The 57,671-nt window shown below is 45.5% G+C and carries 56 protein-coding genes and 6 pseudogenes; 20 read left to right on the forward strand and 42 right to left on the reverse strand.

What is annotated here, in order from left to right; genetic code table 11:
• Window positions 1-187 (reverse strand): transposase (locus M3650_RS27080; protein WP_483311747.1); only part of this gene is annotated, 187 nt, incomplete at its 3' end.
• Window positions 188-338: 151 nt separating this feature from the next.
• On the reverse strand, window positions 339-2,078 hold the full coding sequence (locus tag M3650_RS27085) for an ABC transporter ATP-binding protein (RefSeq protein WP_251579275.1): 1,740 nt from the start codon (window positions 2,076-2,078) through the stop codon (window positions 339-341).
• A gap of 791 nt (window positions 2,079-2,869) precedes the next feature.
• Between M3650_RS27085 and M3650_RS27090 the strand changes: the two genes are divergently transcribed.
• The 3 genes from M3650_RS27090 to M3650_RS27100 all read left to right on the forward strand — a co-directional run bounded on the left by M3650_RS27090 (window position 2,870) and on the right by M3650_RS27100 (window position 4,647).
• Window positions 2,870-3,439, forward strand: coding sequence for an RNA polymerase sigma factor (locus M3650_RS27090; protein WP_251579277.1), 570 nt, complete (start codon window positions 2,870-2,872; stop codon window positions 3,437-3,439).
• Window positions 3,440-3,511: 72 nt separating this feature from the next.
• Complete coding sequence (locus M3650_RS27095) at window positions 3,512-4,018, forward strand: MauE/DoxX family redox-associated membrane protein (RefSeq protein WP_251579278.1); 507 nt, start codon at window positions 3,512-3,514, stop codon at window positions 4,016-4,018.
• Between the two features lie 17 nt (window positions 4,019-4,035).
• Complete coding sequence (locus M3650_RS27100; protein ID WP_251579280.1) at window positions 4,036-4,647, forward strand: peroxiredoxin family protein; 612 nt, start codon at window positions 4,036-4,038, stop codon at window positions 4,645-4,647.
• Between the two features lie 75 nt (window positions 4,648-4,722).
• Here M3650_RS27100 and rbsK read toward each other — a convergent pair whose 3' ends face one another.
• From rbsK to M3650_RS27120, 4 genes are all read right to left on the reverse strand, one after another.
• Complete coding sequence (gene rbsK, locus M3650_RS27105; RefSeq protein WP_251579282.1) at window positions 4,723-5,613, reverse strand: ribokinase; 891 nt, start codon at window positions 5,611-5,613, stop codon at window positions 4,723-4,725.
• Between the two features lie 42 nt (window positions 5,614-5,655).
• Window positions 5,656-5,928 carry a hypothetical protein gene (locus M3650_RS27110; RefSeq protein ID WP_251579284.1) on the reverse strand — a complete coding sequence of 91 codons (273 nt, stop codon included), beginning with the start codon at window positions 5,926-5,928 and terminating at the stop codon, window positions 5,656-5,658.
• Between the two features lie 269 nt (window positions 5,929-6,197).
• Window positions 6,198-6,539, reverse strand: a complete 342-nt coding sequence (locus tag M3650_RS27115) for a hypothetical protein (protein WP_251579286.1) — start codon at window positions 6,537-6,539, stop codon at window positions 6,198-6,200.
• A gap of 159 nt (window positions 6,540-6,698) precedes the next feature.
• Window positions 6,699-7,403 carry a FadR/GntR family transcriptional regulator gene (locus M3650_RS27120; protein WP_251579288.1) on the reverse strand — a complete coding sequence of 235 codons (705 nt, stop codon included), beginning with the start codon at window positions 7,401-7,403 and terminating at the stop codon, window positions 6,699-6,701.
• A gap of 301 nt (window positions 7,404-7,704) precedes the next feature.
• Between M3650_RS27120 and M3650_RS27125 the strand changes: the two are divergent.
• The 4 genes and pseudogenes from M3650_RS27125 to M3650_RS27140 all read left to right on the forward strand — a co-directional run bounded on the left by M3650_RS27125 (window position 7,705) and on the right by M3650_RS27140 (window position 10,281).
• Window positions 7,705-8,154: pseudogene (locus M3650_RS27125) on the forward strand (SgcJ/EcaC family oxidoreductase).
• A gap of 339 nt (window positions 8,155-8,493) precedes the next feature.
• Window positions 8,494-9,420 carry a helix-turn-helix domain-containing protein gene (locus M3650_RS27130; RefSeq protein ID WP_251579290.1) on the forward strand — a complete coding sequence of 309 codons (927 nt, stop codon included), beginning with the start codon at window positions 8,494-8,496 and terminating at the stop codon, window positions 9,418-9,420.
• A gap of 61 nt (window positions 9,421-9,481) precedes the next feature.
• The gene (locus tag M3650_RS27135; RefSeq protein WP_251579292.1) at window positions 9,482-9,763 is read left to right on the forward strand and encodes a hypothetical protein; all 282 of its coding nucleotides are present in this window, start codon (window positions 9,482-9,484) and stop codon (window positions 9,761-9,763) included.
• A gap of 353 nt (window positions 9,764-10,116) precedes the next feature.
• Window positions 10,117-10,281: an aspartyl-phosphate phosphatase Spo0E family protein gene (locus M3650_RS27140; RefSeq protein WP_157259665.1), complete on the forward strand. Its 165-nt coding sequence runs from the start codon at window positions 10,117-10,119 to the stop codon at window positions 10,279-10,281.
• A gap of 136 nt (window positions 10,282-10,417) precedes the next feature.
• Here M3650_RS27140 and M3650_RS27145 read toward each other — a convergent pair whose 3' ends face one another.
• The 4 genes from M3650_RS27145 to M3650_RS27160 form a co-directional block, all read right to left on the reverse strand.
• Window positions 10,418-10,570, reverse strand: a complete 153-nt coding sequence (locus M3650_RS27145) for a hypothetical protein (protein ID WP_251579294.1) — start codon at window positions 10,568-10,570, stop codon at window positions 10,418-10,420.
• A gap of 685 nt (window positions 10,571-11,255) precedes the next feature.
• Window positions 11,256-12,635: an MFS transporter gene (locus M3650_RS27150; protein WP_251579296.1), complete on the reverse strand. Its 1,380-nt coding sequence runs from the start codon at window positions 12,633-12,635 to the stop codon at window positions 11,256-11,258.
• Between the two features lie 198 nt (window positions 12,636-12,833).
• Window positions 12,834-13,259 (reverse strand): MarR family winged helix-turn-helix transcriptional regulator, encoded by a 426-nt coding sequence (locus M3650_RS27155; protein WP_019423107.1) that lies wholly within the window; start codon window positions 13,257-13,259, stop codon window positions 12,834-12,836.
• A 94-nt stretch (window positions 13,260-13,353) separates the two neighbouring features.
• Window positions 13,354-13,665 (reverse strand): CHY zinc finger protein, encoded by a 312-nt coding sequence (locus M3650_RS27160; protein WP_251579298.1) that lies wholly within the window; start codon window positions 13,663-13,665, stop codon window positions 13,354-13,356.
• A gap of 230 nt (window positions 13,666-13,895) precedes the next feature.
• Here M3650_RS27160 and M3650_RS27165 point away from each other — a divergent pair, with 230 nt between their 5' ends.
• The 4 genes from M3650_RS27165 to M3650_RS27180 all read left to right on the forward strand — a co-directional run bounded on the left by M3650_RS27165 (window position 13,896) and on the right by M3650_RS27180 (window position 18,598).
• Entirely contained in the window at window positions 13,896-15,620 is a 1,725-nt protein-coding gene (locus M3650_RS27165; RefSeq protein ID WP_251579300.1) for a bacteriocin maturation protein, read from the forward strand.
• A complete protein-coding gene (locus M3650_RS27170) occupies window positions 15,617-17,566 on the forward strand; it encodes a TOMM precursor leader peptide-binding protein (RefSeq protein WP_251579302.1) in 1,950 nt (649 codons plus the stop codon). Before M3650_RS27165 ends, M3650_RS27170 begins: the two co-directional genes overlap by 4 nt.
• 98 nt (window positions 17,567-17,664) lie before the next feature.
• Window positions 17,665-17,772, forward strand: a complete 108-nt coding sequence (locus M3650_RS27175; protein WP_233696728.1) for a YjcZ family sporulation protein — start codon at window positions 17,665-17,667, stop codon at window positions 17,770-17,772.
• A 286-nt stretch (window positions 17,773-18,058) separates the two neighbouring features.
• Window positions 18,059-18,598, forward strand: coding sequence for a superoxide dismutase family protein (locus tag M3650_RS27180; protein WP_251579304.1), 540 nt, complete (start codon window positions 18,059-18,061; stop codon window positions 18,596-18,598).
• Between the two features lie 446 nt (window positions 18,599-19,044).
• Here M3650_RS27180 and M3650_RS27185 read toward each other — a convergent pair whose 3' ends face one another.
• A complete protein-coding gene (locus M3650_RS27185; protein WP_251579306.1) occupies window positions 19,045-20,460 on the reverse strand; it encodes a sensor histidine kinase in 1,416 nt (471 codons plus the stop codon).
• Entirely contained in the window at window positions 20,460-21,173 is a 714-nt protein-coding gene (locus M3650_RS27190) for a response regulator transcription factor (RefSeq protein WP_233696731.1), read from the reverse strand. Before M3650_RS27190 ends, M3650_RS27185 begins: the two co-directional genes overlap by 1 nt.
• A gap of 167 nt (window positions 21,174-21,340) precedes the next feature.
• On the opposite strand from M3650_RS27190, the gene M3650_RS27195 reads away from it, so the two are divergent.
• Genes M3650_RS27195 through M3650_RS27210 form a run of 4 tightly spaced genes read left to right on the forward strand, consistent with a single transcriptional unit; the run spans window position 21,341 to window position 24,117 of the window.
• Complete coding sequence (locus M3650_RS27195) at window positions 21,341-22,258, forward strand: ABC transporter ATP-binding protein (RefSeq protein ID WP_233696732.1); 918 nt, start codon at window positions 21,341-21,343, stop codon at window positions 22,256-22,258.
• On the forward strand, window positions 22,255-23,001 hold the full coding sequence (locus M3650_RS27200) for an ABC transporter permease (protein WP_251579308.1): 747 nt from the start codon (window positions 22,255-22,257) through the stop codon (window positions 22,999-23,001). Before M3650_RS27195 ends, M3650_RS27200 begins: the two co-directional genes overlap by 4 nt.
• A gap of 12 nt (window positions 23,002-23,013) precedes the next feature.
• A complete protein-coding gene (locus M3650_RS27205) occupies window positions 23,014-23,745 on the forward strand; it encodes an ABC transporter permease (RefSeq protein WP_251579310.1) in 732 nt (243 codons plus the stop codon).
• 21 nt (window positions 23,746-23,766) lie between these two features.
• Complete coding sequence (locus tag M3650_RS27210) at window positions 23,767-24,117, forward strand: YxeA family protein (protein WP_019423097.1); 351 nt, start codon at window positions 23,767-23,769, stop codon at window positions 24,115-24,117.
• 315 nt (window positions 24,118-24,432) lie between these two features.
• Here M3650_RS27210 and ltrA read toward each other — a convergent pair.
• From ltrA to M3650_RS27240, 6 genes and pseudogenes are all read right to left on the reverse strand, one after another.
• Window positions 24,433-25,625, reverse strand: a pseudogene (gene ltrA, locus M3650_RS27215) (group II intron reverse transcriptase/maturase).
• A 699-nt stretch (window positions 25,626-26,324) separates the two neighbouring features.
• Window positions 26,325-26,552 (reverse strand): annotated as a pseudogene (locus tag M3650_RS27220) (DUF6262 family protein); the annotation flags it as partial.
• A pseudogene (locus tag M3650_RS27225) lies at window positions 26,552-26,989 on the reverse strand (tyrosine-type recombinase/integrase); the annotation flags it as partial. The pseudogenes M3650_RS27225 and M3650_RS27220, both read right to left, overlap by 1 nt.
• Window positions 26,990-27,688: 699 nt before the next feature.
• Window positions 27,689-28,201: a GNAT family N-acetyltransferase gene (locus tag M3650_RS27230; RefSeq protein WP_251579314.1), complete on the reverse strand. Its 513-nt coding sequence runs from the start codon at window positions 28,199-28,201 to the stop codon at window positions 27,689-27,691.
• 104 nt (window positions 28,202-28,305) lie between these two features.
• The gene (locus tag M3650_RS27235; RefSeq protein ID WP_251579316.1) at window positions 28,306-28,632 is read right to left on the reverse strand and encodes a hypothetical protein; all 327 of its coding nucleotides are present in this window, start codon (window positions 28,630-28,632) and stop codon (window positions 28,306-28,308) included.
• Window positions 28,633-29,500: 868 nt separating this feature from the next.
• Window positions 29,501-31,174 carry a DUF4855 domain-containing protein gene (locus tag M3650_RS27240; protein WP_251579318.1) on the reverse strand — a complete coding sequence of 558 codons (1,674 nt, stop codon included), beginning with the start codon at window positions 31,172-31,174 and terminating at the stop codon, window positions 29,501-29,503.
• A 391-nt stretch (window positions 31,175-31,565) separates the two neighbouring features.
• Between M3650_RS27240 and M3650_RS27245 the strand changes: the two genes are divergently transcribed.
• Genes M3650_RS27245 through M3650_RS27255 form a run of 3 tightly spaced genes read left to right on the forward strand, consistent with a single transcriptional unit; the run spans window position 31,566 to window position 35,500 of the window.
• Window positions 31,566-33,188, forward strand: coding sequence for a spore germination protein (locus M3650_RS27245; RefSeq protein WP_483311796.1), 1,623 nt, complete (start codon window positions 31,566-31,568; stop codon window positions 33,186-33,188).
• Window positions 33,160-34,269 carry a GerAB/ArcD/ProY family transporter gene (locus tag M3650_RS27250; RefSeq protein WP_251579322.1) on the forward strand — a complete coding sequence of 370 codons (1,110 nt, stop codon included), beginning with the start codon at window positions 33,160-33,162 and terminating at the stop codon, window positions 34,267-34,269. Before M3650_RS27245 ends, M3650_RS27250 begins: the two co-directional genes overlap by 29 nt.
• Window positions 34,259-35,500: a Ger(x)C family spore germination protein gene (locus M3650_RS27255; protein ID WP_251579324.1), complete on the forward strand. Its 1,242-nt coding sequence runs from the start codon at window positions 34,259-34,261 to the stop codon at window positions 35,498-35,500. Before M3650_RS27250 ends, M3650_RS27255 begins: the two co-directional genes overlap by 11 nt.
• 70 nt (window positions 35,501-35,570) lie before the next feature.
• Here M3650_RS27255 and M3650_RS27260 read toward each other — a convergent pair whose 3' ends face one another.
• The 4 genes from M3650_RS27260 to M3650_RS27275 form a co-directional block, all read right to left on the reverse strand.
• The gene (locus M3650_RS27260) at window positions 35,571-37,883 is read right to left on the reverse strand and encodes a fibronectin type III domain-containing protein (RefSeq protein ID WP_251579326.1); all 2,313 of its coding nucleotides are present in this window, start codon (window positions 37,881-37,883) and stop codon (window positions 35,571-35,573) included.
• Between the two features lie 545 nt (window positions 37,884-38,428).
• The gene (locus tag M3650_RS27265) at window positions 38,429-38,974 is read right to left on the reverse strand and encodes a putative glycolipid-binding domain-containing protein (RefSeq protein ID WP_251579328.1); all 546 of its coding nucleotides are present in this window, start codon (window positions 38,972-38,974) and stop codon (window positions 38,429-38,431) included.
• 284 nt (window positions 38,975-39,258) lie between these two features.
• Window positions 39,259-40,023, reverse strand: coding sequence for a hypothetical protein (locus M3650_RS27270; RefSeq protein ID WP_251579330.1), 765 nt, complete (start codon window positions 40,021-40,023; stop codon window positions 39,259-39,261).
• A gap of 249 nt (window positions 40,024-40,272) precedes the next feature.
• The gene (locus M3650_RS27275) at window positions 40,273-42,630 is read right to left on the reverse strand and encodes a fibronectin type III domain-containing protein (RefSeq protein WP_251579332.1); all 2,358 of its coding nucleotides are present in this window, start codon (window positions 42,628-42,630) and stop codon (window positions 40,273-40,275) included.
• 425 nt (window positions 42,631-43,055) lie between these two features.
• Here M3650_RS27275 and M3650_RS27280 point away from each other — a divergent pair, with 425 nt between their 5' ends.
• The gene (locus tag M3650_RS27280; RefSeq protein WP_251579334.1) at window positions 43,056-43,247 is read left to right on the forward strand and encodes a hypothetical protein; all 192 of its coding nucleotides are present in this window, start codon (window positions 43,056-43,058) and stop codon (window positions 43,245-43,247) included.
• 8 nt (window positions 43,248-43,255) lie between these two features.
• Here the strand turns inward: M3650_RS27280 and M3650_RS27285 are convergent, their stop codons facing one another.
• The 9 genes and pseudogenes from M3650_RS27285 to M3650_RS27325 all read right to left on the reverse strand — a co-directional run bounded on the left by M3650_RS27285 (window position 43,256) and on the right by M3650_RS27325 (window position 49,116).
• Window positions 43,256-43,951 carry a carbohydrate ABC transporter permease gene (locus M3650_RS27285; RefSeq protein WP_311295147.1) on the reverse strand — a complete coding sequence of 232 codons (696 nt, stop codon included), beginning with the start codon at window positions 43,949-43,951 and terminating at the stop codon, window positions 43,256-43,258.
• A gap of 100 nt (window positions 43,952-44,051) precedes the next feature.
• Window positions 44,052-44,789: pseudogene (locus M3650_RS27290) on the reverse strand (ABC transporter permease subunit).
• Window positions 44,790-44,809: 20 nt separating this feature from the next.
• Window positions 44,810-45,256 (reverse strand): sensor histidine kinase, encoded by a 447-nt coding sequence (locus M3650_RS27295; RefSeq protein WP_251579336.1) that lies wholly within the window; start codon window positions 45,254-45,256, stop codon window positions 44,810-44,812.
• A complete protein-coding gene (locus M3650_RS27300; protein ID WP_251579338.1) occupies window positions 45,192-45,440 on the reverse strand; it encodes a hypothetical protein in 249 nt (82 codons plus the stop codon). The genes M3650_RS27295 and M3650_RS27300 overlap by 65 nt, the downstream gene beginning before the upstream one ends.
• Window positions 45,437-45,844, reverse strand: coding sequence for a hypothetical protein (locus M3650_RS27305; RefSeq protein ID WP_251579340.1), 408 nt, complete (start codon window positions 45,842-45,844; stop codon window positions 45,437-45,439). Before M3650_RS27305 ends, M3650_RS27300 begins: the two co-directional genes overlap by 4 nt.
• Before the next feature lie 392 nt (window positions 45,845-46,236).
• On the reverse strand, window positions 46,237-46,725 hold the full coding sequence (locus M3650_RS27310; protein WP_019420503.1) for an HXXEE domain-containing protein: 489 nt from the start codon (window positions 46,723-46,725) through the stop codon (window positions 46,237-46,239).
• Between the two features lie 46 nt (window positions 46,726-46,771).
• A complete protein-coding gene (locus tag M3650_RS27315; RefSeq protein WP_251579342.1) occupies window positions 46,772-47,362 on the reverse strand; it encodes a TetR/AcrR family transcriptional regulator in 591 nt (196 codons plus the stop codon).
• 1,081 nt (window positions 47,363-48,443) lie between these two features.
• Window positions 48,444-48,710, reverse strand: coding sequence for a hypothetical protein (locus tag M3650_RS27320; RefSeq protein ID WP_251579343.1), 267 nt, complete (start codon window positions 48,708-48,710; stop codon window positions 48,444-48,446).
• A 127-nt stretch (window positions 48,711-48,837) separates the two neighbouring features.
• Entirely contained in the window at window positions 48,838-49,116 is a 279-nt protein-coding gene (locus M3650_RS27325) for a hypothetical protein (RefSeq protein ID WP_251579345.1), read from the reverse strand.
• Between the two features lie 299 nt (window positions 49,117-49,415).
• Between M3650_RS27325 and M3650_RS27330 the strand changes: the two genes are divergently transcribed.
• Window positions 49,416-50,078: a transposase gene (locus M3650_RS27330; protein WP_251579347.1), complete on the forward strand. Its 663-nt coding sequence runs from the start codon at window positions 49,416-49,418 to the stop codon at window positions 50,076-50,078.
• A gap of 397 nt (window positions 50,079-50,475) precedes the next feature.
• Here the strand turns inward: M3650_RS27330 and M3650_RS27335 are convergent, their stop codons facing one another.
• The 11 genes and pseudogenes from M3650_RS27335 to M3650_RS27385 form a co-directional block, all read right to left on the reverse strand.
• Window positions 50,476-50,871 carry a (2Fe-2S) ferredoxin domain-containing protein gene (locus tag M3650_RS27335; protein WP_251579349.1) on the reverse strand — a complete coding sequence of 132 codons (396 nt, stop codon included), beginning with the start codon at window positions 50,869-50,871 and terminating at the stop codon, window positions 50,476-50,478.
• Window positions 50,872-51,371: 500 nt separating this feature from the next.
• Entirely contained in the window at window positions 51,372-51,794 is a 423-nt protein-coding gene (locus tag M3650_RS27340) for a pentapeptide repeat-containing protein (protein WP_019420509.1), read from the reverse strand.
• 89 nt (window positions 51,795-51,883) lie between these two features.
• On the reverse strand, window positions 51,884-53,404 hold the full coding sequence (locus M3650_RS27345) for a sensor histidine kinase (RefSeq protein WP_251579351.1): 1,521 nt from the start codon (window positions 53,402-53,404) through the stop codon (window positions 51,884-51,886).
• Window positions 53,401-54,084 (reverse strand): response regulator transcription factor, encoded by a 684-nt coding sequence (locus tag M3650_RS27350; protein WP_019420511.1) that lies wholly within the window; start codon window positions 54,082-54,084, stop codon window positions 53,401-53,403. Before M3650_RS27350 ends, M3650_RS27345 begins: the two co-directional genes overlap by 4 nt.
• Before the next feature lie 735 nt (window positions 54,085-54,819).
• On the reverse strand, window positions 54,820-55,131 hold the full coding sequence (locus tag M3650_RS27355; RefSeq protein WP_251579353.1) for a hypothetical protein: 312 nt from the start codon (window positions 55,129-55,131) through the stop codon (window positions 54,820-54,822).
• 65 nt (window positions 55,132-55,196) lie between these two features.
• A complete protein-coding gene (locus M3650_RS27360) occupies window positions 55,197-55,670 on the reverse strand; it encodes an NUDIX hydrolase (RefSeq protein WP_251579355.1) in 474 nt (157 codons plus the stop codon).
• Window positions 55,671-55,727: 57 nt separating this feature from the next.
• Window positions 55,728-55,943 carry a hypothetical protein gene (locus M3650_RS27365; protein WP_019420515.1) on the reverse strand — a complete coding sequence of 72 codons (216 nt, stop codon included), beginning with the start codon at window positions 55,941-55,943 and terminating at the stop codon, window positions 55,728-55,730.
• A 14-nt stretch (window positions 55,944-55,957) separates the two neighbouring features.
• Window positions 55,958-56,422 (reverse strand): aminoacyl-tRNA deacylase, encoded by a 465-nt coding sequence (locus tag M3650_RS27370; RefSeq protein ID WP_019420516.1) that lies wholly within the window; start codon window positions 56,420-56,422, stop codon window positions 55,958-55,960.
• A gap of 161 nt (window positions 56,423-56,583) precedes the next feature.
• Window positions 56,584-56,652: pseudogene (locus M3650_RS27375) on the reverse strand (GNAT family N-acetyltransferase); the annotation flags it as partial.
• A gap of 67 nt (window positions 56,653-56,719) precedes the next feature.
• Window positions 56,720-57,328: a hypothetical protein gene (locus M3650_RS27380; protein ID WP_251579356.1), complete on the reverse strand. Its 609-nt coding sequence runs from the start codon at window positions 57,326-57,328 to the stop codon at window positions 56,720-56,722.
• Window positions 57,312-57,518 carry a hypothetical protein gene (locus tag M3650_RS27385; RefSeq protein ID WP_251579358.1) on the reverse strand — a complete coding sequence of 69 codons (207 nt, stop codon included), beginning with the start codon at window positions 57,516-57,518 and terminating at the stop codon, window positions 57,312-57,314. Before M3650_RS27385 ends, M3650_RS27380 begins: the two co-directional genes overlap by 17 nt.
• Window positions 57,519-57,671: the final 153 nt, after the last annotated feature.

Raw genomic sequence — 57,671 nt, forward strand, 5'->3', positions numbered from 1 at the left:
TAAACATCCGAACCGGATCCACCGCGGTGCGTCCGTTATCGTGGCAATAGTTGACGTGCAGCTCTTCGTAGACAAAGCCAAAGTCCACCAACTCGTCCATTCTGCGCAGTAGATTATCTTTGGGAACCACCAGATTGTAGAGTTCCATATATGGGCTCAAAATAAAGCTTTGTTGCTTCGGGAGCACAGAGATCACCAGCCTTTGATGAGATACTTTTGATTATACCGAAAAAAAGAGACAGACTCTTCAAAAAAATAAAGAATTGTCTCTTTCAGGACTAAGGGACTTTTTCAGTGGCCTCCTAAGGAACGAAGTCTTTTGCCAAATTGCATGAAAGTTAATTCACTGCTGCGAATTGAAATCCTTCCGCTTGAATATTGAACATATCCGCATACTCTCCGTTTAAATGCATAAGCTCGGCATGTGTCCCTTGCTCAATAATACGGCCGCTCTTCATCACTAATATAAGATCCGCATTAACACAGCTATTTAATCGATGCGATATCATAATGGTTGTTTTGCCGATGGATAATTCCGCAAACATTTTGTACAGATTCGCTTCTGCCATCGGGTCTAACGAAGCGGCCGGCTCATCCAAGATGATAATGTCGGCATCGCGAAAAAAGGCGCGGCTGATCGCAATTTTTTGCCATTGCCCCCCGGACAATTCGGTCCCCCCGTAGAAGCTTCGTCCCAAGTTCGTATTATAAGCGCAAGGCAGCTTGGAAATAAAAGAGTGAGAATCCCCTTTCATAGAGGCTGCAATCATCTTATCCTCCATTTCCAAATGCTCAACTCTGCCAAAGCCGATATTCTCGCGCGCGGTTAACTCATACTTGGCAAAATCCTGAAATACAGCGCTAACATGCCGCATCAGCTCTTTCGCCGGAATATGCTTCAAATCCACATTCTCATACGTGATGCTCCCCTTGTAAGAGCGGTACAATCCGAGCAAACATTTAACTAACGTGCTTTTTCCGGCTCCATTATTGCCGACGATAGCGACTTTCTGGCCCGGTTCGATTTGAAACGATATTTGATCAAGAATGATCGGCCCGTTCTCCTCATAGGAAAATTGCAAATTCTCTACATTTATCCCCTTATCACTCATCGCAGGAAACGCAACCTCTGTTCCTTGCAGCTCGTCCTCGGGCTTTATTTCAAGAGGATATTCTAAAAAGTCAATTAAGTCTCGAAGCTGTAAACTATTTTCGTATAGAGATGAGATGGAAAGTGCGATGCTAAGGACAACGCCTTGTATCATCATAAAAGCCTGTGAAATCGCCATATATTCGCCAATGCTAAGTTTTTGCTTGGTCCCCATCCAAATAATAAAAGCTAAATTCAGGCTGATGAGAATAGCGCTTATACCGTCAATTCCGAAACGATATGCATTTGTTTTTATTTCAAAAGACAACATCTTCTTCGCATAAGACTCAAACAGCTGTTTCCAACGTTGAATGAGATGATCTTGCAGCTGAAATAACCGGATTTCTTTGGCAGTGTCGCGGCCTTTTAACAAATTCAAATAATATTGCACGCGTCTGGACAACGGCGTTGCTTCTTTAAGCAGGCTATATCTCATTTTGCCAATATACGCATTTATAACAAGCGGCAATGCAGCCAGTAGAAGTACCGTTATTCCCGCCAGCCAGTGAAATGTTGTCAATATTCCCACTACCGTCGTAAATGTAATTATATATTGGAGCATGCTTAACGGGCCATTCAGCATCTCGACTACCCGTTGGCTTTGACCCGATGATGCCCGCATCAAATGGTCGTAAAACTTGCTGTTCTCAAAATACGAAAGTGAAATGACGGAAGTTTTGCCGACTATTCTTTTTTCCACTTCATAGTTGATTTGCTGCTGCATTTTCGCATTGTTGATTAGCTCAATCGTAGTAATCATTTTGTCAAGTAAAAGCAGTCCGGTCTGGGCTGCCAGATAATAATAAACGATATGCGCATCCGACTGCCCGTTCGCTTGAAAAATATGATTGATGGAATCTACCAGCTCTTTCGTAATAAGCAGTTGTACGCTAGGTATAAGGGCGTGCACTAATTTGCTTCCCAGCATCAGGACGATTCTGAACCAAACTAATTTCCAAAAATAACTTAGAAATACAAATATATTTTTTATCGTCTCTGAAAAATGTTTCAGTTTTTTCATATGCGCACCTGTCGCCTGTTTTAATAGAGATCGCTGACAAACAGCAGGTGTCTATCAGCGATCACAGTTGTCTTCCCGCAAAACAACCTTTAACTAATTAGTAAAGATAGTAAGACGCTAGTGTGTAAGCCCTAACAGCTTCCATGAAAACATTCTTTAGAGAGACCTCTACGGAAGCGGTTACTACCCGCCTGAGTTAAAACACCGCCGGAAGACCTAGGATCATTACCGCAACCACAGCACGTATACGATTCCCAGTCGCAATATACGTAAGCGGTATCAGATGAATCAACCACACAATTAAAATAATACGTGCAAGACGTTCGTGTTGCAGAAATAACTGGTATCATAAGATTTTTATCCTCCTTTTTTTGTTGTTTTGCGGGACCCACTTGATGACCACTCTATAATGTTAAACACAACAACAATCAAAATAATCACAATATTTTATACGAAAAGAAAATAAAAGATAATTTTCTATATTTAGTCATGTAAGTATTTACTTTAATTCAAAATGGATTATACTTATATAAAATCCCAATAATTCACATCAAAAAAAAGGGAGGGGGTTACTACTATTACCGCATTTTCGATAAAACTGAAATCAACTTTTACAATTCTTTCAGCAAACATTGAAGGCCTACCCTTACTCTTCTAGCTTTTTAATGTAAAGTGGGGTGAAGTTTTTGAGGACAAATATGCTTGTTAAAGAGTTATATGTATGTTTCAGCAAAGATTTTAATAGCCTGGATGATGAGCTGCAAAAAAATATATATGACCATTTTTTCTATATAAACTACAAAACGGTATTTTCTTTTGTTCGCAATCATTATTCAACGGAAGACATTATACAAGAGGCTTTTATTCGCGTCATTCGTAAACCGCCAAAATATGTAAACGACAAGCAGCTTATGTCATGGATTTTCACATTAACTCGAAACGTAACCTTAAATTACATACGAAAAAACCGCCGCCAAAATCAATGTATAAATATCGATGATCTAACAACTCAAATCGTTGATAAACATAATATTACGGATATGGAAGTAATGAGAAGGTGCGCATTCCACACCATTATGAGCAAGCTGAACACGTTGAAGCCAACATATAAACAGGCTCTATATCTTCAAGTCATCGAACAGCTTACATACAAAGAGATAGCGGCAAAGCTTCATGTCACCGAAGGAGTCGTCAGACAAACCTTGTATCGCGCTAGAAAGGAAATGAGGGAGCGGCTAGAACAGGAGTGGAGCGAAGCCATCATGTGAGTATTTCGTCTTTTCATGTGTTATATGGATGAGAGAGGTTCATATATGTACACCAGATCAAGGAGGTATTATATGACTTTATTCATTTTTATGAGAGTGTTCTTGGCAACGATCATGATTGCAGCCGCATGTTTAAAACTATTATCGATTCCATCTTTTAAAAGAACGTTGCTTCAGCTTGGCATTTTTGTTAGAAATCCTTTAATTGGGGTTTTAGTTATTGTTGGCCTTGAATTCGCAGCAGGTATTCTAATGTTTTGGGATGCCGTGCATCGATGGGGATTGTTATTGAATGTGATCCTGATAGCAGGATACTGCTGGGCGGTATGGCGAACCGTCCGCACTAAGATGGCCATCACCTGCAACTGTTTTGGAGATCTGATGCCCGATCAACTAGGAAAGAAAACCGTTTACCGGATTGCGCTCCTCTTTTTGATCACGATAGCACTTTATTGGGGAGATACCTCCATCAATAGCATAGAAGGATTCGAGATTCTGATTGCGATGTTAATAAGTATTGCCGTTCTTGCATTTACTGCGTTAAGCAAGTCATTTATCGATTACAAAAAAATTGTATAGATGGGATGGGAAAAGACATGTCCGTGTTTGTGCAATTATCAATCGCCGGTCAATGGGTTCTTATTATCGCTCTTGTTTATTTTGTGACTTATATTTTTCGAAAAAGCTATGAGGCTGTATCCATAAATCAATCGATGGCTAATGCTCCTCAACATAGCAGCTTAGAAATCGGTGATGTATTCCCTCGTCTGGAACTTCCTTCTCTCTCAAATGAAATCATTCATTTAAAGCAACCCGCTCATGAGGGAACGATATTGTTAGTAAGCGTATATGGCTGTGATGGCTGCGAAGAGCTGTATCCAAACATAAATCAGATTGCAAAATCTTTTTCCGCTTATCAGGTTATTACGATTATAATAGCTCCGATTGAGGAAGTGGTGAAAAAACAAAACAAGTACAAACTAGAAACGCCTATACACCAGCTTGATTTACACGAAATGCGTTTATATGGAACGAGCACGTTTCCATTCGCATATATACTCTCTCCTGATGGGATCGTAATGAACAAAGGAACGATAAATGGCGAGGAAGGAATTAAAACTCTTATATATAACGATGAGGAGAAGTTTGGGCAGTTGAATATGGATGTAAGGCCTCAAACAACCGACCAACACAGCTTGTCACTGTAAAATCCCTCATCGGCTTATTATGTAAAAAAGAACTGGCATTGATTACTTGCCAGTTCCTCTACTGCTAATCCTTCATCATATAAGCTCCGCAAGCGTAGGGATGGCATCCTGCGCTCCCAGACGAGTTACCGTGATGGATGAGGCATGCTGCGCGATGTCTACAGCCTCGTCCAACCTTTTGCCCGCCGTGATCATCGCCGCTAACGTACCGGAGAACGTATCTCCGGCTGCAGTGGTATCAACGGGCCGAACCTTGCGAGCTTCTTTGTACCTGTTCTCGGTCCCGTTATAATACACGATTCCCTTCTCGCCAAGGGTAATGAGCGGATACCGAATTCCTTTGTCCCGTAACTGATTCAACGCGGCAAAAGCATCGTCCTTGCATTGGACATCCACGTTCGTGTACATACGGCATTCGATTTCGTTCGGTGTAAAATAATCGACTCCCCGCAATATCTCGTCGTCGATCGGGACGGCAGGCGCGGGGTTGAGGAAGATAGGCACTTTTCCTTTGAGCAGACGAACCGCTTCGTACACCGTTTCCATCGGAATTTCCAACTGCAGCATAACGGCTGACGCGGACAGCAGCTCCTGCGCGAAGCTGTGGATATAAGCAGGTGTCACTTCGCTATTGGCACCGCCATGCAGAATAATGCTGTTATTTCCATCGCATACCGTTATGGCGGCAACACCCGTCGTAACGTTCGGCTCGCGGGCAATGAAATCGGTACGAACGCCAAAACCGGCAAGGCTATCGATCAGCGATTGTCCGAACATATCTTGACCGACTTTCCCCATAAGCCACGTATCGGCCCCCATTTTTGCGCAAGCAACCGCTTGGTTGGCCCCCTTGCCGCCAGGTGAAACAAAGAATCCATCCCCCGTCATCGTCTCCCCTATTTCAGGAATCCGACTCGTCCGCATGACCATATCCATATTTGCACTGCCAATGACAATAATTTTCATAGTTCACCTCTGTTCAATGCACCGTCAAATTTTAGTTCTCTGTTATTTTAAAATATAGTCTTGATTGAGCTGCCATGGATAACTGCAGCTTGCCAACTTCTTATAGCCGAAATCATTCATGTATAACGCAACTTCATCTGTGCCATCGAATCCCACATGATAACCGCGCATAGCGCCTTGCGCACGAACAGCCACCATATGTGAATGACCGCTTTGCGGATTCAGCGTAACCGAAACCGAATAATCTTTGGCAAAATAATTGCCTGTATACGCTTCACTAGGTTCAGCAGTCATCAGATACATGCTTCCATCCACAAGACTCCAAGCCCCGTGATTATGTGCGAAAGGGGTGACACAGCCAAAATTCGTCGCTTGCTTGTGAATGTCGATCGTGTAGGCAGCTTATATCCGCTTGCAATGCCGCAATGATCAGTTCATGCCCCATTTGCACGACGATATGAGTAGTAGCCTCCAGCGGTCTTTGGTTAAAGGCGCGACCGTTAAGCCTAGAGGTTCACATTGGCCTCTATCAAGCTTTGCACCCACCACCTCGTGGGGGATATCCTCCCAAATCGTCGCTATTTTTATGCCATGGAGGCTGCGTTCGCGCAAAATTTCCATAACGATCGCTTGGGTCCATTCCACATGTACTTTTGCGCCGCTGCCCCCGGCTGATCCGATAATAATTGGGATATCGGCTTTAATCCCCTCTGTAATGATGATCTCCAAATCCTTTCCTTCTTACAGGCTTGCTTGCTGACAATTGCCGTACCTGCGCCTAATTTGTGAGGCCCGGCATCGGTAGAGCCGGCGTCGACCACAATGGCATTAGGACTGTGCGCCATTCCTTTCATAAATGAAGCTTTCGGAAAACCATAGCCTAGCATCCCGCATGGAGCCAAGATTTTGAATTCTTCTTTTATCATTATGTGCCCTCCACCATCACTAGCGAGTAAATTGTGTTTCTGCTTGCTTCACTGCGCAACCGCTTACATGATTACACTTACATTCATTGTTAATACATTTGAATAACATTAATATGTGGGTAATTGGGTGGCCCAATTTAATAATCAAAAGGATGCTTCTCATCCATTTGATTCCACCCTGTTCAACAGAATGTTCTGCTTCACTTCATGTAAATGATGCAGCAAAGCTTCTTTTGCTTTCAGTGGGTTCTTCTCCTTAATCGCTTGCATAATGTTATAATGTTCTTTATATACTTCGTTCTTCCGGCCAGGTATCTCCACAGTCTTCACAAGTGTTTTCTGCAACAGATCGATATGAAGATCAATTAGGTTCACGAGCACTACATTATGCGTTGCCTTGGCGATCGAGAGATGAAAAGCTTGATCCGGATTCACGGGATCATCTGAGTCGCGGTCAATCTTGCCCCATTTTTCGAATGCGATTTCAATCTCTCGTATATCTTGATCGGTCGCCCGCTCGGCTGCCAGCTCGACGATACCGATCTCGAAGATTTCCCTCGCCTCCAACAGCTCGATAATCGTAGCCCGCTCAATATTCTCCATTATCCGCTTCTTATCTTCTGCCTCGTTAAGGTTCTTGTTCAGGAACCGACCGCCTCCGGGACGCGTCTCGATTAGTCCTTCCCGCTCCAAAATACGGAAAGCCTCTCGCAATGTCCCGCGGCTGATGCCGAATGCTTGGGCGAGCTCCCTCTCTGTCGGCAATACATCTCCAGGAGCAAGATTCCCCTTGAGAATTAAGTTCTCAATTTGCTCAATGACATCTTCATATACACGGTGGTACTTAATTTTTTTAATCGTCATTGTTCATTACCTTTCATGCGTGACTTACGATAAAATTGGTCCATCCAATCACTCGCATTTTCATACTAATATCAAATTTATACCATGTCAAGACATTGTTGATAGCGCTTACCTAACACTATAACGCATCATCGAAGGAGTTAGAGCTTCCAAAGAAACTCCCCCATATGAACATTTTCATGGCAGATGCCATTATGCTTCTGTATCGAGGAACCCCGGGAAAGGTCACAGAGAAACTTATGGTTTTGTTTAACAGAAAGCCTGGTTATAATAGTAAGAAATCTGTTAGGAGGCATAAATTATGGAATCTTCTGTATCGAACGAAGTCCGCGCACTCTATCAACAACTAATAGACGCTTGGAACAATCGCAGTGCCCGCGCAATGGCTGAGCTGTTCACAGAGGAGGGCGAGATTATCGGTTTTGATGGGAGTCAGGAGATTGGACGCGATGAGATCTTCACGCACCTCAAGCCCATATTTGAAAACCACCCAACTGCTATATTTGTAAGCAAAGTGAAAAGTGTGCGTGTTCTAGGCTCTGAAATCGCCATCGTACGAGCTATAGCAGGTATGGTGCCGCGTGGACAATCAGAGCTCGATCCTAATGTCAACACGCATCAAACACTAGTTGCCGTTATAGACGAGGGGAATTGGCGGATCTAACTTTTTCAGAATACCCCGGCTCAGTTTCATGGGAGACCTGAGTTAGTCGAACAAATGACATTAGAGTTACGGCAGCTGCTTAAATGAGTCCGCAGTTCTGCTCTGGTTAGGGTCCAGTCCCCTCTTCATAGGATTTTGTACAATCAAAACAATAGGCCCACTATCTCATCAACCATTTGACCACATCACAGATCGCTTGGGCGATACGGGAATCGTTGATACTGAGCTGTATTAAACCCGAATCGCACCAACAATCGAACTGCCTTAATTAGAGTTGAACAGATTTATCCTGTGAATATCCTGTTTGCACATTCTCAACGTATTGATTTACTTGCATGCCTAGACGTTGCGTTTACAACCCATAAACAACATGGTAAAATATAGGTGGTCAATTGTTTAAGATTCAAAAGGAAGGTGCGGGTATGTGTGAATGATGTGATTCAGATTCAGACTATCGGGGAGTTGATTCACCAGTATAGGCGCGAGTCTGGCATGACGTTATCTCAGTTATCAGACATTACAGGCAGTCATAAAGGTACGATATCAAGGATTGAAAACGGAGATGTCAAGAGACCCGAATTTGAGACCGTACATCCACTAGCGTCTGCATTAGGAATACCCTTCGAGGACATCGTCGAACGTTACATAGAGATTGATAAAAGGGCCAATTCCCTGCAAACCATTTTGCAAACTGTCATTCAGTCAGGCAATATTGAACTTATTAACAAGGTTGCCTTGAAGTTTTTGGAATCCCCTAGCGAAGACAGCTATAGTCTTGTTGAGCGTCTTTATACGCTGGCCGATGCAATCGAAGACAAGCCAATCAGATTATCGTTGTACATGCTGCTGATTCATTACTCGCGTAACCACGGCATGATGCTCTTTCTGGCAAAAGGACTGTACGCAGCCTACTTAATTGAACGAGACGATTTTACTAAGCTTAAAGCTACGTATGATAGTGGAAAGCACATCATTCATTATGTAAATTTTCTATCCCAAGAAGAACGTATATCATTGTATTATAAGCTTGGCGTTCATGCTTTTAACCTCAGACTGTTCGAAGACAGTATTGAATTGTGTAACAAGGTCTTAGAAGAAGACCCAACAGACAGCTTATTTAAGGTTAACTCTACCGGAATACTTCGAGACTCTCACTACTACCTAGGTAACTATGACCTATCAGAAAAATACTCGGTTCAGTATAGTAAGTTCAACCACCCGCATGTAAAAGAAAACGTCCTGTTATTGGAAGCTGCATTACATGCGAAAAAAGGAGATGTTTCTCCTCGCAATATCACAACTTCAATCAGCACTAAATACTTGTGGAGAAAACTCACAACTCCATGTAATTAATCAACTTTTAACGCTGTATCTCGATCAAGGGAACTTGTCTGCTATCCATAAACTGTTGGAAATGGAGGAAAAGGTAGTATCTGTTCCGTATTCTACACCGTACAAGCAATCGAGATTGGCACAGTTTTTAAAATTAAAAGGAGATTTTTACGTAGCTGGCGGCGATTTTGAAAAAGGTATAACAAGCTATTTAGAAAGTGCTCATCAATATACAATAGTTAACGATACTTTAAGTGAAAGAGAATGTATGAATTGCATCATAAACCTTCATATACGTGATAACAAGGTAATGAGCATCGATATTTTAAATAAATTATCAAAATATTACAATCGTAGCTGTTAGCCACGATACCTAACTGGAGGGATGGGCGTGAAACGTCGTATCAACAATTTATTGTACAGTGCTTTATTCTTGTCAACTGTTTTTATTGTAGACATGATGGTGACGTTAAGCGATAACTTGGGGGATCATGGATGGTAGCAGGGAGTACCTAACTGGGTACTCTTTTTTTGATGCTCCTTGTAGAATAAAGTCGAAAGTTACATGATTATCTAAATACTGGATTTTGTACAACGTATATTACAATGGGTACAACTATAACAACAATCATGGATATGCGTCATCAATGTGCTGAAAATGCGAGGTGACAAAAGGTGTACCTGTACGACAAATTAGACGATAATGAGCTGTCAAAGATGATACTAAATCTTAGACAGCGACTTGTCCTTGCAGTTAGCGAGAAGAATAATTTCACGGACACAGAAGTTGTATTGCTAAGCCAAGAGCTGGATGTTTATATTTTGGAGTACCAGAAAAAAACCTTTCACAAAGAACTACAAAAGATCAAAATTAGCCATTGAGTTTTACTGAATGAGATCTACTCTTTCCATAGTCGCTTTACTTCTTTCAATTGATTATTCACGATTTCCATTCGATATAGGGAGACTCGGCATGCCGAACCATATAGATTACGCTGTTCATCTGAACCCCCTGCGGCTACTCGTTATGCATTTTCAATGTGGCATCAATTGCCAGCTGCGTTGACTCGATTAACTCCGAATTATTTTTCACAAGCCTGATTTCTAACGCCTTATAAAAGTGAGCCGGCGCTTCTTCATACTCCCCTTGCTCAAATTTGTTCTTCCCCATATGTTGATATAGAAAGTCCTCGATATCCTGCAACGATTCATCAGCTTGATTATGAAACTCTCTTACCAGAACATCTAATATCTCATTTGATTTCTGAAATTCTTTATTCCATTGATATGTATTTGCAAGTCTAATTCGATTAATAAAATGGCCCCTCACATTACCCTCGGCCTACCGCTTTTGCGCGAGAGCCTGTCCGTCGCCGGCCATTGGCTGTTCGGGCAACCTAATATTACGTTTACGCTTCGTCCATTGGAAATCATCCAACAGAAATGCTCTATCTAGGCCAAAATGGGGCGTTCTACTGGAAAACATCCAATCTAATCGGCCCTTCTCCAGCTACATAGCTGTATGCAGGTCCATTCCACTGTACTAAATCCAATGGCGGCCTCTCGCCGCTACTCTTCTTCACCAATCTGCTGTATGAAATCCAATGGCATGAGTCTGCGAGCATTCAAACACCCGCAAAGACAACAATGCAACCCATACATTCTCCCATTAAGTGATGAAGCTGCCTTCATTTCATTATACAAATAGGAATCGAGCATTTCGAGCAAATTTCCATCCAGCAAAAGAGGACAGAACAGTCATCGTTCCATCCCCATCATCTGCTGCTCTCCATTTTCTTATACCGTCTACATGAAAGGCTTGTTAAGCTAGTTCGGCTGCGGCCATCCAATAATCGTTAGTTATCCTTGACTGTTATACGAAAGGAAGCAACAAAGCTTAACAGTATAAAAAGCAATTGAGCGGTTAATGCCAGCATAATACCGGTAAATATTCCCCACTCAAGCGTTTCGCTAATGGCTATGAGAGCACCGCCTACACCAATGCTTAATCCGGGGCCAAACGCATCAACGAATTGAAGATTGGCTGACACCTCTCCTTCTTGGCCCGGCTCGGCATGCTGTAGTGCAATGGCTCCCGTTGTAGGATTGGCCAACCCTATGCCGAACCCAGTGAATATTTGCGAAATGACCGCCCATACGATTCCACTGCTTGGTAACCCGATTACGGTGATGACTAACGCTACCCCGACGATCATCACACCAACACCGATAATGACCCGCTTTTTCCTGCCCTTGCCATAGTCTCGTTCATCAAGCTTGGATTGCAGCCAAGCGGCAGTGGACCAACTTAATGCTCCAGCGGCTACGATCAAGCCGGCAAGGTCTGCCGAGAAGCCTTTCACCTCGGTTAGAGCCAGGACGACGTAGCTTTCCGTAGCGACGTAGCAGGCAACATAGAACCCTCTGGACACAATAGTGGCCGGCAAGCCTTTTCGAACGAAAAAGGTCCCTGCTGGAAGCAGCTTCCTCAGCGGCTGAATCATCACAATAACTCCTGCTGTCGATAGCGCCATTCCCTTCCAATCGGATATAGAGCCTAAGCCGGTGAGCAGCACCCCCGTGCCAAGAGCTAATAATATAGCGTATATTTCTTTATGTCTGCCTTTTGCAGCTGATGTGCGTTCGGTTTTTTGTAATTTACGAAATGAAGGAAGCGTTAAGAATACAGCTAGAACAATGAAAGGGAGCACACACCAAAACACAAATCTCCACGATGCAAATTCAGCGATAAGTCCTGCCGAATAAGGACCAATTAAAGCAGGCAAAATATAAGCGCTGGAAAAAGCGGCCAGAATTTTTGTTCGCAACGCATCAGGATAACGTAATGTAATGCTATAGTACACACAAGTTATAATGGCACCTGCACCAAATCCTTGAAACGCTCTCCCTGCAATAAGCATGTGCATGTTCACCGAAGTCGCTGCAATAATGATGCCTATAACAAAAATGAAAATGGATGCAATAAAGGATGGAGTGACACCCCGCTTGCCAATTTGCTGGCCCATAATCATCGTACCGATAATTTGAGACAACAGAAAGGCAGTAAATATCCAGCCATATAGATGGATGCCATCTAAATTTTGCGCCAATTTGGGAGCAATCGTCGTAATGGCCAGCCCTTCAAATGCCACGGTTGTAACGACCAAAATAATACCGATTGTCAACGCCCGGTATGGAGCGTCAAAAATCCCAACCTTTTTCGAATTCGTTATCATCGCGCACCTCCATACTTGTCACAACCGTAATTGCTATAGCAAGTATTATGATAAAAAAATGTATGTTCCTTGTTTCCAATCCCTCCTTCGTTCCAACTATAATACGGAAACTGCCTCCTTTATATTTATTTGCTATGATGATAATAGTCATGGCAACTATTTGTCCATAAAATGAAGGATCCCGGCAAGCAAATCGAGCTAAAGATCCTTTACATTGTTATACATGATGGAAAGCGTCCTTCTGAAAGCTTCAACTTCCTCTTCGGTTAATCCTTCAATCGTTTTCTTATAGGCTTCAATCGATGGGGCCAGAATTTCGTCCTCGATTTCTCTTCCTTTGGAAGTCAAATATACACGCAAGGATCTTCTATCCGTCTCATGAATGACACGGTGGATAAAGCCCTTTTTCTCCAGCTTGAACAGCATCCGCGCAATATTCGTTTGATCCTTATACAGTCTTTCCGCAAGCTCTTTTTGCGTAATGCCCTCCTGCTCCCACAGAACCACAAGAATTTCCCATTGATCAACGGTAATATCGAAGGGGTTCACTACTTTTTGATAATAATTGTTCAGTTTTAAATCAGCCCGGTGCACCATGACGCCGATATACTTTTCTAATTCCAAGGTTAGCCTCCATTTTAGTAAACAAGACGATAGTTGCTATGACCATTATAATTGCGCCCTTTTATGATGTCAATACGACGACCTATAATCGCAGCTATTCAAAATATAGGTGATTATGGTTCGAGCATCCCGGATTAAACTGAAAATGACATAATGGACATCTATAATGACAGTTTAGATATTCTTTGATGGTTAATTTCGTATAACAATTTCCGCAAAGGATAGCCTTTGTATCCCACTCCGCTTTTAGCCATACCTTTGCTTTGTGATCAGCCGCTTCCTCATGACAGAAATAACATCCATAATACGTGTCGCAGCACTTAAACTTTATAGCTACGACATCGATTTCTTTATGATAATGTTTACATCTTCCCTGTTCATCTATAGCTCCTGCAACATGAATCATATAATTACCTCACATTTCTAGGTCATGGTAAAATCCGCCGAAATCCGCCCTTCTATATGAATAATATCACAAAGAGAGCAATATTTTCACACGCTGTGCATCAGATTAAGGCAATACACATAGGTTGTGTGTCACCCTGGTTATGGTTTTTTACGGAACAAAAGCGGATTTAGCGTCATAACCTGAAAGTATATTTTTTAAGCCAATTACATTTTAAAGGAGTAGTAGCTGTGGAACAAAACTCCTTTGGTCAAGGATTGAGCGAAGACACCTCCTCTCCATTATCACAAAATGTTCTCAGAAAATACGCTGCACAGCTCCAATTTTTAAATAGCTTCGGCAAGCCGGGCGCTCCCCTATTTAAGTCCTACCGTCAATCCAAAGTGTTGGCCATCGGCTCCGGTCCCTTCTTGATCTCGCTCGCAACGGCGTTGTTCGATTCCGGCTTGTCCAGATTCCATGTATTGGTCACGGACGCGGCGGCGACCGATCAGCAGCGTTTAATAAAGTTGCAAGACCGCGCCCGCCGATTAGATTCTGGAGCATCGATAGATGAGATGAGCTTGCCTAAAGAGGGGCAAAGCTATTGGCGGGAAGCCATCCGTCCGTTTGATTCGATTTTATATGTGTCGCAGAAAGGCGATATCGAGGAGCTCCGGGCTATCCATGCGGCTTGCAGGGAGGAGAAGAAAACCCTGCTCCCTGCCCTATGCATTGGACGGAAGGGGCTGGCAGGTCCATTGATCCATCCGGACTCCGAAGGTTGTTGGGAGTCTGCGTGGCGGCGCATACATCGGTCTGCGTTAGGCTATGACAGTCATCCTCAGCCTGGATTCTCCCCCACTGCCGGTGCGCTGCTGGCAAATGTGATCGTCTTTGAATGGTTCAAGAAGGTTACGGGAGTAACTGAATTAGAAAGGAAGCATCCATTCTATCTGCTTGATCTGGAAACATGGGAAGGATCCTGGCATTCTTATTTCCCCCATCCGATCGTGACCGGACGCGCTGCGGCCAAATGGGTTCAACATTGCGAGCCCAGGCTGAGGCAGACGGGCGGAAGCGAGCCGGATGAATGGTTCCCCTACTTCAAGCGTCTGACATCAGCGAGCTCAGGCATTTTCCATATCTGGGAAGAAGGCGACTTGAAGCAGCTTCCGCTCGCGCAGTGCCGCGTGCAGCCCGCCGATCCGGCAACTCATGGACCGGCCGAGCTGCTGCCAGATATCGTCTGTTCCGGAATCACGCACGAAGAGGCCCGGCGGGAAGCTGCTCTAGCTGGAATAGAAGCTTATGTGGCACGAATGGCTGGTTCGCTTATTACGGCGCTTCCCCCGCCTCACGGAATAGAGTGGAATGAAATAGAAGCGAAGGAATACATCGGCGTCGGAGCAGGAGAAACGTTCGCGGAAGGCGTCTGTCGCGGATTGCAAAAGTGTCTGGACGATGAACTAGGCAAGCGGCAAGCTCAGTGTATCCTTTCCATCGTACCAGTGCATTTACATGAGGTGGAAGATGAACGTTGCCTTTTTTATTTGCAGGCTCTGACCACGCTGCAGGGAATGCCAGCGATCGGCTTGGAAGAGAATATATGCGGCTTCCCTGCCGTATGGGTTCATGCAAATGATCGTTGGCATGGAAGCACAGGCTTGAATACGACAGCGGCGCTGCGGCGGGCTTTGCAGCAAGCACTGCAGCTGGCGCAAAATGAAGTGATTGATCAGGCAGCGAACAGCTTGAACGCCCCTCTCATTATGGAAGCAGACAGGAAGCCGCTTCATCTTGCCGTCCCTGCCAGTTCATGCGCATCACATGTCGAAGTTCTAGGGTCCGCCCTGCAAATACTGGAGCGGAACCGCAAGCGGCTTATTGTGTTCGATTTGGAATTGGAACCTTTTATAACAGGAGCTCCAATAGAAGTGTTCGGCGTGCTTATGCACGAGGAGGTATCGCCATGAATCCCGTCGTAGCAGTTGTAGGCAAGGGCATGTTGGCGGAGCTTGCATGTGAAGAACTATTAGAAATGCATACGATTGTCTGTCTATATGATGTCGGAGCAAATGTTCCGAAGTCAGTCGAATTGATTCTGATACTTAACGACGACTCAGACTCCTCCATCTTTCTTGAAGCCGAAGAGGCGCTCCAGCAGGGGGATATCCCATGGCTATGCGCGTTTGTGTCATTCGACGAGGGTGTAGTGGGACCTTGCGTTCGCCCGAGTACGCCGGGCTGTTCCCAATGCGCTGATCACCGCCGCCTCTTGGCGGGACGTGACTCCGAGGAGAGACTGGAGCAGCTTTTGAACAATCTGCTGACGCCTGAAGAAAGAGCCCCTAACCCTTATGCGTCAATAACAGGACTTCGTCAGATGGCTCTTCTGATCGCGGCAGAGGCGCAGAGAATTCTTCAGGGCAGCAGGGCACATACGGAAGAACGAATATATTTGATCAATCTGATAACGTTAGCGACCTCTCTTCACACTTTTCTTCCGAACCCGTTATGTCCCGTGTGCGGACAGTTGCCCGACGACTCGCTAGAAGCGGCCCGAATTTCGCTGCAGCCGCGTCCCAAAATAAGCTGTGAGAACTACCGTTCCCGTCCGCTTGACGAGCTGAAAGAAGTTTTAATCCAGGATTATGTGGATGGCCGGACTGGAATTTTTAATGATAAAAAGCACGACCTTTTGTCACCGTTTGCAGGCTCAGTCGTGAATTTGCCATTGTTCTTCACAGGAGACGAGGTCACAGGAGGCCGTGCCCATTCGTATGCGGAGAGCGAGCTGACTGCAATTTTGGAGGGCTTGGAGCGGAGCTGCGGTCTGGCTCCTCGCGGGAAACGAACTGTGATTCGAGATAGCTTCCACAATCTTGCGAGTCAGGCGCTCGATCCGGTCAAGGCAGGAGTGTACTCGCAGAAGCAATATGCGCAACAGGATTTTCCGTTTGAACCATTCGATCCCGACCAACCAATCGATTGGGTGTGGGGCTATTCGTTCATGCAGGAACGTCCAATCCTTGTTCCAGAGCTGCTCGGATACTACAGCTTGGGCGAGCAAGGCGGTTTTGTCTACGAAACCTCTAACGGGTGCGCGTTGGGCGGAAGTTTGGAAGAGGCGATATTCTATGGCATCTTGGAAGTGGTGGAACGCGATTCATTCCTGATGACCTGGTATGCGAAGCTCCCTGTCCCCCGCCTCGATCCTGCTTCAGCTAATGATCGGGAGCTAAGGCTTATGATCGAACGGCTGCAGGCCGTAACCGGATATGAGTTGCACTTGTTCAACACGACTATGGAGAATGGAATTCCGAGCATATGGGCGTTGGCGAAGAGCACAAAATTTGAAGAAATGAACCTTATCTGCGCGGCAGGAGCCCATTTGGATCCGATACGGGCCGCAAAAAGCGCGATTCATGAATTAGCAGGCATGATGTTGCCGCTGAAGGAGACTTTCAGGGAACGCCACGAAGAGTGCGTTCAAATGTTCTACGATCCATCCTTGGTACAGCAAATGGGGGATCATTCCCTGCTATACGGTTTACCACAAGCAGAGGAACGTTTGCATTTTTTGTTGGACGAACGTCGTCCATTGCGATCGTTTGATGAGGAATATAAGCGGAAGCCGGGACATCGGGATCTGACCGATGATGTTAATGAGATGCTCCAAGCATTCCGCAGGCTGAGCCTCGATGTGATTGTGGTAGATCAGACGTCGTTAGAAACGCTGCGCAACGGGCTGCATTGCGTAAAAGTGCTCATTCCGGGAATGATCCCGATGTCGTTCGGGCATCACCTTTCCCGCTTGACAGGGCTGGAGAGAGTTCTTAATGTGCCTGTTGAACTTGGGTATGCGAAGCTACCACTGACGCTTGCACAACTCAATCCGCACCCGCATCCTTTTCCATAGTCAAAAATATATATGTGCTTGCCTAATGGCACTTATCTATACGCATATCCATCATCCGCCATACAATACATCATCTGTAATATAAGGAGGAATAGAAAATGGGTTTCGCTCCATCCTGTGGTTCTTGTGCCGGACTCTTCACGTCTACTGGTGTAATCCTGGTGCTCTTTATTTTATTGGTCATTATAAGCCGTTCATTCATCTAATTACTGAAAATCAGTTCCACTTGGTGCACACCCTTTTAGGAAATTCAGCAGAGGCCATTGTCCGGTATCCACACCGGGCAACGGTCTCATTTTATAATAGTCCTCCGTGTTCCTGTTATTCAATCTTATCCCTACATATAAGGGGCTTCCAGCAATCGCGTCGTCCCATGTACAAAACCGAATGACTAATGGTGAGCTTTTATATAGAAATGTGCTAGCTATCGTTTTCTTTGTATAAAAATGGAGCACACTAATACAGAAATATGCAAACATCAAGGAGGACAAGATGAACAAACTTGCTATTACATGCTTGTTGGCAAGCGGCCTTATATTAAGCGCCTGCGGCACCAACGAAGCCTTTGCTGAAGAGAAAACTCCTAACGTGACGGTCAACATCATCAACAGCAAGGGCGCTGATATCGGAACGGCTCAACTCAGTCAAATCGGCGATAAAGTACAGATTCTTATCGAGGCGCACAACCTGCCCCCGGGAATACATGGCACTCACTTTCACGCTGTCGGCCGATGCGATACACCAGATTTCAAAACGGCAGAAGCGCATTTGAATCCGAAACACAAACAGCATGGCTTTGAAAATCCTAAAGGGTTCCACGCTGGAGATTTGCCGAACATTGAAGTCGGTGCCGACGGCAAAGTGCGGGCAAATATTACAACCACGACGGTAACTCTAGAAAAAGGCAAGCCCAATTCGCTACTAAGACCCGGCGGAACATCATTGATCATTCATGACAAAGCCGATGATTATATCACGGATCCTACAGGCAACTCCGGAGATCGCATTGCTTGCGGTGCGATCAAAGAGTGAGCTGTACGCTATCACACGTAATCCGAGCAGGCGCATACTAATTTATGCGCCTCTCACCAATCCCTGACTGCAATTGATTGTTTTTTCAACAAATTCGATATCACTATTCATATCTATCTTTGGGAATTCGCTTTGCAATATTATTAATTCATTTAAATACTGTTGGCTTGAAAATATGTATGCCAAGTCATCATATATTTCCCTTAACCAGTTTATGATTTCATATTTCATCATTTATCAATCCCTTTAGTGTGCCGAGAAAATAAAGTATTAGACTGCCGCTGTTTTATTGAACTAACGTTCTCCGTTAGTTCAACTACCTACGGATTTCTGCAATACAGAAATACTTTCCTTGAGGAAGATCGTTTGTATTAAGTTCAAAGCGCACCTCACGTGTTTGGAATGATATCTAAATTAGTTTAAAGATTAACCATAACCATATGTAATCAAATGTTCTCATTGTCTAATTTTTCGTTCTGTGACTGCACAGGGAATTCCATAACCGCTGTTAGACCTCTTTGGTCCACACCACTTGCAAGAACGAGACGACCGTGATGCGCCTTCGCAATCCTTGCCACCATCGGAAGCCCCAGGCCTTGACCTTGCTCGATAGGGCGCTTTCTCCTTGTTGAAAAGTACAATTCGGTAATCTCCGCCAATTGCTCCTGTGGGATTCCCCGTCCATTGTCCCTTACGATAAAGAGATACTGGGAGCGGTCCTTGGATAGAGAGGCTTCTATTATGATTTTGCATCCCTGCGAGTTATGACGCACACTGTTCTGGACAAGATTACTGATTGCACGTAGCAGTAATTTCTCATCCCCATGGATCTGAACCGCTTCATCGGCCAGTTTCAATTCAATATCATATCGGTCATCCAATCCGTTATTTAAAAATTCCGTGACAACCTGTCTAGCTAAAACCGATAACCGGATGTGCTTCAAATGCAAAGGCTGCATTTCATACTCGAGCATGGAGACCAGATTCAGGTCACTTACAAGTGAGCGTAACTTCTCGCCTTGGCGCCGGATAATACCGGCCTGATGCCTCTGCTCCTCTGGCAAGTCCGAATGATCCTCCATTTCACTTGCATAACCGAGAACGAGCGAGAGAGGCGTCCGAATATCATGAGAAATCCCGGCAATCCAGTTGGAGCGTGCTTCATCCCGATCTTGCAGCGCGGCTGTCTTTCTCTGAAGTATAGCTGACGCGGAATTAATGCTCTGGGCTAAATCACCGAATATACCTTTGGCGTCCAACTGAATCGCTTGCTCCCTGGCTAGATTGTGAACTCCGTCCACCAGAGGGCGTATCTTTCTTATGAGACGCGTGCCAATGACAATAGATATCAGCAGAGCCAACGCTAAATTACAAAGTAGCAGTAGTACAATCCGCAGAGGCAACGAGCTTATCCAATCTGGAAGAAAATCCAATTGATACTTCCAGTGGCTTTCCTTGGGATACCCTACCACCATCAGGCCATCCATATGTTCTGACGTATAAACCGGATAATCCATAAGGTAATACCGCGAGAACTTGGCTACATCGACTAGATTGTAGGATTTAGGAACATCATTAGGTAGATGGTAGTCCCATCTCACATGACCTTTATCACCGAGAAGCATGGCCCAGGCATGATTCTGCTTCAGAAGCTCGGTAGCCTGCTCGTCCAGTTGAAAGCTGTCGACCTGCTTCTCCAAGCCTTGGGCCACTTGCTTAATCATGCCTTCTGGGGACGGGTGCTTGTAGTTTTCTGTGAACACCAGCGTGCCCAGTAGTACGAAATTAAAAATAAGCAGAAATATCGAGATAAAGATGGTCGTGGCGACAAACCGGCGTAATATGCGAATAATTCCCTCCACTAACGTATCTCCTTCACCAGCAACTTATATCCCAGTCCCCTGACGGTGAGAAGATGGATCGGTTTGGAGGGATCGAGCTCGATTTTTTCTCGTACCCGCCTGATATGGACCATCAATGTATTTTCGTAACCATAGCTGTCGTCTCCCCAAACAGCCTGGCATAAGGCATCACTTGTGACAATTCGATTCTGGTTTTCGTACAACTTTACAAGAATCGCATGTTCCTTTGCCGTCAATGGCAGCTCTTTCTGATTCCTGTGCACAACAGCGCTATCCAGATCAATGCTCTGTTCTCCCAATCGAAAAGCAGACAAACGCTCCACCATGGGAGAGGAGTAGACCCGCTTCAGTATTGCCATAAGCCGTAATACCAGCTCCCGCGGTAGGAACGGTTTCACAATGTAATCATCTGCCCCCAAACCTAGTCCAAGCAATCGGTCTTCATCCTCACCCCGTGCGGAGAGAAAAAGAATCGGAGTTTCCGAGAACTGTCTAATGGAAGACAGAAGCGAGAATCCGTCGCCATCAGGCAGCATGACATCGAGAATCGCGAAATCCGGCTTGCCTGTGCGGCAGATCGACAGAGCTGAAGCACAGTCGGCTGCTGTGTAAATGCGGAAAAAGCCCTCTTTTCTTAAAAATCTTTCTATCATAGTTCTGATTTCCGGTTCATCATCTACAATTAATATTTTTTTGTCTTTTAAATTCTCCATGCTGCACCACCCTGAATTTATTATACATGAACAAGGGGATAAACCATGTTTTTCAGATTCTATTTAAGGTTGGCGTAAGGTCTTCTAAAGATTAAGGAAAGGTGGATTCCTTACTGTTGAAACAGAGGGGAAATATTTAAAATGACTTGAATGGAGCTGACTTTCTTATGAGTGCATTAGCTATTGTGCAAACGCAAAATCTGTCCAAAACGTACGGGGCAATTAACAGTGTGAATAAGGTTGATTTACATGTGCAGGAGGGAGAAATCTATGGGTTTCTGGGTCCAAACGGAGCGGGGAAAACAACTACGCTAAAAATGCTGCTCGGACTCATCAAGCCTACTGAAGGGACAATCCAAATTTTCGGGGAAAGCCTGAGCAAACATCGGCCATCCATTCTGCAACGTACTGGATCACTGATTGAATCTCCCTCTTACTACGGACATTTGACAGGGCTTGAGAATATGAAGGTCATGCAGCGCCTGCGGAACGTGCCAGATAAAAACGTACATGAGGCGCTTCGTATTGTACGGCTGGAAAATCAGAAAAACAAAAAAACTGAACAATATTCGCTAGGAATGAAGCAACGGCTGGGAATCGCAATGGCCCTGCTAGCCTTCCCCAAGCTGTTGATCCTCGATGAACCGACGAACGGACTTGATCCCGCAGGCATTGGTGAAATTCGGGAGCTCATCAAATCATTACCCGAACGCTATGGAATAACGATATTGCTCTCCAGCCACCTTCTCTCGGAGATCGAACAGATCGCTACCTCAGTAGGCATTATCAGCGAAGGGAATCTGTTGTACCAGGGCAGTATGGCAAGCCTGCGGCAAAAAAATAGAAACGCCATTTTTATGAAAACAGGGGACAATGCCAAAGCGGAGCAGTTACTATTCACTAAAGGATACAGTCCAACACAAAGTGGCAGCCGGCTTGAGCTTAGCAATCTTCAGGATACGGAAGTGGCGGAAATGAACAGATTGCTTGTTGAGCATCAAATCGCTGTCACTCGGATTGAGGAGCAGAAGAAAAGTCTGGAGGATATTTTCCTGGAATTGACAGGAAAGGAGCGGAGCTTGTGATCAAAATATTAGGACTGGAATATTTCAAAATCCGCCGCAAAAAAATATGGATCATGATTATCTTATTTCTTGTCGTAGAGATGCTATGGGCTTTTATGTCCATTAGCCGGTCCATTGCGAGCAATCCGGATCACGCCGTTTGGGAATCTATTATTTTTAGTATATCCTCCATGAATGGCTTTTTTATGCCGATTATTTCGGCCGTTGTTGTCTCACGTATTTGCGATATGGAGCATAAGGGAACGACCTGGAAAATGCTTGTTGCTACCAATGTGGGGCGCGGGCATCTCTACGCAGCGAAGTATATTTGCATCAATAGTCTGCTTCTGTATGGCATCTTTGTACAGGCCTTATTCATCATCGTGTTCGGAGTCATAAAGGATTTTCCCGGTACGCTTCCTATCGATTTACTGATTCGGTTCATTGGGGGTACTCTACTGACGACTCTCGCTGTCACAGCACTTCAACAATGGATTTCTTTTGCTATTAAAAATCAGGCCTTTGCGCTGTGCTTGGGCATGCTGGGCGGCTTCATCGGAATGACCGCCGGATTATTTCCGGCTGCTTTTAGACATATTTTTATTTGGTCTTACTATTTGGATCTCAGCCCGGTTACTTATCTATACGCTGCGAACACCTATATGGTACAGCCAGAAAGTTTTGGAATTGTACTGGGTGCGTTGATTATGACCGTCCTGTTCTATATCGCCGGGAACATCCATGTAAGCCGGCAGGAAATCTGAGGAGGGAAGTTAATGAAACGAAGTATTTCTGCTGAATGGCTCAAACTGCGTCATTCCCGGATTGGTCTTGTAATCGCTGTACTTCCAATTATAAGTCTGTTGATTGGATGTGCGAATTATTATTTTAACCAGGGTGCCCTGCAAAATGGTTGGTACAGCCTGTGGACCCAGGCCAGCCTATTTTACGGTGTGTTTTTCCTGCCTATTCTGATTGCCATCTGTTGTTCCTATATATGTAGACTAGAGCATTTAAACCGAAATTGGAATATGGTTATGACCTCTCCTGTATCAGTTGCCAGTGTATTTCTTGCCAAATTGATTGTCGTTAGCATTTTAATCTTGTTCGCGCAAGCGCTGTTCATGGGACTCTACTGGCTTGCAGGTACCTTGTTCTCCTTACCTGGGCCTTTCCCTGTAGAGACTATAGGTTGGACGATACGCGGATGGTATGCTTGTATGTCCATTAGCGCTCTTCAATTGGGACTTTCGCTGCGGATCCGCAGCTTTGCTACGCCTATCGGCATTAGTCTGTGCGCGGTCTTTATCGGTCTGGGCATGTATATTGCCAAGTTGGGAATGTTTTTCCCGTTCTCATTGCTCAATATTGGCATGCGTGTGATGAGTCAGGATAAGTTGACTGACATGCAGAACTTTCTGTTTTGGATGATCAATTTGGCTTTCATCATTATTTTTGCGTCGATGTCTATTCGCCGGTTGAAGAACAACGATATTGTCTCATCCTGATTGCGTTAGGAGGAATTTATCATGAAAAAAATATTGCTTGTGCTGGGGCTCATACTCGTGGTTGGGGCATGCCTATTGATGTTCTTCTTCAACTCGGAGAAGCTGACGCCTGAAAATTCTGCGGGAAAAACGATCTATTATACGATGATAACCGGCCTCGGTGTTCAAGATGAGAACGGGCGTTACAACTATGAGCTGACTTCATATAACGAGAAAGGAAAGGAGAAGAAGCTTGGTTTTTCGGCCGGAAAGCAATTGAGAGAAGGCGCTTATGTTCAGCTATATAACACGTTGATTCGGGGCGTCACGTACTGGGAAGAGGTTACCTTCGAGGAGCTACCAGAGGCGGTTCAGCAGCAGTATCAAAAATAATACGAATTTGAAGGAAGAAATCGGACCGTAGATCCGACTTCTGCGAGCTTGTCGAGAAAGTGGTTCATTCTGAGAATAGATGTTACAGGGAGTCGGTTACCTACTTCCTGTCACTGTTGTCTGCGGTGTGTCAGAACTATATATCCTCTCTAACATGTTCAACTTCCTTTATCCATCCAATTATTTGATAGAAACTTGCCCGATCTTGACCTGTTTTGGTGCTACACAATCCTGCCCGTAGCTTAATCGAGTAGGAGGGGGTGCCTAACCCCCGTCCTCTCACACCACCGTACGTACCGTTCGGTATACGGCGGTTCATGTTATATTCCGCAGAAGATTATATCTATACATTAGACTTCTCAGCCCTTGCTTTAACCAGTATTCGTTACTCAATGTACGACTGAGAATTGGACTGTACGCACTACGCCAATATTTCTTCCGCGTATTCCCCCATTCCCATGCTTTCCCTTTCGGAATACCTAATGCTATCAGGTTGCTAACCCTAGTCCTTGGCAGTTTCCACTGTTTCCAGATGCACATTCGCAATCTTCTACGTATCCATGAATCGAGTGCACTAAAGATAGATGGTGTATCAGCTAACGCGTAGTAGCGGTGAGTTCCTTTATCTTTGCTTTTACTCGCTGCAAAGATGTCTGGGATATCCTTACCTTCGGGTTTGCTTTATCCGCACTAAAACTGAATCCGAGAAACTTTCGTTTCCATGGACGGTCTACCGCACTTTTCGCTTGGTTCACCTTTAGCTTTAGCTTCTTCTCAATGAACTGCGTTATCGAATGCTTTACTCGGTTTCCTGCCTTCCATGTCTTTACGTAGATATTGCAGTCATCTGCGTACCTCACAAATTTTAAGCTTCTCTGTTCCAATTCCTTATCCAACTCGTCTAGTACAATATTGGACAGTAGCGGACTCAGCGGGCCTCCTTGCGGGGTTCCTTCTCGGCTCAGTTGTACGAGTCCATCTTGGAGTATCCCCGATTGTAGGTACTTTCGAACTAGCTTTAACAGCATCTTATCCGTTATTCGCTCTGCCAGTCTCGCCATCAGTCGGTCATGGTGAACCAGGTCAAAGAATTTCTCCAGATCAATGTCTACCACGATCCGGTATCCTTCTTGCATGAATTGTTTCGCCTTCCTTACTGCGCCATGCCCTCGCCTTTGTGGACGAAATCCATAGCTATGTTCGGAAAACGTAGGGTCGAATACAGGAGTCAATACCTGCATAATCGCTTGTTGAATAAATCGGTCTGTCACGGTTGGTATACCTAATAACAGAGTTTCGCCGTTCGGTTTCGGGATTTCGACCCGACGGACTGGACTTGGCTCATAGGTTCCCTGTTTCAAGCTTTGACGAATGGTTCGCCAATTTTGTAGAATGTGGACTCGTAACTCCTTTACGGTCATTCCATCTACGCCATGGCTCCCTTTGTTCGCCTCAACGCGTTTTAGCGCTGTCAGCAAGTTCTCCCGTGACAATAGTAGTTCTATCATTCGTTGATATACTCCTTGCGTGAATTGTTCTTCTGTTCATGCCGCTGTAAGCTCAGCCCTTCTGAATACCCTCGCGTATTCACCGCTACTTTCTCCAGATAGGTCTCCGAAAAAAAACAGGAGATTGTCTGCCTTTATCACTTACATTCGAAATCCAAGTCGTTCAATTCCTATAACATGTTCGGCCCTTCCGACCATTGTCGTCACAACTGTCGTACTATGACCTCTGCTGACTTCTGTATGTTCAGTCTGCTTTCACAAGCAGATTTACAGAGTTACTCTGCATTCATACAGATCTCCCCAGGTAAGAGCGCTATCTTCCTCTCCATCTATCTGCTTCATTTACTCTCGTATGCCTTTGGCAGTAAGGACTTTGGTTTGTTATGCAACCTCATCCAACATACGCTAGCCTTATATGAAGTTCGTGTTCCTCAGACCGGAGATTTGCCGCCGACTTCCTTCAGATTCGACCTCGCGGTCGACACCCTTGTCTTAAGCTACGGCTACTACTGCCTTCACCGTTCGGGACTTGAACCCTAGAGATAGCGCCCATGCTGGGCGCACATAAAATGAGCAGGCTGCCGCAGCCTGCTCATCAGTGTGTGTAATTCAACTATCGTGTCCCGTTAGCTGAATAAGGTAACAGATATTCCCTCAAATCTTTTGATAGACCTCTGCATAGGAAAACTTAAGTTGTACTCACAACTCTTTATTTTCTTCTTCGAGCCTCTTCATCTTTCGTTTTAGCAAGGCAATGATGGCGTCCTTGTTGTTTTCATCCATCTCTCGCTTGATTTGTTTTGGTGTCGGCACTTGAGCTTGCTGTTGACGTAGCGATTCAATGCGTCCTCGTATCTCAGGATTGTTATAGAGCGTTGCTTTGCTAATGCCAGCATCAACTGCCACACTATTAAAGTTGATGTTCTCAGCGTTTCCAGGATATCATGTGGGATATCTTCATCCTTTTGTATCTCAAATATCTCCCCATTCATATCAAAGCTAAATACGCCTTATTTGACAACGGCTTCAAACGCCTTGCGTTTAGTGTTGTCCAGAAGTTTTGCATAGCTCATTGTCATCTCTGGAGATGCATGGGCCAATAACTCCTGGACGGTTAATATATCTGCACCGCCGTTTAGCATCTTAATTGCATAGGTGTGACGAAATTGATGAGTTTTAAAGTAGAATACGTTACCGCATTCATCTGTGATATTCACATTCTTTACCAAGCTGTTCAATTTCTCTCCAACCCATAATTGAGAATAAGGTCTACCTTTCCTTGGACCACGAATTCTTATGAAAATATATCTTTCTGGATTGTTGTCTTCATTACTGTTCTCAATTGAATTTTTAATTAAAGCCGCTGTTCTTAATTTTCGAGAAGTCAATAAAATATTGAGATTTCGACATATTATAATTTTTCTTATATGTATCATACAAAATTCGAATGTCCCAACGGTCTTTGTCCCATTCCTCGCGAGCATCGATTAGTTGTGATATAGAAAAGCGCATATGTCTTAAAAAATGTGCAATTGAACATTTGATTATTTGTTCTCCGTACACATCATGTTCCCTTATTGTATGTGTGCGGATGTTCTGTTTCTCCAACCAGAATAACCATTCCCGATCTGACTTACCAATGTCCAAATCAAGTAGTGATCCTAGTCGAGGGTGTTTTTCATTAAGAAATCTTGTGAGCTGGTTTATGTTCGTGAAATTAGTTCCGAATAAGCTTGAAAAAGACCAATCCTCATTAAATAACTTATGGAACACAACATACTTCATTTCAAGATTAACAAATGGGCTATAAAACTCGAACCGAATGTTTTTATTAGATCGATTATATTTTTTTCGCTGATCATGAAAATTAGTTATAGAACCTATCACATCTACACTCCAAACGTTTTCAGTCAAGAAATAGGGATTCTCAACTTTGCGAAACGACACAGATCCATCAGCATTAACTAACCGTTCCTCTATTTACGATACTATAATTAATACGGTCTAATACTTTATTTTCAGTCTAATACTTTATTTTCTCAAGACATTTAGTCAAGCCCAGCTCAAGACTGGCACCCTGTTCCTGAATAAATCAAATGCTTCTTATTAAAAATATTTTCTTCTCTTTCAAATGTAAATCCTATTTTTTCTGCTACTCTGATGGATTGAATATTGTTTGGAGCGATAATGCTTACCAATTTGTTTTTCTTTAATTGTTGGAACCCGTATTCTTTACATTTTAACGCTGCTTCGGTAGCAAATCCTTTCGACCAGTATCTTTTATTGATATGATATCCAATTTCCACTTCAGCTGCCCCGTTAATGATTTGTGTTATAAGTCCACAATCTCCGATCACTTCATCCGTATCTTTTAAACACACCGCCCATAATCCAAAGCCATCCGCTTTATACCTCCCTTGATTGCGAGAAATCCAAGCATGTGTTTGTTCCATTGTAAATGGAGCTGGATAAAATCTCATCGATTCCGCATCCGAAAATATTTTATGTAAAGCGGAAGCATCCTCTGCTTCGAAATGTCTTAAATAGAGTCTTTCTGTTTCTAAAATGAAACTCATCCTAAACTATCTCCCTTAACCTGTGGTATTACATACTATTATATACAAAGAATAAGCCCTCAAGATTATACATCTCGAAGGCCGCATGTAAAACATTGCAATAGTTATGCTTTTTCTTCTTCTATACTCGATAAAACCTTGAATTGCATCTGCATTCCTGCCCCTGCCTGCATATTCAGCAAGTTGATGACATCCTTCGTATTCTGAGTCATTCCATCTTCATTTGCATATTGTTTTTCGGAAAGACGGTGCAGATCGTTAACGGCACTTATGGATTCGTCCTCGGCTTGCTTTGCTTCACTTAACAAAATTTTGGTGCCGTCCGGCCTAACGATATATTGCCGCACATAAGCCCCTTCCCTACAAGTAACTAACTTCCCTTTTTTTTCCTCACCTTGCTTATCCTCTGTCTTCTCCGCCTCTTTTTCCATAAGCACAGAACTAAACAACTCTTTGTTCGCATTGGAATTCGCTCGTTGAGCGGTAAACGTATGGCTTCCACCAGAATGAATACGCATACTCACACTTCCTTTTTGCACATGATAATTACTCTAAATAATATAGCTCTTAACTAAATATCGGAAGACAATGATTAAAAGTTAATCGTGCTTGCTTCCATTTATAGAGAGCAAGACTTAAAATTGATATGAACATATCAATTGGTTTCTTCGAGGAGGTTCACATGGTTACCGAAAAACGAGCAACTTTCAATGAAGTCGCGGAGCTATACGATAAAGCCCGGAATCATTATCCAGACTCCCTATTTGACGAATTGCACAAGCTTACGCAACTGCCTTCCGCTGCACGTATTATGAACAATATAAGCCACACTCAGAACAGCTCCAACTTCCCCGCATGGAGGATATGTATCCCGATACAGAAGAGCTTGTACAGTGCGGATTGTATGAGCAGCCTGTCATACGAAGGTATGTCACGGAGGAAACCTATAATCGTCAACAATATCTCGATTTATTAGCAACGTATTCCGATCACCGAACTCTTGAACCATTGACTCGACAGCGTCTTTTTGAATGCATAGGGACTCTTATTGTTAACGATTATGATGGTAAAGTGAGAAAATGTTACTTACATGAGCTCATCTTGGCACGCAAAGCTTAGTATTCAGCAGAACTAATGATGGCACGCCTAATCTATCTTCACTGTTATGTATATTTCGGTATGAGGCAATTACAATGTGCCCACAGGAGAGATTGATTCGTATAAAGAAACCGAGCGAAGCGGACGGAGGATCCGTCCACTTCGCTCGGTTTAAATTGTCGGCTGGCGCCTAGTAGAGCACTACGTGACAGGTTGCTTCTGATAGGTTCCTTTAATGAATTGGTACATCCAATCGTACAATTCGCGTGCGCGCGAATCGGTGCTGTGGGCGCTTTCCAAGAGTCCGTCCACGCCCTGATAGTATGCCTTGAAGGCCCCTGTCATGAATCCGTTATCCACACCGCTGTTCAGATATTCAAGATACCGCTTACGGAATTCCGGATCATGATTCATCCGTTCATCTGTTTCCATTTCAACCCCAAGTCCGTGATGTCTCGCCAAGTAAGCAGCATCATCAACTCGTGCTGCCTGCGTTCCGTCGAAATAGTGGTTCGGTTGCAGTACGGTTGCATCGAATCCGAGAGCTCTTCCTGCAAAGTTCATGTTCGCAGAGAAGAACGGAATCCAGAAAAATTTCTTGCCTGCTTGGTGCACCAAGTCACGTGAATAGCTAAGCAGATTCATATCAACGGCTTCTCTTCCATGCTCTACGCCTTCGGCCAACCAGTACATGCCAACCAAATCCAGTCGATCATAGTGACCTTGCAACCAACGTTCTTTCACTTGATTCATATACCATTGAATCGCCTTCGTACGGTTAGCAAAAGCTGCTTCTTCGCCAACTTCGGCAGCATTGAAATTTTCGGACACGCCGTCGCCGTCCACATCGCCAAAGTCAGAAATCTTTTCGCCTGCATACGGAATCATCAATACGACTTTAACTTTATGATTGGAATCATTGAGCTTGGCTCCGGCTTCTTTAACTGCTTCGTTTAAGTTAGCCATGTCACCATCCGATTTGAACGTCTTATCTAAGTACCAGTTCCAATCGCTTAATAAGGCAGTGCTGCCGAAGTCACGCTGATCATCATCTGTTTTCAGACCCAAATACAGCACCCCGTCATACATCCAGTCCGTCGAATTGCCCTGCTCGTCGACATAGCTGACGTATGGGATGATATTGTCTTTCTTCCAGTCGCCGCGATCATTTTCATATTTGCCGTTGTACAATAACAACAAATCACGAATGTCCGCCGTATCACGACCTGGCTTCAAATAATCAGGTGTAACCGGTTTCAAATTAAAAGCATCATTTGTCTTCCCATCAACGCCATAGATCTCAACTTCGTCTAAGAATACCCACACCGTAGTCGTTATCGCTACTTTCACGTAACGAGCATACGCTTTACTCGCGTTGCGGGAAGGATGAGGAACACCGTCCACTTTACCATCCCATACGTAATCAACGCCAGTAGCAGTCTTATCTGCCCAGATCGGTTCCGGAGAAGCCATATGCTTCACAGGCGCCCAGTTCTGTCCGTCTTCCGACACATAGTAAGAGAGTATATTCGGACTGTAAATTGCAGCAGGGCCTTCATACAAAAAATGCGTTTTAATGCGTCCTACCGATTTGTTCTCACCCAGATCAAATGTAATCTCACGCGTTTTGCCACCTAAGAATGCGACCCAAGCGGAATCCCAGAACGCGTTCAGATCTCCAAACTTTCCATCTGTCAATCTGTTCCCGTTATCTTGATGCTCTTGGTGCGGCGCTTCGGAATACGAATATGTGCTGTGCGGCGCTAAGTTTTTCATCTCTTGAGCCTCACCTCCTTCGGCATATGATACTTGCATGGTTGACAACATCAAGACCGCGGCAAGCAACAAAGAGGCCCATTTCTTCATCTTATTCATTAACTGGTCTCCTTCCCCTTGTTAAAGTGGCAACAGGAACCATCGTCTGAGATGAGGCTCATGTTGTTACTCTATTATAGATCGGAGAAATTCGACAAATTATAATTATAGTTCAAAAAACCTGTACAATTTTCCAGAATGATGACAACTAGTCGGCAGCATTATCTTGAGCGGATCGATACATGAGCTTCCAATTAAGGATAAACACAGTGAGACTCGCTGTATATTCCATACTGGAATGCGCATCCTACACAATATGGTGATGATAATGAGAGATCTATCGTTATTGAAAATTCCAACATGGGACATATGGCTGGCGGCTGGGTTCAGCTTCCTAGCTCCCTATCTTGTCTACAGGCTATTCCACTGGCTCGGCACGAACGAGCAATTCATGAAACGGTGGAAATCGTTAAAATCCAAACCGAAAGCCTCGGCCCAGCCGACACTGTGCTCTCAACTGCGGCAGCCGCCGGAGAAGACAGAGGATGAAGCAATGCTGCACCGATCGCTGAACCAAAATGTGGATGCAATCTGCAAGCAGATCGGGGACAATACAGACTTGTACTTGCGTCCATTTCAATTCGGACAGCACATGAATGCCATGCTGCTGTACATGGACTGCGCGACCGACAAGCAGCTGCTGGACGAATTTGTTTTGAAACCGCTCATGAGACTGTCTTCTGATGGAGTTACAGACCGGATGGATCCGAATCGGTTCGTCCGTCGACTGCGTCTCGAATGGATTCCGATGAGCGAGCTCGAAGACACGGCCAGCCTGACTCGGTCCATCTCGGCAATGCTGGTTGGTTCCGCCGTCTTGCTCGTAGACGGATCCGACCACGCCATTCTTATCGGCGCTAAGACGAAGCTGCTGCGCGCTATCGACGAACCCTCGACCGAGGCGCTCGTACGCGGTCCGCGCCTTGGCTTCATCGAGTCGCTGCGCGCCAACACCGTTATCCTCCGCGACCGGACGAACGATCCGAACTTCAAAGTAATCGGCTTCGAGCTCGGCCAGCGCAACCGGAAGAAAGTGTCCCTCTTCTACGTTCAGGACATCGCTCAACCCGAACTCGTCGAAGAAGTGAAGCGGAGAATCAGCCAGATTGACGTTGACGACTTGCCCGAATCGGGCTATATCGAGCAGTTGATCGAGGACAACTATATGTCCCCTTTCCCACAGCTGCAAACTACGGAACGACCCGACCGGGTCATTGCCGGACTATTGGAAGGACGGGTCGCCATCATGCTGGACGGGTCGCCGTTCGCGCTCATCGCGCCCGTCACCTTCAACATGCTGCTGCAGACGCCAGAGGATTACTACACCCGCTGGATCCCGGGATCACTTCTCCGCGTGCTGCGTTATGTATCAGCCTTCGTATCCTTGTTCGGGCCTGCGCTGTACATCGCCTTCATCTCGTTCCATCAAGGTCTTATCCCGACGAAGCTTGCCATCTCGATGTCAGGCACGCGCGAAGGGGTACCGTTCCCGCCCTTGGTCGAAGCGCTGATGATGGAAATAGCGATCGAAATTTTGCGCGAGGCGGGCCTGCGCCTGCCCAAACCAGTCGGGCAAGCCGTCGGGCTGGTCGGCGGACTCGTCATCGGGACGGCGGCGGTGGAAGCCCACCTTGTCAGCCCGCTTATGGTCATCGTCGTTGCCTTGACGGCGATTACGTCCTTCGCCATTCCACAGTATGAGGCGGGCGTTGCCATTCGGATGCTGCGTTTCATCGTGATGTTCTGCGCAGCCACCCTGGGGCTGTACGGCATCATCCTTTTCATCCTCATGCTGCTGACGCATGTCGTCAAGCTGAAGAGCTTCGGCTTGCCTTACGTCTCGCCGGCCGTGCCGTTCCGGTCTAACGACTGGCAGGACTTTCTGTTAAGGCTGCCATTGTTCAAGCTGGTGCTTCGGCCGCGCATGCTGAAGCCGCAAGACCAGCAGCGGGAAACTGACATCGCGAAGAAAGGAGGAGATAGGGATGGGTCCGGCCGCCAATCTCAATCCTGATGACCTATCGCCAACCCAAGTCGCCGTCATTCTGGCGAATGCCATACTCGGCACGGGTATTCTTACGCTGCCACGCCTCCTCGCCGTCGCGATGGATACGCCAGACGGTTGGGTTCCGATCATGATCGGGGGCCTCATCGTAATTGCCTTCGCGTCGTGGCTGGTGAAGATTGGGTCCCGGTATCCGGGACAAACGTTTTTCGACTACAGCCCGACGCTGTTCGGCGTCTGGTTGAGCCGGCTGATTGTCGGTGTCATGATCGTGTACTTCGTCTGCATTGCTGCTTACGAAGTTCGCGTGCTCGCGGAAGTGGTCGATATGTTCTTGCTGGAGCAAACGCCCAAATCCGTCATCATCATTACGATGATGTGCGTGTCGGCTTACCTTGTCTTCGGAGGGATCGGAGCCATTTCCCGCATGTGCGGTCTGCTGCTGCCGCTGACGGTGCTGGTGCTGTTCTTCTGTTTTGCGCTGAGTATGAAGAGCTTCGATGCCAACAATTTACGTCCGGTGCTCGGGGAAGGTGTATACCCCGTCTTGAAGGGCATCTGGCCGTCCGCCATGAATTTTCTGGGGTTTGAGATTATGTATATCCTTCCGGCCCGCATGAAACATCCCGAAAAAGCTTATAAGGCGGTGTGGTATGGTATCGGCATCACGACCGCGGTCTACTTCTTCAGTTATATCGCCGTCATCGGAGGACTGTCGACCGAAGCGACGAAGACAGTCACCTGGCCGTTGATTTCGCTTATCCGTTCGTTTGAGTATACCGGCATCTTGTTCGAACGGTTCGATTCGTTCCTGATGGCAATATGGATTATGCAGATTTATACAGCGTTCATGTTGTTTCACTATTTGCTCGTCTCCTCGCTGAAGGTGTTCGGAGTGCGGCGGCCATATGGAGGCGCGTTTGCTGTGCTGCCCGTCATCTATATGCTGGCCATGCTGCCTCGAAGCACGTTCGCCATTCTGTCTCTGTTCCGGTATGTGGAATATTTATTTCTCTTCACTGTCGGGGTCGTGCCTGTGCTCTGCATGGTAATGAATTGGATTCGGAGGCGATCGCAACATGAAGCCTAATTGCAAGCTTAAGCTGCGTCGGCACCTCGCACGCTGGTCATGTCTGCTGCTCGCCTCGCTCGTGTTGCCCGGCTGCTGGGATGCGCGCATGATCAACCAATTGTCCATCACGAGCGGGGTCGCTCTGGATCAAGCTCCTCCGGAACAGATGACCGAGGAAGGAGCAGTCGGAAGGAACAACGGCAATCTGCCCCAGAACCCGAACCGCCTGCAGATGACCTTCGAAATCATTATTCCGAAGATTGCGTCCGGCATGCCGTCCGGCTCGTCCACGGCGAAGCCGTTCACAAACATTACAGTGACTGGGGACACCGTGCACGAATTGACGCGGCGCATCGCCCTCGAGACGAACCCCATCTTCGCAGAGCACGCCAAAGTCATCTTAATTAGCCGCCAGCTGGCTGAAAAAGTCGATTTAATCAGGCTGCTCAATATGTTCTACCGTGACGAAGGTTACCGGGAGAGCTGCGTTATCTTCCTTACGGAAAGCGATGCAAAATCCGTGTTCTCGGTAAAAGGAAACGACATCCCTACGGACACCATTATGAGCATCGCGGACAATCAATTCCGCTCCACGCGGGTGCTCCCGCTATTGACGATACAGAAGACGATGGAGAAGTTGACGAACGGCACGAGCTTCGTGCTCCAAAGCCTGAATGTATACAACGGCAAGCTAATGTTCCATAGCGGTGCCGTCATAGACGGCGCCACCAAACGGTTTACTGGTTATATGGGAGCATTGGAAATGCAGGGGCTTGCTTGGCTGCACGGTAAAAAAACCGGCGGACTCGTACGGATTCCAGAGTTCGAGGGCAAACCATCTTTCGTATACGAAGTCAAAAAGATGACTTCCCGCATCATCCCGGTCGTGAACGGCGATCAGATTTCCTTCCGGGTTCAGATCAGATCCCGCGGACGCATCTCGGAGGACTGGCGTCCCTTGCAGATAACGGAGAACAAGCTGGATATTGAGCGGCTGCTGCAGGATTCCCGCCGAGACGTCGAACGCGAAATCCGCCTGATGACGCAAAAAACGCTGGACCTGATTCAGCGCAAGTACCAGACAGACGTCATCGGCTGCGGCAACGAGCTGCGCATTCAGCATCCGCAAGTATGGGCCAAGGTAAAGCCGCAATGGAAGCGCATTTTCGCCGAAGCTCCCATAACGGTGGACGTCTCGGTTGACATCGAGGATTTTGGCCTGGAGAATATGCAGTTGCAAAAAAGATAACTTTCAATGCAAACAACCTTAGCGCCTTACAGGCGGCTAAGGTTGTTTGCTGTGTTGCTGGATACGCTCCTTATTGCGCGTGAGGGATTTCTGCAGGTGTCTCTATATGCGCCGGCCCCATGGCAGCATTGCTGACATGGACAGGATCCGAATTGTTTCTCACTCCGGCCGCTTTGATGACAAAATGATAGCTTTTGCTTGAATCAACGTTCTTCAATGTATATTTATACTCGGCTTGACCTGCGACTGCCGGGATATACAGACTCCAATTTTTGCCCACCTTATCATCTTGCTCATAAATCCTGAATCCTCTGACAGGCTCCGAGGCGCCAGAAGGGGAGTTCCATGAAATAACCGCTTTTCCGTTCTCGACTTTGATTTTGACCTGCTCGACCTTGGCAGGCTTATCGTCCGTTCTCTTGATGCTGTACTCGTCGTATTTTTTTAAGCCCTCGCCCTTGGCCGCGGTATAAGAGGTAAATTTCAGAACGTCTTTGGAGATCGAAACGTCCGTGAACATTTTTTTGAAAGGTTGAGCGTTAATGGCCGCAAAATAATCATCATACCCTGGATATTTCTCGTAGAATTTTCCACCCACGGAGTTTGTCATCAGATACACGGTGCCTTTCGGATCGACAACATGGCCATCTTTATCTTTTACAACATTTTTGATGGGCTTATCGTTCAGCATTTGATAGGATCTCATGTACATGTGGTCATGCGCTTCGAACACCATATCTATGCCCATTTCATCGAATACAGGGACCAAGTATTTTTTATAAAATTGGATGCGACCGTCTTCCCACTGCCCTGCATTGTCGCCTGCCGAATACGGACCTTTATGAAAGGATACGAATTTCCACTTCTTATCGGTCTTCGCGACTTGATTCCTCATCCAGTCCAATTGGGCATTGAATTCAGGATCCGCCCACTCCAATTCGCCTTTTTTATTGAGTCCGCCCTCGAACTGAGAGTTAAATTGCATAAAGAGCGCGTCGCCATATTCAAAAGCATATACGGATCCATCATGAGTGCCTTGAACTACGTCTTTGGGCAAGTTAAAGTGGTTGTAAAAATTATTATTTTCTGTTGTCTCATCACCGTCGTAATCTTTCACTTCATGACCGCCAAGTACGGGCACGAAAGGAACATGGGCAAATTCATTTTGCGGAATGCCTAGAAACCACTGCCATTGAGACTCCAAATCGCCATTATCCACCAAGTCCCCGGTTAAAATAAAGAACTTCGGATCGCCAATATGATCGATCGCTCTGCGGAACGTGTCTTGCCACAGCTCGAATGTGGATTTGCTGGAGGCTTGCGAATCCGAGCCTACAATAAAGTGGAAATCCTTATTAGCCGCTTGATCGGTGGTGAACGAACCGATAGGACTCCATCCATCCGCATCCCCGTTGCCTGCACGGTATTTGTATGCCGTACCCGGCTTGAGATTATTGGCTACGACCTTATGACTTGCAAATTTTGTCTTTTTCTTGGAAGCCCGATCGTTTTTTACCATAAATGTCTCGATAATCGTGGAACTCCCGGTATATGTAACCGCTTTGGCTTCAGGAAATATACCGTTCACCACCTCGGAGGCTTCAACAACCTGCAGCTTCGTGCCTGTGATGTCTTTCGGCGTGTACCATGCAAATGCCGTGCTTGTTTTGGGATTTCCATTGAGCGTCATATTTAATAATTGGGGCACTTTCTGGGAAGTGTTCGTTTTTTGCATGCCTTTGACAATGACATCCTTTATTCTGCTTGAACCGGTCTCGCCTATCGAGCCACTGCCTGATACTCTTGCATTCGAGTTCACGACCCAGCGGATATATAGCCGTTCCTGATCATCGGCATCGCTTGGGAGCGCAGCATCCGACAATGAGCCGGCAGCTTTGTAGTCCGTGCCAAGCACCAGCGCACCGTTGTTAACATCCTTCCAATTGGCCAAGTCTGTGCTGATTTGAACCTTAAAATCACGAGGCCCTGTGCTTGACGACTTCTGTTGCGAAAATAAAGTAATATGCTCCAAGCCCTTTGTCGAGAGAGTGGCAACCCACGCTTTGTTGCCTTTTCCATTGTCCCAGCCTTGGTAACGGATGCTTTTCTCGCTTTCCTCAAACGTAAAGCCCTTTCTGGAGTTCCCCCCAACCTCTTGAACAAGCGTAGAGGAATCTTTATACAGTCCAGATGCAGCGTAGAACACGCCGGGGTCGTTCTTCATGTTCTTGAATTCCCATTTCGCCACAATCTCTGTGCTAGCCGCCGCTGCCTGTTCTTTCGTCTCGCTTGCAAAGGCCATATTAGAGAATAACAACATAAACGCTAATAACATGGGGAGCGTTCGATAACACTTCTTTTGCAAAGCGCGATTAACCTGCATTCCATTCCCTCTTTCCTCACAAAGTAAAATTAAAATCTTTACCAAGAAGATGGTAGCACATTTTAATGTTATGCCTAGCCCGTTTACATAAACTATAATTTCGCGTTTAAGAGAGTCTGTTATAGCAAAAAATGAAATCGATTAAACAGGGATATCATACTCTAATTAGTTTTTTTTGTAAACAAAGAAAAGACATGTATATTATTAGTGCAGTTGATTATTTACCCGCGTCTATCCCCCTAGCCATACTCGATCCACCAACACGCGGACACCGTCGATGACTTCGGGATCATATATGCGTTTCATTTTGAACTCACTCCTCATTATCCATCTTCCTCCCAGATATTTATTTTTATTTGCTGGAAAACTTGTAGAAAAATCCCGGCAGACTCGTCCGCCATAAAGGCTGCCTTTGCACGAACATCCTGCTTAGATTCCGATTCCAGCAATTTTGCAAGGCTCGGCGAAGTGGCTGAAGCGCCATCCTACAGTCCCAAATATGCAAAAGCCGCTCATCCCAATGAAAGGGATTGAGCGGCTTTTATTTAAATTCTCAACCATTCTTTTTCATATTCTACTACTACTCCATTCGAATCCACTTCTAAGCGAGCTGTATATCCGCTTTTGATTGACTTATAAATATACGTGTTATTATTAATTCGTTCGTATGATTGCTCAAGAGGCTGAATTTCTAAGTGCGGAAAACGAATCCAAGCTGCCGTAACCGTAGCCGACTCTCCTACCGCTAAATTTAGGCGTTTAATTGGCAATACATTAGTTGAAGGCGTTACGCCGATATCAATATCTTTAAGTCCCGATAGCTTTTGCATCTCGTTCCCGTTCAAAGTCCAACGGTTGTTAATGTCCCGCAGCACTTGCAGTGTTTGTCTGCTGTTTTCATTCTGGACGCTCAGAATCACTTCACTGGTGTTTCCCTCTTGATCGCACTTGACTGTATAGTCAATAAAAGATTTTTCATTGTTTTCGCCACTTATTACTTTGCCTTCTATAGTTAATGACGTTTCAAAGGAAATATTGCAGTACTCCATCCCAAAGCCGTTCAACCGCTTCCATATAACTGTTTGCTTCATCAATAATACAACCTCCATTGGAAAAATTCAGCTTGCTGATTTCCCCCTTCGTTTTAATCCTCAATGAAGTTAATTCCTCGTTCCTTTAATTGCGCAGAATCTTCATCAGACCATGAAATGCCGAGCTTCGTTTACAACTCTAAGTTTATTAATTTCCATCGCTCATCATCACTTTAAACGACGCAGTCTGTCTGCTTGTCGCTATAACGTCCATTTAAACTTAACTATCGCTCATACATTTGTCAATAAAATGAAAACGCCGCCCGGCAACGGGCAGCGTCTCTTCATGAATTCGTAGCTGAAGCAGCCGCATCTGCAGAGGTGTCTCCACCTGGGGCCTTATGCTTAACACCACCTTTGCTTTCTACGAATTTCTTGATGGAATCGGTCATACCATCCTTGAGCTTGCTGATAAGGTCATCCTCGCTGATACCTTTGGCTGTTGCAATATCAAGAATCGATTTATCGGCTTTCAGTTCAGTTCTCAGTTCTTCTTGAGTAATACCCATAATTTGTGTCAACACTTCAGGGTTGCCGATTCCCATACCGCCATGACCGCCACGTTTTCCTTCATGTCCGGTAACAGGACCCGTACCTTCAATTTGCTTCGTCAGCCGCTCAGACAGACTGGACAGAATTTTGTCCGCTTGTTCCTGTGTCACCTTGCCTCCGGTCACCTCGGCGTTAATGGTTTCAGTCTCGGCAACAATAAGCTTTTGCAGGTAGTCCTCTTTGCTTAACCCGCTCGCTTCGGCAACTTCCACTAACGTTTTGCCTTCTTTGAGACTAGCCGTGATGGAAGCTTCATCGACATTGAGTATCGTAGCCGTTTCTTTTACCACATTGCCATGACGCCCGCCTTTTTCGCCGAAGCCGCCGCGTCCTTTGCCATCCTGCGCATGCCGGTCTGCTTTCAGTTGTTGAACGGAGGTGCTGTTGGTTGCATCCGATGCTGACTCGGCGAGCACATAATTTTGAACAGCTCCGACTCCGATAACAAAAGCCGCGATCATTGTGCCTGTAGCAATTTTTTTACTAATTGGTTTCATAGTTGTCTTCCACCTTTTCGGTTTATTTTTGTTTCCTGCTTACAACACCAAGTTTAGGCTCCTTACCTGAATTGCACATTAGGATAAACTGAATGTTAGCTGAGCATATTCTGAGAAATGACTGAAAATAAAAGATGATTTAACGATGGAGAAGTATAAAGAAGGAGCAACTAACAATATCAAGTCAATTGGAGGTGTTTCCAAACAACAAAAGGAAAGCCGCGGCATTTTCAGCCGCGGCTTCGTTCATTAATGCGATTCGGCAGGATTTAGGCTGCCGTTGGCGCCTTTATCGTACGAGTTAATTTCAAAGGTAATAATTTTATCATAGATAATGACATCTTTGCGTTGCTTGAACGGACCTTTATTGTTGCCGTGCTTATCGATAGAGAACGTGATTGGTCCCGTTCCGCCAGCCCGGCCTTCATACCAGCTTATGAATGCGTTCACTTCCGTCATGGACAAGTCGTATTCTTTCTCCGCCCCGTTTACCAGCGTAATCCGGAGCAGAGCCCGTTCTCCCGGTGTTCCCGGTTCACCAGGTTCCGGGCCTGGATTGTCTCCGGCCTTCGGCATGACGGCAACTTCGTTCGAATTCGCGCTCTCCCCTGCTTCGTGCAAAGCCGTCACGACATAATAATAAATCTTCCCGTTAACGACATTGGTATCGATATATGAATAAGTGCTCGAAGTAACGGTCGCAATTGTCGTATAGGAACCGCCTGTGGTATCGGAACGTTTCACATTGTATCCGGTTGCAGCATGTACCATATTCCAACTCAACATCGCTCTCGCATCCCCTGCAGTTCCAGTCAAAAGAATGTTCTCTGCAGGTGGCTCAGCAGTTACTTTGCCAAATACGTTCCACTCCGCCACCGTCGAAAAGGAGCCTGTCGTCTTCAGTACCACCGTTGCCACGTCTGCAATAGGTGCAGGCAGCGATTCGACACTGTCGTTGGTGACTGGCTTATAGGAAAGCAGTAAATTGTGGTTCGCGTCGTAAAACTCGACCACTGCATCATGGCCGGTATACTTATTGACAATGACGCCTGATATTTCTGCCGGTGCGGAGAACGTGTGCCAGACCAACTTGCTTCGATTCACCTCATATGCAGTCGACGGATTGTTGTCTGTCAGCAGCCGCACATTTTCCGTCGGATTAGCCAAAGAAGCTCCTGCTTTCAACGTGAGTCCGTCCAGCAGACCGCCCGTATACTTGGTAGCGTTCGGCTTAATGCTCTTCTCGCCGGAATGGGCGCTCTCGCCTGCTTCGTTAACTGCGCTTACGACATAGTAATACATAACGCCGTTGCTTACGGCCTTATCCGTATAAGCCGTGCCCTTCACATTCGATGCGAGCAGGGCGTACGGTCCGCCGGGAGATGTTGCCCGCTTGACATGGTACGATTTCGCACCGGTCGATACCCATTCGAGCGTTACCGTCTTATCGCCGGCCTGTATCCAATTGATGGTTGGTACAGAAGGCGCAACCGAAGGCGTAGTGAATAGATTCCACTCTGCAACCGTGGAGAAGGAGCCTGACGTCTTTAGTACCACCGTCGTCACATTACTGACCGGATCGGGCAGCGATTCTACGCCGTCATTGACCACAGGCTTGTGGGTAAGCAGCAAATTGTTGTTCGCATCGTAAAACTCGATCATTGCTTCATGGCCGGTGTACTTATTAACAATGACGGCTGAAATTTCCGTCGGCGCGGAGAACGTGTGCCAGACCAACTTGCTTCGATTCACCTCATATGCAGTCGACGGATTGTTGTCTGTCAGCAGCCGTACGTTTTCCGTCGGATTAGCTAAAGACGCTCCCGCTTTCAACGTAAGCCCGTCCAGCAGCCCGCCCGTATATTTGGTGGCATCCGGCTTAATGCTCCTCTCGCCTGAATGGCCGCTCTCTCCCGCTTCGTTGACCGCGCTTACAACATAGTAATACATAACGCCGTTGCTTACGGCCTTGTCCGTATAAGCCGTGCCCTTCACATTGGGAGCTAGCAAAGCGTACGGTCCGCCGGGTGACGTTGCCCGCTTGACATGATACGCTTTCGCCCCTGTCGAGCCCCATTCGAGCGTTACCGTCTTATCGCCGGCTTGGATCCAATTGATGGTTGGTACAGAAGGCGCGACCGGAGGTGTAGTGAATACGTTCCACTCTGCAACCGTGGAGAAGGAGCCTGACGTCTTCAGTACCACCGTCGTCACATTACTGACCGGATCGGGCAGCGATTCTACGCCGTCATTGACCACAGGCTTGTAGGTAAGCAGTAAATTGTGGTTTGCATCGTAAAACTCGATTATTGCTTCGTGGCTGGTATACTTATTAACAATGATGGCTGAAATTTTCTCCGGTGCGGAGAACGTGTGCCAGACCAACTTGCTTCGATTCACCTCATATAAAGTCGCTGGATTGTTGTCTGTCAGTTGCGTCACCGCATTACCTGCCGGCTGTCCTATGGCGCTTCCTGTTGGCAGCGCGATTCCGTCCAGCAGGCCGCCCGAATATTTGCTTGCCGCGGCGTTCGCAGGCGCGGCGTGCATCAAGCTTGCAATCAACGTCAACACTAAGCACAACCAACCGAATTTGCTCAATTTCATCTTATCTCCTCCTAGAATATAAAACGAAAGTTATAATATGTAATTACAAATCCAGTATATAACATAATCTTCATTTATACTACTATAGTCTTATATTAAATTATATAAATAGGTATTTTGAACTCTATTAAAGTTGATTTTTGAGTGATTCCAGGAAAAAACGGAACAAACAGCAATCTACACACGATGCGGGAAATACGAACACACTACAAAAATGTACTTTTCAATTTCACTTAGAACAATTATTTACTATTACCGAGCAAGTAATCGTAATATTAGTTTACATAATATATATTATGACAAAGGCACACGCTAATGAGTTTACTGGTCTGTCCCTAAGCTATAGTACATTCATGATGCAAGCTACTGCAGCATAAGAATAGAACACCACGATCCATACTTATTTAACCGATGGAGGGTTCCCTATGCCCAAGTCTGTCAAACAGCTGATTAACGAGATCGACCTCTGGAAGGATGCGTACCATATCCGTTACGAGCCTTTACAAGGAGGCTGCACGAACGATACGTACAAAGTGACAGCGGATGAAGTCAGCTATGTGCTGCGGATGAACGACCAACAAAACACATACTTGCAGTTGGACGCCCCATGGAATTGAAAGCGTTGTCAGAGGCGAATCCCTTTCACGAAAAAGCGCTGCAAGAACGGATAGACCAGCATAATCGGCAGCGCCCCCAAGAAGATCTGGGCCGTTCGAAGCAGCGGATAATTATCCGGTGAATTCATGTACAGAATTCCGTCAAACCACGAATTCCAATGTCCGACGACCGTGAACAATCCGATGGTAGCAATTGCCGGCAAAGACACCGGCAAATAGATGCGCCACAATGAATCCCAATGGCTAGCGCCATTGATAAAAGCCGCCTCTTCCAGATCGTGTGGTACGCCGCGAAAGAAGTTCAGCATCATGACGGCATTCCAGACGTTCAGCGCTCCCGGGAGAATGAGCGTCCAGCTCGTATCGATGAGCCCGGTATCTTTCACGACCATATAGGTCGGGATAAGACCGCCGCCGAAGAACATCGTAATGGCGAAGAACCAGACATATACGGTGCGGAACTTGAATTGACGGTTCTCTTTCGACAGCGGATAGGCAGTTAAGAAGACAAGCAGCATATTCAACAGCGTCCCGATCGTCACCCGCTTCACCGATACCCAGATTGGATTCAGAAATTCTGCCTTTTGCGATAAATATTGATACGCTTCCGTCGTGAACCCAACGGACCACAGCTTCACTTCCACTGCCATCGCCGCCGAATTGGAGCTTAACGAGATAGCCAGTAAATGAATAAACGGCAACACGCCGATGAGTGTAACGAAGCTAAAATTTACGGCGTTGAAAAAAGGTCTTGCGTCCCAAGGATGATTTGTAGTGCATTCGCGCTCACTCCCCTCTTCCCGATTAGAAAATCCGATAGTTGCTGAACCGATACGCCATATAATAGGACACCGAGACCAGAAGGAGCGAGATGGCCGATTTGAACAGGCCCATGGCCGCCGCAGGCGAGAATTGCATATCGAACAGACCGAGACGTTACACGAACGTGTCGATGACATCCGCATATTTGTACACCGTCGGATTGTACAGAATGAGAATCTGATCGAAGCCGGCATTCAGGATGCCGCCGATGCTTAACGTCGCGAGCAAAATAATTATCGGTGCCATGCCTGGCAGCGTTATATTGCACATTTGCTTCCATTTTCCGGCTCCGTCCACTTCGGCAGCTTCATATAAGTTTTGATTGATGCCCGTTATGGCCGCCAAAAAAATAATCATGTTGTAGCCCATTCCCTTCCACACTTCGGAACCGACGAGAATGGACACGAACCACGGTCCGTTCCCCATGAACATAATCGGCTCGAATACTTCACTGAATAACAGAGCCAAGCCCTCTACAATGGCTGGTTCATCATCAACGATCAATAACCGATACATGATTCTCCCCCCGAGTATTTGTTTGCCGCTACCCATTTGTTCGGGACGACAAGGAATCATTAAACGCACGGCGAGACCACCGTGCTCACTTCGCCCGACGCGCAGACCGCTCTGCTCACCGAAATGAAGAATCAAACGCCGGTGTACATTCAGCAGCCCGGTCGTCTCCGGTTGCTGTCCCGCGTGATCCAAGCGGTTCTGCATCTGCTCCAGCTGACGGTCAGTCAGATTATCCCGTTATCCTCAACCACGACATACAGCGCTTCCGCCCCGATGTCGAAAGAAATAAATAAGGTACCTCCGGCGAGCTGCTGCTCTAACGCGTGTTCGAACGCATTTTCCAAAACAGGCTGCAGCACCAAACGCGGAATAAATACGTGCTCCAATTCAGGAGGGGGCTGCTCCGTTACGACTTGGATGCGATTGCTAAAGCGAATGGATTGGATGTCCGCATACACCATCGCATGCCGATACTCCTGCATCAGCGATACTTCACTGGCACCATCACGGGTTACATATTGATAGTAGCTCCCGAGCTTCTGTGCCAATACGGCCACAGTATTCGAATCTCCGGCTTTGCTCATCCGGTACAGATTATAAAAGCTGTTATAGAGGAAATGCGGATTGATTTGCGATTGCAGCTGCTTCAGTTCCGAAAGCTGTAGGCTCATCACGCAGAGACAACGAATGGATGCGCTGGACCGACAGTTGCACCAGAATATCGTTGATCTCACCCGCACCACTGATATAATCGGCATCCATCTCTTCCAGCTTGGGAAGTCCCTTCATGAGCGCCGTCACATCCGCCAGATCAGACTGTGATTGCACGACGATTCGCGATGCATCATCAATCATAAATACACCTGCTCTTTGATACGAGCCTGTAAGATATCGTCTCCGCCAGCTTCTCTTTTGACAGCTCCAAATATGAAACGATGCTGCCTCGGTTCCCTGTCATGATGAACAAGATGCGATCGTTCCAAGCATAGATTGGCTGCATAGAATGCAAGACTTTGCAGATCGGAGTTGTGGATAAGCTGCAATTGCAAATTGCGGATAAACGAGATTTGTTCATTCAATTGGTTCGTATAAGAGGAAACATTTTTCGCCAAAGAACGCTCGGCTTTATCGCGAAGATGGTTCATGCTTGTCCAATTAAAGACGAGACTTATACCGTAGATGGGCATGACGAGGATGAGAAACACGATGATCATCTTTCGATACACATACATAGGAGTTCGTTTGCGCCATACTTTCATGCCATTTGCACCTGCCCCTAATCAACAACAAAAAAAGCGGTGTTATTTCCGGTCGACAACACCGTAAACGCCGCTTCTTTGTTTCCGATTATACATGGGACTGCCCAAATGTAAACTGATTTTTATTTAATCGCACTTATAGAGGTTGTTCAAAAAGTCCGCTTTTGATCACGAAGTCACTCAGGAAGTAACTCGGCATCGAATCTTGCATTCACTCTCGAAGTCCGCTGCTCATGTAGTCCCGTCTACACTGTGCTGCTCCTTACAAGTTTTGCAATGCAAAACTCACTTCGGAAGCATACGCTTCGAGTTCCAGTAACCTTCTCGGTGCTGAAAACCGACCTTTTTGAACACGCACTTATATTTAACTACATTAATTTTATTCAAATACTTTAATACGTTATCAGTTTTTTCCCTATTTTAAAATATAAAGGGATGGTTGATAATAAAATCACTCCAACACATATCGTACCCACTATAAAATTTGTTACTGTTATCGTATTTGTATCAAAACCAGCTTTTAAAATTAATAGATTCGTAGGAATAATGACACCTATTCCTGTCAACAATCCAGGTGAATAACACCGTTCAATAATCGTCGAAATCAAATGAGGGAAAATAATATTAAATATCATTGAACCCAAAAACCCGAAGTAAGCATACTTCAATATCACATTCGAAGGATAAAAAATATATAAAACGGTTATCAAATACGCTAATGCAGTAACTACAAATAATCCGAATAAAAACTGATCCTGTTTAACAGGGGCATGCATTTTTACTTTAGTTGCTTTTAATGACTGTCGTATTAACCAAACGGCTTCTTCTAAATTATGTATAGTGATTGCAAACAAAAACAAAATAAGAATGGAGCTGCTCATTTTTTGTCCCCCATTTCAATATATCTTGTTGTAAACATTCGTTCCCTCACTTCAAGCCGTTCACTATAAAGCGGGTCGTATAAGCGGCTACAGCCTCTACACTTTCCTCTTTGCCTTGCATATCCGCCGACTCGAATATGTCATCTATAGATGGAGCTATTCTAGTAAAAATCAACGAACCGATGATAAAGTGCAACGTATGTTTCAATGATTCAAAGTCAAAGCAACCTTTTTCCCTTCCTGCTTCCAAAATACGGCGAAGCTGCATCCATAGCGCGAACAAGTATCGCTGCAGCTTTTCCATTCTGGGACTCTGCATGATGATTTCCTGCTGCAGCAAGTTGATAAGCTCCGGCTCCGCCATACGCAAGCGCACGAACTCGCCGATAAAGGCGCGCAAATCCTTCTCGGGATTTTCCAATTCGTATTCGGTATTCAAAAAGTCCGGCGCGAATGCATCAAACAAGGCATAGAATACATTCTCTTTGCCCCCGAAATGATACGACACCAGCGCCAACGCCACTCCAGCCTCGTCGCAAATTTGCCGCACGGTCGTCCCCTCGAAGCCTTTGCGGGCAAACAACACCTTCGCTGCATCCAAAATCTTCATTTTTACATCTTTTTCATCCTGTTTCATTGAAGCCCTCCTGACCTTATCTTCTCTTAGATCCAAGCAGCATAGGAGTATATTTTTTGAACAATTGTTTTGAACGTTTGTTCAAATTGAACATGCATAAATAATACTCCTGCCTTGCCGCTTTGTCAATACGATTTATACAGGGGCTCTAATGTGCTGCCGCTGTCATCTTCCCCATTCAAGTTCGGGTGGCCAATATGGCAAGGGCGGATACCATCAGCATGTAATCGGTATGAAATTATCAAGCTCTGAATGAGGATGCGCCGCGCCCAGAAAGCGGTGATCATAGCGCTCAAAGCCATAGGTATAGACTAACTCATAGCCTGATTGGGCCAACCAAGTGCCATTTTGCGAAACGAACAAAGCAGCCTAGATACGTCTTTATAATGACAACGTATTTAGACTGCTATTATGATGCATGTGAATTTTCCGCGTTCTTCTATTTGTTCGTTCTTTTTAGTTTTCTTTGCCTATAGACAAGCACAATAAATGCAACCGTTAAAAGTATTGACTGAGTGCTTGTATCCACAGAGCCAAATAAAGAATAATAATATGACATCAGAAGTCCAATGGACGCTATTCCTAAGAGAACATAATTCCTTACAGCGGGGCTTTTCCTAAATAAGAACGCAACCCCAAATACAATGATTAGACTGTAAACCAGTAGAAAGGACAGCATAATTAATGATGTTCCAACAATACCAATGCTCATTGCCTCTCCCTCCGTTATCTTTTTCTTGATTGTATCATAAAACATCCGTAATTGTTATTATATCCCAAAGCGGAACCTAACCTTCGATTTTTTCGATTAAGTAGTCATTTTTTTATTGCAAGGCTCTGTTAAACAATAATGTTGATAATTCATCAAAAGAAAAAAGGACCCGTCTGCTATCCTTTCGGGGTCTTTTTTGTTTTTTTATGGTGCACACTGTGCATCACTGGCCAGCGTACCAGGAACGCACAGCAACTGCACATGATTGTACCACGCGTTAGTCTAAAACTTTATTTTTTCTGACAACGGAACCGCATGACTAATAGATACAAAACTTCTTAGCGTGGGTTTTATGTCGGCGGTACCCCTTCACTCGCTTCTTCTATATAAATCAATTATTTTTTTTGCATATCCAATAGATAAACCATACTTAGTTCTGACTCTTTTTATTGATTCTACTTCTGATTTTCCCTTTAAATCCTTTTCAATAAAAGATTTAACTTCACTGTTATTTCTATATGACTCATATAGTGCTTCCTCTAATGAGTTCAACTTCTTATAATTATAAAAATTGGTAATGGCAGAAAAAATAAGTGCTAATAGCAAGAATATTATTAAATAAATTGAGTTGTCCATAAGGCTCCTCCTATTTTCCTCAAAATTAAGTAAGAATAGAGCACTTGTGGAGCAATTTGTGGGAAAAGATCTCCCCCAGCTTGGTCCAAAGTGCTCTTAATTGTGAAGAATATAAATTTATCCTAAATCAAAAGCAAGCTTTGCTAACAGCTGTGATTCCTGCCAATTCAGCAACCAAATCTTTAGCAGCTGATCCTAAAGCTTTCCATTTCTCACTTGCAAACGAAGCTCCCCAAATTGTTTTAGCGGCTTCAACAACGCCACCCAAACTTTTAACTAATTTGCCTATTTTCACAATCTTAGCGATTGGTATGGCAGTGGTCACAACTAAACCCGCAATAGCTATTCCACATTCCCAAGCTCCAGCAGTTTCGTACAACTCTTCATAATTGTCGGAATCTGTCACTCTTACTTGGCTACCTATACTTATAAAATAATTATTAATAGTCGACCGACACGAAAGGCTATAACCTTCTGCATTTGAACGCTGCCTATGACTTGTGCAACAGACTGTACGTGGATGCCATTGTTCAACCACGAAGGTTGTGCAACGAGGGAAGGGCGCTGGCTGCTATGGTTGACCGTTCTCCCATCAAGGGCAAAACCATGGTTATTGCCGATAGAGGTTATGAAGTTACAACAATTTCGCGCATCTTGAACGCAAAGGGTGGAACTATGTCATGCGGGTAAAGGATTTGGATTCCAATGGTATTCTTTCGGGCTTGCGTTTGCCCTCTAGCGGAGAGTTTTGATAGGGACGTTCATCTGACACTCACCAAAAAACAAACCAAAGAGGTCAAGGCTAATCCCGAGATTTACAAGTTCGTTCCTTCCACGTCTACATTTGATTTTTTGGATTTGCATGAGAACTTGTTTTACCCGATTTCCTTTTGGGTTGTTCGTTTCGTCCTGCCTCATGGCGCTTATGAGACCGTCATTACGAATCTTTCTGCCGCTGATTTCCCACCCGATGAAATCAAGTCGATTTATAACAGGCGATGGGGCATTGAAACCTCTTTCAGGGCATTAAAGTACACTGTCGGTCTGACGAATTTTCACGCAAAGAGACGAGAGTCCATCACCCAAGAGATTTTCGCAAGAATGATCATGTACAATTTCGCTGAAATGATGACCTTACACGTCGTCATTTCCCAAATGGATACACGGTACCCATACCAAGTCAACTTCACGGTTGCCGTTCACGTTTGTAGACATTTCCTGCGCTCACGGCACGATGAACCCCCGCCCGATGTTGAAGCGCTGATTCGCAAAAACATTTTGCCGATTCGACCCATTCGCCCAGGGCAGCAGAATACACGCAAAATACGCTACAAATCAGTTGTTAGCTTCGTCTATAGAGTAGCATAATTCGTTTCATATGAACACTTTTTTAAGCGGATCTTCCCTCCGCTTTATTTGCTGTACGCTTTTTTCCTTGCTTGGATACAAAAAAAGAAACGGCACAGGGTCTTTTCCCATGCCGTTTCAGATTCCTATGTTTTCGGCTCTTGTCTTTGAGCTAAACTTAATGACATTGCCCGTCTGCTGGTCCTTTTTGTTTACTTCTTCAACTTATAGCACCTATTCCAACAAAAATCACTAACTTTTTATAAACAATCCTTCTAATGGTTCCCAAGGATGTACTTCATAAACTTTTCTTCTAACACAGCCTATCCACGCTCTCTAGTCCGATAGGTGAAGAAGGCAAAAAGACCGCCCTTCTTGATTAGGAAACGGTCAATTCTCCACCCATCTTACGACTTGCTCATTTATTCCAATATCTCAATAATAGCGAAAGCGTGCTGCTGAAATCCCAAAAATCTAAAATGACCGGCGGACACGGGAATTCGTCCTCGTCATCCTCCGCTCGTTCACTGCTACGTCCCGCCATGAGCCGCTGCATAATATCGATTGCCATCTCCGGCGTCACCTGATGATAGAACGTCCCTTCAGGCTCTATTCTGACGGTGCATCCTTGAATATTAGTTCGCGAACAAGGAATTTCTTGTATCCGTACCTCATGTATACAACCAAGGTTATATGCTTCTTGTATAAGGGTATGCTTGACCTGCTGGCTGCTCCTTCTGCTTGCGCCATTCATTCCGTAATAGACGAACACGGAATGAATCATTGAAGGGAATCCCGGTAAACGTTGACTCATCTCTACCCCTCCTCATTGAGAAATATTATCATTCTCAATGAGGAGTGTCTGCCCCTGGACGGATTATTTTAACCTGAACAAGGAATGTTTCAATATTTCGTGCTTTGAATATATAATCATCCCTGCTTGGAAAAAGCTCATACATACAAATAGCCACTTTGCCCATTCTTTTCCCATATATAGCAATACACAAATGACAATCGTATTAATCGAACCGATGACGGATTGCGGCGAAGCTCCATACTTGAAGCTCAGATAAATAAAGATAGTCAACAGGAGACAATTCGAAAAGATGATCGTTCTCAATACGCTCTTCCCGCGTTGCGCTTGCCTGTTCATTCTCCCAAAATAATCTTCGCTTGGGGATGTTTCATTCGTCAACGCTGCTCCCCTCCTCAAAAGACCATCTATATCGCAAACGGGACACACCTAGTCCGCAACGACTACAAGTTAAAAATCAAAAATCACCACCTATTGTTAGGTGGTGAACAAAAAGGGCATTATGATGGATTGCTATGCATATTCAGTAGTGCTTCAATGTCAATCCCGTTAATCTTCAAGCCCGAAATGTTGCAGTTCCGAAGCTCGACATTCACTAGTTGGCAGTTGTCAAAGGTGCTATTGTTCAGATGACACATCTCAAATCGAACCGGCCGCTGCTCGGCACCTGGTTCATAAGCGGGGTGTCCTTCTCGAGGCATGCCGATGTTGTGAATGTAAGCTCCCCCGATTTGCGCGCCGTCAATTTCCAAGTCGCTTAAATTGGCATCCATAATTTTGGTGCCTGCCAATGTCACGTTGTCAAGGGTAAGATTCTCCGCTGCGACATTCGTGAAGCTGGACCCAGACACGCATGCGTTGTCAGCTACAATTTGTTGCACGGCATTATTAATATGGAGCTGTGTACCGGTTGAAGATTCCAATGATTCTTCCTCCCTAAATGGTTGATTTATCCTCCAGTCACCAATAGATTAATACAAGCCACACCATTTGTATAGATGTTTTTCTTATGTTAATTGGGGGATAAAGGAAGCATAATCATAAACGCAGCCCCTTTGCCTGCCTCGCTCTCCACGTGTATGATCCCGCCATGTGACTCTACAATCGATTTGGAGATGGACAGCCCTAGTCCTGCTCCTCCGTTCTTCCGCGTACGGGAATAATCTTTCCGATAGAAACGATCGAACACATATGAGATATGCTTGTCGTCGATGCCGATCCCGTTATCCTTCACCGTGAGCTGTACCGTATCACTTGTTCGTGTTAGCGCCAGCGTAATGATCCCCGATTCTGGCTCTGTATGCTGTACGGCATTGTAGAACAGATTGAGAATAACCTGCTTCATCTTGTCGGTATCGAACCGGCACATCACATGATCGGATAGTTCGAATTCAACATGTCGGCTGCCAGCTAATAAACGCAGCTGTGGCTCCATGTCTTGAATCAACTTATCCAACGCGCCTTCCGTCAGTGCAATGTCAGGTGTCCGATCAAGCTTGGCGAGCAGCAGCAAATCCCGTACCAGATGATTAAGACGCTCTGATTCGCCATACATGCTGTGCAATGCTTTTTCAAGCTGCTCGGGCTGTTGGGATGCGCCGCGCAGCAACACCTCCAAGAACCCATGGATCGAGGTCAGCGGAGTCCGAAGCTCATGAGACGCATCTGCTACGAATTGACGCATCTGTTCTTTCGCTTCCTTCTCCGCTTCAAATGACGCCCGCAGCCGCTCCAGCATGCGATTGAACGATATCGCTAGCCGATCGATTTCTTGTTGACCCTGAATCGTATTGAACCGTTCATCCAGATTGCCCGCGTTGACGTTCTCCACGGCATGTACCATGTTCGACAACGGATGCAGCGTTCTTTTTAGCACAGGCAAAAAGGTCAATAATCCAGCTAGCAGCGCGAACACTGCAAGCACGATAAAAATGAGCAGCTGTCGTTCCAGCTCGTCTTTCATCGGGCCCGTACCCGCACTAATTTGTACGATTCCTTTCACCATCCCACTTATCTGAATGGGGTGCAGCACCACGATTTGCTCCTCACCTTCAGCATTGCGGACCACTTGATACCCCAGCCCTTCCCTTCGCGGGGCAGGATTCGATTGCAGCAAACTGTTATATTCCTCATCTGATAGACGCGGAGCCGCTCCCGCGCTCTTCCATTCTGATAGAACGGAGTAGCTGCCGTTCTTATCGATGAACGCGATCGAGACTCCCGGCATAAATACAACGGGAGGCGTTCCTCCATCCTGGCTCCATCCGCGGCCTGCCTTCCAGCCTCCCCGATATCCTTTATTAGGAACAGGCACGCCGGCCTGCCGCCACGTTTCCGGAGGAATGGACATAGCCTGATTCCGCAGACTTTCCGCCTTGTTTTGATACGTAAATTGACGCATGAACACATATTGGAACAATCCGATCAGAACGAGCAGAACAGCCAAAATGAGCAGCGATCTCGACAGTAGCTGCCAACGCAATGAGCCGAACAGTTGGCGTCTCTTGCTCCCATCCTTGCTTAACCGGATCATGTAAGATCCACCCGATACCCGACGCCCCGTAGCGTTCGAATCAAGCGATGCTCGCGATCGTGCAATTTCTCCCGCAGCGAACGGATATAGACTTCCACGATATTCTCGTCACCACCGAAGTCGTACCCCCACACCTTATCCAAAATAACCAACTTGCTCACCACAAGCCCGTGATTGCTCAGCATAAACTTTAACAGCTCATACTCGGTTGGCGATAGCTCCAACACACGGTTGTCCATGCTGATTTCCTTGCGTCGATCATCGATGCGAAATGGCCCGAGGTTGACCTCACCTACAAGATGCGGAAATTGGTTCCGGATTCTTGCATGGATGCGGGCCAACAACTCTGCGAAGCTGAACGGCTTCACCATGTAATCGTCCGCTCCGAGCGTAAGACCTCTGATGCGATCGTCGACTTCATCTCTGGCTGTCAGCATGATGACTGCCACTTGATCCATCTTTTTGAGCATACCGCATACTTCAAAGCCGTCCATCCCTGGCATCATGACGTCCAGAATGACGACATGGGGTTGAAATTCTTTCATCAGCGTAATGGCCGCGATTCCATCTTGACTCGTCCTTACCTCGAACCCTTCGTTCACAAGCCCAAGCTCCAGAAATTGCAATATATTCGGTTCGTCATCCACAAGCAATACTTTAATTCCCTTCAACTGCTGCATAAGTATCCTCCGCCCCCGATGTCTAGTGGCACCATTATACAACACCGATATGAAAAAAACCTGAGCGCAAGCTGAAAGCCGCCTGAATGACAGAATCAGCTCAAATAAAGGAGCATGCCGTTTTTTTCCCGAGCCGCAGCGATGTAATAATTCTGATTATTCGATCCCAACAATATTCGTCCCCTTCATAACCACGCAGCAAAATTTGATCATTGGATGTCGTCTTTGCTCACCACTGTTCCTATAAACACGACGCTGGCGTGGCCATATCCCTCGCTGCATCCTGCATTGGATTTCGTACAGTAGAACAGCAGCGTACACCTCTTTACAACGGGTTTCGTTGGAGTTTATCCAATGCTTTGGCACTCATTCAGCAGCATTTGCTGAGGCATGTCCAAATCCACTGCACAAAGTACAGTCAATTGCCATTTAGCCGCCCAATCCGTACATTCTGCTGTATATATTCCAATGGGGCTTGCTCGATCATCGAAGGTTACCGCTTCACTAAGCAACAAGACGTCATAACGAAAAGGCCTTCCCTTTAAAGGGAAGGCTTGCGAAATGGAGGAGTTATATTTAATCATTATATGCTTCCACATCCGATTGCATAACATCCATGAGCCATTCCTCAAGGCTATGAAAAAGGCTTGTTCTTGGCCAGATCGGTTCCAACTCCCTGTCCCCGCTCCAAGTTAAAAAAATGAACTTGGACATAGATACAAGATTCGAATACTATCATTTCCTGCTATACGAGGAGACGAAGCAACACCACCACACGATGGTGTACAAATAGCCACACACTACATAAATTGCCCATAATGAGCCTAGGAACAACTGGTTAGCCAAGTATTCCAGTTCTGTCATGCCTTCGCTTCTTCCGAGCGAATTCAAGAAAAAAACAATGAAGCCGCTGATGAGAACGGCGACATGAATCCACGACATCAGCGTTAATCGCCTTCTGCATATACTATACACGCTTGCCGCTAAACTGATGCCTAAAATTGTGTAGCTCAACGCCCATACCCACGCTGCATTTGTGGCCCACATTAGACCCTTCCTCCTGTTTATTCAAAGTTTCAATACAATTGAGCATTCTAACGCCACTTAAGTTGCTATAATGTCTTTCCAGGTTCGATTCTCTCAAGCAGGGTATACGGCTTCGTCTCCCATACTTCGTATGGAATGTAGCGGCCCTGCATGGCGTCCAAGATACGTGATTTAAAATGGGGCCGCTTCACAAAATCATCAATATTCGCTTCGGATAATTCGATAAAGCGCGCTGCCTTTATTTCACTGTCCTGCTTGACTATATCGCCGCGGACATGGTGTGCACGGAAGACGACGGACACAATGTCACTCGTCTGATTGAAATAAACCCCTGTAATCCCGAGCGGTTCAATGATGATGCCCGTCTCCTCCTCGACTTCCCGGCATACTGCTTCATGCAGAGGTTCACCTTCCTCCACTTGTCCCCCTGGCATCTCCCACGTATCAGATCGATTATGGGTTTGCACGAGCAACGTATGTCCCGCTTCGTTCTGAATCAAAGCGGAGACGGCTACGATGTGCCTCGGCACATCCGACATTGCAATTCCCCCCTCATAGATGATGTTAAAAAACGGCCACTTTAAACACGATATGCATTATTCTGGCTTTACGCTTTCAATAGCCGCGAAGAAAACGTCCAAAAGCTCTTTATCGAACTCTGCTCTTACATACTCACCTATCTGGTCCAATTCTGCATCCGTTCCATATTCCAAAACCGGGCGCCCTTCGCACTTCAATACGGTACAATTGAACTTCTCTTGTACTTGCTCGATGACAAAATCCTGATCCACTAACGTCATTGGTCCCTTCACAGCAGCCTACCCCTTTATTTTCTTATTCTAGCAATCTTTCCAGCATTCATGTTCAACATTTCTTCGACTTCGATGCGAACTAATGAGTTAGGCGATCCACCGCCTGTATAGATACATTCCAATTCGGTTACTTTAGGGTCGATCAAAAACAATGCATCATATCCAAAGGAGGGCACTCCACCTGCAGGATAGCCTGTTCTCTCCAGCACCTCCGCTTCTTCAGCCAGCCTCGGTCGATCGATGTCGAGCGCTTTGCTTACTCTCGAAGTGCTTGCCCGGTCCTTTCCATGCACGATCGCAACAATTAATCTGCCTGCGTTATCTATCATGCAAATGTTTTTGACGAATTGATCTTCCGATCCGTTTACAGCAATAGCCGCGTCTTTCACCGAGTGGCAAGACTGCTCCAACACCAAATGCTCGGCTTTCAGTTGATTCGCAGCAATAAACTCATTCATTTTTTGTTCAAACTTGTACATATTTATTTGACCTCTCCTTAGCTGGAATTCAAGTTCACTAAGACCTCGCTGCCTCAGTCCTCGCTGCTTTTCGTTTTCTTATTATATATTCCATCCATTACCCTCCGCCGCAAAAAACTGATGTTGCGATGTTCCTGCCCGGTGATTAGTCTTCAATCCAGAGCCTTTTCCATAGATAGCGCTAACAGCTTTGTGGCATAGCCTTTGCGCCGCTCAGACGGTCGAATACCATTGTAATGTCGGACTGACTAATTGCAAATCGTCCACAATAACACATCCCTATAATTCTCTGGTTCATCATTGCATATTCTGTATACTCTCTAAATCACCCATATTAATTACCGTTATCTCATCGTCACAGGCAAAATCGATAAAGTATAGACTTTTCTTATCCCCCGTCTTCAAAGCGGGATCATTGAAATCTACCGTTTCTAATTCATTTCCGTTCTTCTTTACGATATACGTTATTCTTGTAGCACCATAAGAATCAGAAAGATTAGCATGCTTCTCACCATAATTAGCCAGAAGTTGTTCTAATGAATCTCCTAAACCAATTTCTCTGTATGTTTGAAATCGATTCGATTGATTATCATTAATGGATAGGAAAAATTGGACCACGACATCATCTCGATAAGCGATGCGCAATCCCTCATATTGGTACAGGTTAAACTGGATTTTGTCCTCTTTGCCGTACAGCTCCGTAATTTCTTGTTTAGTCATGCCTATATGTAACAAGTCTCCCGTTTTGGTGTCTATAATTTGAAGGTCGTCGCTTGTATATTGGTCAGGCTCGTATTGCGTTTTTATGACCGCTTCACTATCATCGGTGTTGAGAGATACAGTGAATAGCAATATTAAAATAATGATGCCAATGATGCTTGAATGCAGTCTAGTTTGTCTGTTCAATCGAATTCTCCTCAAGCATCACTCCGGTTACTTCATCCTCTTCCATCGCCACAAAATGATACTCGTCTCCCGGAATTTTAAGCAGCTGTCTCGCTGATTGGTCTAAGCCAATCGGTTTAAACAAGACCTCATATAGTAATTCCTCAGACTTGCTTATTTCTTCTGCTTTGCTTGTTAGTTTGTAGTTCATACACCTTACATCCATTCTAGTAATTTTTAAGGAGATCTGTCTTTTAGCTCTTTCCGTCTGTTAATTAGGTCGCAAATTGAAAAACAGCTCTGTTTTTCGCCTTGAGTATCATATCCGTATTCTCATCATCCCAAAATCGAATCAGATGGTCTT

This window comes from Paenibacillus sp. MER TA 81-3 (assembly GCF_023713585.1).
In the GTDB taxonomy this organism is placed as follows: Bacteria; Bacillota; Bacilli; order Paenibacillales; family Paenibacillaceae; genus Paenibacillus_B; species Paenibacillus_B profundus.

What these genes read in the sequence shown, in the direction of transcription:
- M3650_RS27160 (WP_251579298.1), bottom strand. Translation starts at nt 13,665, where the DNA reads ATGATTCATGTTGCAGGAGCTATAGATGAACAGGGAAGATGTAAACAT.
- M3650_RS27270 (WP_251579330.1), bottom strand. Translation starts at nt 40,023, where the DNA reads ATGAAACCAATTAGTAAAAAAATTGCTACAGGCACAATGATCGCGGCT.
- M3650_RS27120 (WP_251579288.1), bottom strand. Translation starts at nt 7,403, where the DNA reads ATGACGATTAAAAAAATTAAGTACCACCGTGTATATGAAGATGTCATT.
- M3650_RS27100 (WP_251579280.1), top strand. Translation starts at nt 4,036, where the DNA reads ATGTCCGTGTTTGTGCAATTATCAATCGCCGGTCAATGGGTTCTTATT.
- M3650_RS27235 (WP_251579316.1), bottom strand. Translation starts at nt 28,632, where the DNA reads ATGGAAAAAGAGGCGGAGAAGACAGAGGATAAGCAAGGTGAGGAAAAA.
- M3650_RS27090 (WP_251579277.1), top strand. Translation starts at nt 2,870, where the DNA reads ATGCTTGTTAAAGAGTTATATGTATGTTTCAGCAAAGATTTTAATAGC.
- M3650_RS27230 (WP_251579314.1), bottom strand. Translation starts at nt 28,201, where the DNA reads ATGAGTTTCATTTTAGAAACAGAAAGACTCTATTTAAGACATTTCGAA.
- M3650_RS27195 (WP_233696732.1), top strand. Translation starts at nt 21,341, where the DNA reads ATGAGTGCATTAGCTATTGTGCAAACGCAAAATCTGTCCAAAACGTAC.
- M3650_RS27135 (WP_251579292.1), top strand. Translation starts at nt 9,482, where the DNA reads ATGGAGGAAAAGGTAGTATCTGTTCCGTATTCTACACCGTACAAGCAA.
- M3650_RS27330 (WP_251579347.1), top strand. Translation starts at nt 49,416, where the DNA reads ATGGTATTCTTTCGGGCTTGCGTTTGCCCTCTAGCGGAGAGTTTTGAT.
- M3650_RS27260 (WP_251579326.1), bottom strand. Translation starts at nt 37,883, where the DNA reads ATGCAGGTTAATCGCGCTTTGCAAAAGAAGTGTTATCGAACGCTCCCC.
- M3650_RS27140 (WP_157259665.1), top strand. Translation starts at nt 10,117, where the DNA reads ATGATACTAAATCTTAGACAGCGACTTGTCCTTGCAGTTAGCGAGAAG.
- M3650_RS27295 (WP_251579336.1), bottom strand. Translation starts at nt 45,256, where the DNA reads ATGAGCCTACAGCTTTCGGAACTGAAGCAGCTGCAATCGCAAATCAAT.
- M3650_RS27280 (WP_251579334.1), top strand. Translation starts at nt 43,056, where the DNA reads ATGCCCAAGTCTGTCAAACAGCTGATTAACGAGATCGACCTCTGGAAG.
- M3650_RS27350 (WP_019420511.1), bottom strand. Translation starts at nt 54,084, where the DNA reads ATGCAGCAGTTGAAGGGAATTAAAGTATTGCTTGTGGATGACGAACCG.
- M3650_RS27275 (WP_251579332.1), bottom strand. Translation starts at nt 42,630, where the DNA reads ATGAAATTGAGCAAATTCGGTTGGTTGTGCTTAGTGTTGACGTTGATT.
- M3650_RS27300 (WP_251579338.1), bottom strand. Translation starts at nt 45,440, where the DNA reads ATGATTGATGATGCATCGCGAATCGTCGTGCAATCACAGTCTGATCTG.
- M3650_RS27345 (WP_251579351.1), bottom strand. Translation starts at nt 53,404, where the DNA reads ATGATCCGGTTAAGCAAGGATGGGAGCAAGAGACGCCAACTGTTCGGC.
- M3650_RS27210 (WP_019423097.1), top strand. Translation starts at nt 23,767, where the DNA reads ATGAAAAAAATATTGCTTGTGCTGGGGCTCATACTCGTGGTTGGGGCA.
- M3650_RS27265 (WP_251579328.1), bottom strand. Translation starts at nt 38,974, where the DNA reads ATGAAGCAAACAGTTATATGGAAGCGGTTGAACGGCTTTGGGATGGAG.
- M3650_RS27205 (WP_251579310.1), top strand. Translation starts at nt 23,014, where the DNA reads ATGAAACGAAGTATTTCTGCTGAATGGCTCAAACTGCGTCATTCCCGG.
- M3650_RS27170 (WP_251579302.1), top strand. Translation starts at nt 15,617, where the DNA reads ATGAATCCCGTCGTAGCAGTTGTAGGCAAGGGCATGTTGGCGGAGCTT.
- M3650_RS27360 (WP_251579355.1), bottom strand. Translation starts at nt 55,670, where the DNA reads ATGTCGGATGTGCCGAGGCACATCGTAGCCGTCTCCGCTTTGATTCAG.
- M3650_RS27190 (WP_233696731.1), bottom strand. Translation starts at nt 21,173, where the DNA reads ATGGAGAATTTAAAAGACAAAAAAATATTAATTGTAGATGATGAACCG.
- M3650_RS27180 (WP_251579304.1), top strand. Translation starts at nt 18,059, where the DNA reads ATGAACAAACTTGCTATTACATGCTTGTTGGCAAGCGGCCTTATATTA.
- M3650_RS27305 (WP_251579340.1), bottom strand. Translation starts at nt 45,844, where the DNA reads ATGAAAGTATGGCGCAAACGAACTCCTATGTATGTGTATCGAAAGATG.
- M3650_RS27245 (WP_483311796.1), top strand. Translation starts at nt 31,566, where the DNA reads ATGAAACGGTGGAAATCGTTAAAATCCAAACCGAAAGCCTCGGCCCAG.
- M3650_RS27255 (WP_251579324.1), top strand. Translation starts at nt 34,259, where the DNA reads ATGAAGCCTAATTGCAAGCTTAAGCTGCGTCGGCACCTCGCACGCTGG.
- M3650_RS27355 (WP_251579353.1), bottom strand. Translation starts at nt 55,131, where the DNA reads ATGTGGGCCACAAATGCAGCGTGGGTATGGGCGTTGAGCTACACAATT.
- M3650_RS27310 (WP_019420503.1), bottom strand. Translation starts at nt 46,725, where the DNA reads ATGAGCAGCTCCATTCTTATTTTGTTTTTGTTTGCAATCACTATACAT.
- M3650_RS27315 (WP_251579342.1), bottom strand. Translation starts at nt 47,362, where the DNA reads ATGAAACAGGATGAAAAAGATGTAAAAATGAAGATTTTGGATGCAGCG.
- M3650_RS27335 (WP_251579349.1), bottom strand. Translation starts at nt 50,871, where the DNA reads ATGAGTCAACGTTTACCGGGATTCCCTTCAATGATTCATTCCGTGTTC.
- rbsK (WP_251579282.1), bottom strand. Translation starts at nt 5,613, where the DNA reads ATGAAAATTATTGTCATTGGCAGTGCAAATATGGATATGGTCATGCGG.
- M3650_RS27370 (WP_019420516.1), bottom strand. Translation starts at nt 56,422, where the DNA reads ATGTACAAGTTTGAACAAAAAATGAATGAGTTTATTGCTGCGAATCAA.
- M3650_RS27385 (WP_251579358.1), bottom strand. Translation starts at nt 57,518, where the DNA reads ATGAACTACAAACTAACAAGCAAAGCAGAAGAAATAAGCAAGTCTGAG.
- M3650_RS27085 (WP_251579275.1), bottom strand. Translation starts at nt 2,078, where the DNA reads ATGCTGGGAAGCAAATTAGTGCACGCCCTTATACCTAGCGTACAACTG.
- M3650_RS27320 (WP_251579343.1), bottom strand. Translation starts at nt 48,710, where the DNA reads ATGGACAACTCAATTTATTTAATAATATTCTTGCTATTAGCACTTATT.
- M3650_RS27115 (WP_251579286.1), bottom strand. Translation starts at nt 6,539, where the DNA reads ATGATAAAAGAAGAATTCAAAATCTTGGCTCCATGCGGGATGCTAGGC.
- M3650_RS27175 (WP_233696728.1), top strand. Translation starts at nt 17,665, where the DNA reads ATGGGTTTCGCTCCATCCTGTGGTTCTTGTGCCGGACTCTTCACGTCT.
- M3650_RS27095 (WP_251579278.1), top strand. Translation starts at nt 3,512, where the DNA reads ATGACTTTATTCATTTTTATGAGAGTGTTCTTGGCAACGATCATGATT.
- M3650_RS27240 (WP_251579318.1), bottom strand. Translation starts at nt 31,174, where the DNA reads ATGAATAAGATGAAGAAATGGGCCTCTTTGTTGCTTGCCGCGGTCTTG.
- M3650_RS27145 (WP_251579294.1), bottom strand. Translation starts at nt 10,570, where the DNA reads ATGGGGAAGAACAAATTTGAGCAAGGGGAGTATGAAGAAGCGCCGGCT.
- M3650_RS27250 (WP_251579322.1), top strand. Translation starts at nt 33,160, where the DNA reads ATGGGTCCGGCCGCCAATCTCAATCCTGATGACCTATCGCCAACCCAA.
- M3650_RS27150 (WP_251579296.1), bottom strand. Translation starts at nt 12,635, where the DNA reads ATGATAACGAATTCGAAAAAGGTTGGGATTTTTGACGCTCCATACCGG.